Source organism: Cryobacterium sp. GrIS_2_6, assembly GCF_035984545.1.
Lineage (GTDB): Bacteria > Actinomycetota > Actinomycetes > Actinomycetales > Microbacteriaceae > Cryobacterium.
In genome coordinates this window covers 1,695,983-1,751,854 of record NZ_JAXCHP010000001.1, presented here as the reverse complement: position 1 = coordinate 1,751,854, position 55,872 = coordinate 1,695,983, and the positions used below count along the sequence as shown (strand labels likewise).

Sequence of the window (55,872 nt, the reverse complement as noted above, 5' to 3'; positions counted from 1 at the left end):
AGGGACTGCTCGAGGACCAGGGTCGTGACCCGCTCGCCTTCTTCGGCGGCCACGGCGTCGCAGCGGGCGATGTGCTCACGGACGCCGTCGCGCTCGCCGCAAGCCACTACCCGCGGGATGCGGAGGCGGACGGCCCGCACGTCGTGACCGGGCCGATCGAGGTGCGCGGGGCGGTGCCGGGCGACCTGCTCCGGATGACCCTGCTCGAGGCGACTCCCCGGGTGCTGTACGGCGTCATCTCGAGTCGCCACGGTCGCGGGGCGCTCCCCGGCGAGTACCCCGTGGGACAGGGAACGGTCTCCGTGTTCACCGAGGTCGACACCGATCCCGGTTTCGGGACGGAAGCCGGGCCGCTCTCCGGCACCCTCCCGCTCGTTCCCGGTGGCGACCGGGTCGTGCGGTTCCCGCTCGACCCGTTTCTCGGCATCATGGGCGTCGGCGTCGCGGGAGACACCCGGCCGCACTCCGTCCCGCCCGGCGCGCACGGCGGCAACCTCGACATCAGCCTGCTCACCGTCGGCAGCGCGCTCTACCTGCCCGTGCAGGTGCCGGGCGCGCTCGCCTACGTCGGCGACCCGCACTTCGCCCAGGGCGATGGCGAGGTGGCGCTGACCGCACTCGAGGCCAGCCTGCGGGTGCGCATCCGCTTCGACGTCATTCCGGCGGTCGAGGCGGCGGCACTTTTCGGCGAACTGACCGGGCCGCTCGCCGAGACGGGCGAGTTCCTCGTGCCGACCGGGCTCGACCCCGACCTCGACGAAGCGATGCGGGCCTGTGTGCGCGCCGCGATCGCCCTGCTCGGGGCGCGGTACGGTATGGACCCGACCCTGGCGTACGCCTACCTGAGCGCGGCGACCGACTTCAACATCTCCCAGGTCGTCGACCGTGTCACGGGCGTGCACGCCCGTATCCGGACGGCGGACTTCGGTGCCTGAGCGCACCCTCGCACCCCACCTCGTGCCGACCTCGGTCACGGGCGAGCTGCCGGCCGGCCTGCTCAGCGCATTCGAGGACTACGAGGCCGCGCTCGCCGCCAATGACCTCGGGGCCCTCGCCGGGTTCTTCCTGCCCGGATCAGACACGCTCCGCGGCGACGCGGCCGGCCTGCTCGTCGGGAGCGATGCGATCGCCGGATTCCGCGCCGGCCGTCCCGGTGTCGTGCGGCGCAGCATCCGCTCGCTGCACGTGCGTGCCATCGGGACGGACCACGCCCTGATCGTCTCGGAGAACGCGCCATTCGCCGGCGGGGCAGGCCTCGTGACGCAGCTCTGGAACCGGACAGCGGCGGGCTGGCGGATCGAGGCCGCGCAGGTCGCAGCGTCCGCTCCCGCGATCGACCGCAGCATCTGGCGGGTGGCCGGCACGCCGCTCGTCGCCGGCGAGGCCGGCGGGACCCTCGAGGGCGTTCGGGTCGCGGTCAAGGACCTCTTCGACGTGGCCGGGTTCGCGGTCGGTGCCGGGAACCCGGCCTACCTCGAGAGCGCGACACCCGCGACCGCGAGCGCGCCGTCGCTGACCGCGCTTCTCCGGGCAGGGGCCAGCGTGATCGGCATCGCGCAGACCGACGAGTTCGCGTACAGCATCGCCGGGGCCAACGTGCACTCGGGCACGCCCCCGAATCCGCGCGTTCCCGGCGGGCTGCCTGGCGGCTCGTCGAGCGGGCCGGCCGCCGCCGTCGCCCTCGGCCAGGCCGACCTCGCCCTCGCCACCGACACCGCAGGGTCGATCCGGGTGCCGGCCTCGTACCAGGGGCTCTGGGGGCTGCGCACGAGCCATGGTGCCGTCAGCCGCGACGGGGTGCTGCCGCTCGCGCCCTCATTCGACGCGGTCGGCTGGCTCGCGAGGGGCCCGGAACTGCTCAGGACCGCCGCAGCGGCCTCGCTCGACACCGACCGGCAGCTGCCGGTGCCCGCCCGGTTCGCCGTGTGCGCCATGACCGTCTTCGCCGCGGACGAGGGCGTCCAGGCCGCGTTCGTCGACGCGGTCGACCGCCTCGAGAGGAGCGGACACCTGTCCGCGGTCGAGATCATCTCCCTCGACCCGCTCGCCGACCTGTTCGAGACCTTCCGCACCGTGCAGGCGGCCGAGGCCTGGCGGGCCCACGGCGACTGGGTCGACGCCCACCCCGGGACGCTCGGCCCCGACGTGCGCTCCCGTTTCGCGTTCGCCTCCCTCATCGACGAGGACGAAGCCGCCGGGCACCGGATCGACCTCGCCGAGGCCAGGGAACGGCTCGACGCGGCCCTCGACGGGCGGATCCTGCTGCTGCCCTCCGCCTCGTCGACCGCGCCGGCCCGCACCGCGTCAGGGGCCAGGATCGAAGCGATCCGAACTGCGACACTCTCACTGACCTGCCTCGCCGCGATCGGCGGATACCCCGCCGTGTCCCTTCCCGGCCTCTCCGTCAAAGGGGCGCCGCTCGGGCTCAGCCTCGTCGGGCCGCGGCACAGCGACCTCGCGCTGCTCGACCATGCCGCAGGCCTCGCTCAGGGGCTGGCCGCCGGACTCGCGGCGGATGTCGGGACCGGCCAGGCGGGGATCGTGGGTAACACCGTGGAAACGCTCCATGCCTAAGCTGATGATGTGACGTATTCGCTGCAGTCGACAACCGTTCCGAGCCTTCCGATCAACCCGCCGCAGCGCCTGCTGATGGGGCCCGGGCCGATCAACGCGGATCCCCGGGTGCTGCGCGCCATGTCCGCGCAGCTCGTGGGCCAGTACGACCCGGCGATGACGGGGTACATGACCGAAACGATGGGTCTGTACCGCGACGTATTCCGCACCGGCAATGAACAGACCCTCGTGATCGACGGTACCGCGCGCGCCGGGATCGAGGCCGCCCTCGTCTCGCTGATCCAGCCGGGCGACCGGGTGCTCGTTCCCATCTTCGGGCGCTTCGGGCACCTGCTCCGCGAGATCGCCGAACGCGTCGGCGCCGAGGTGCACGTTCGCGAGGTACGGTGGGGCACCGTATTCACGCCCGCCGCGATCGAACGGGCGATCATCGAGACCCGGCCGGCGCTGCTCGCGATCGTGCACGGCGACACCTCGACGACCCTCGCCCAGCCGCTCGATGAGCTCGGCGACATCTGCGCCAGGCACGGCGTGCTTTTCTACACCGACGCGACGGCCTCGCTCGGCGGCAACACCTTCGAAGCGGATGCCTGGGGCCTCGACGCCGTGACCGCCGGCCTGCAGAAGTGCCTCGCCGGGCCATCAGGTTCTGCGCCGGCCACGTTCTCGGACCGCGCAGTCGACGTGATCGAATCCCGCCGGAGCATCGAGGCCGGCATCCGGGAACCCGGGGACGCGGTGCTGTCCAACCGGATCCGCTCCAACTACTTCGACCTCGCGATGCTCTTCGATTACTGGGGTCCCCGCCGGCTCAACCACCACACCGAGGCGACGACCGCCCTTTACGGCGCCCGGGAGTGCGCGCGCCTCCTGGTCGAGGAGGGTCTGGCGGACGCCGTCGCCCGGCACCGGCTGCACGGCTCGGCGATGCTCGCGGGAGTGCACGGGCTGGGTCTTTCCGTCTTCGGCGACCCGGCCCACCGGATGAACAACGTCGTCGCGGTCGAGATTCCCGACGTCGTCAACGGTGACGCGGTGCGCGGCTCCCTACTCGAGGACTTCGGTATCGAGATCGGTACTTCCTTCGGCCCGCTGCACGGCAAGGTCTGGCGAATCGGCGTGATGGGTTACAACGCCCGCAAGGACACCGTGCTGACCACTCTCGCGGCGCTCGAGCAGGTGCTCCGGCGCGCGGGGGCATCCGTCACGGGCGGCGGGGGAGTCGGCGCGGCCTGGGACCTGTACGCCGACGCCGACCGCGCCGGTGTCGACGACTCCGAGGCTGCCGCCGACGCAGCTGCGGTGCTCTCGTGACGACTGCGGTGCCGACGGTGTCGGATGCCGACGCGGCCGTGATCCTCGCCCGGTGCGAGGAGCTCGCCCGGCACTCGTCCCTCACCGACGGGATCGAGCGGACCTACCTCTCCGCGGAGCACGCCGCCGTCAACTACCGGGTGGCCGGCTGGATGGCCGCTGCCGGACTCACCACCTGGCAGGATGCCGCGGGCAACCAGTGCGCACGGCTCTCCGGCCGCACCCGCGGGCTTCCGGCCCTGATGCTCGGCTCCCACCTCGACACCGTGCGCGCGGCGGGCCGCTACGACGGCATCCTCGGCGTGCTCGTGGCCATCACGGTCGCCGGGCGGATCGCCGCCTCTGGCCGTCCGCTGCCGTTCGCCCTCGAGATCGCCGCATTCGGCGACGAGGAGGGCACCCGCTTCGGCACGACCCTGCTCGGCAGCCGGGCCGTCGCCGGCACGTGGCTCGAGTCCTGGTGGGACCTGCGCGACGCGAGCGGCACGAGCCTCCGCGAGGCGTTCGCCGCCTTCGGGCTCGACCCCGCCAAGGTCGGCGACGCCGCCCGCGCGCCGCAGGAACTCGTCGGCTACCTCGAGGCCCACATCGAGCAGGGGCCCGTGCTCGAGGAGGAGAACCGCGCCCTCGGCGTCGTGACCGGGATCGCAGGGGCCCGTCGCTTCCTGTTGACGGTCACCGGGTCCGCCGGTCACTCCGGGACCCCGTGGCCCCGCCGCCGCGACGCCCTCGCCGGGGCTGCGGAGGGCATCACCACGATCGAACGTATCGCCCGCGCCGAGGGCCTCACCGCGACCGTCGGCCACCTGAGGGTGTTTCCCGACGCCGTCAACGTCATCCCGGGGAAGGTCGAGTTCAGCCTCGACCTGCGTGCGCCGGACGACGCCGACCGTGACCGGGGCTGGACCCTGATCGAGGCCGCCCTCACCGCCATCTGCGCCACGCGCGCGCTCCACCTCGACAGCAACCAGGTTCACGAGGCGGCCGCCGTGGCCTGCTCGCCGCGGTTGCGTGCGGCGATTGCGGCGGGCATCCGCTCGACCGAAGCGGGCGCGGAGTCCCCGGCCGAGCCTGCCCCGCGCGAGCTGCCCTCGATCGCCGGTCACGACGCGATGGCGATCGCCGCGATCACCGACGTCGGCATGCTCTTCGTGCGCTGTGCCGGCGGGATCAGCCACCACCCGGACGAGTCGGTCACCGCGGCCGACGTCGCCCTCGCCGTTGACGCCCTCGAGGCCGCCGTCCGAGCCCTCGCCGCAGACTACCCGGCCCGGTAGGCACCCTCACCGCCGTTACGCCTCTGGCACGCCGGGGAGGGTGTCGACGTCGGCGCCCGTCGTGAGGTCTCCGCACTCGACCGGGACCACGCCGTGGGCGAGCAGATAGGGCCGCGCCCCGGTGTCGCCCGTGAGCTGCGCCCGCAGCGGTTCCCAGTGCGCGCGCCCGATCAGCACCGGATGCCCCGGCCGGCCGTCGAAAACCGCCTGCCTCAGGCTATCCAGGGTGATGCCCGCGTCAGCGGCGAGCACCCGCGCCACCGTCGCGGCGTCGAGGTCGGGGACGTCCACGGGAACGACCACGACGGCGCCCAAGACTCCGGCGATACCGAGGGCCGTGTCGATCCCCGCATGCAGCGAGGCCGACAGTCCTTCTGCCCAGTCGGCGGCATGCACGACGAGCGTCGCACGGTCGGGGCCGGCAACCGCAGGGGCCGCCACGTCGATCAGACCCGCCTCTGCAAGCAGCGCGGCGGCCGCGGCACCCTCGGCTCCGAGCACGACGATGACGGGTGAGCAACCCGCCGCGAGGAGCACGCCGACCGTCCGTACGAGCCACGGCACACCGTCGGCCCCGCGCACAAGCGCCTTCGGTTGCCCGAACCGGGAACCGGCCCCCGCTGCCAGCACAAGCCCCGCGACCGGGGCTTTCCCGGCATCCGCCCGGGCGCGCGCTGCGTCTGCATTCACCATGCCCGCCATCGTATGCGCTGTCGTCACGGGCACTCTAGGCTGGACCAGGACGAGGAGAACTGCCATGAAGAGGATGTCGACACCTGAGCTTCGCGAGGCGCTCCTGACCTGCCTGGCCGTACCCCGCTGGGTCGACGAGGTCGCGTCGCAGTCACCGTTCGATTCGGCAGCCGCCCTGCTCGCCGCCGCCCGCACGGCCGCGACACCGCTCAGCCGCAGCGAGATCGACGAAGCGCTGTCCGCGCACCCGCGGATCGGCGAGACCCCGCGGGGAGACTCGCGGGCCGCGCGGTTCTCCCGCAGCGAGCAGTCATCCGCCGACGCCGCAGACTCCACCCTCGCCGCGGCCGTCGCCGAGGGCAACCGGGCGTACGAGGAGCGGTTCGGCCGGGTCTTCCTGATCCGCGCAGCCGGCCGGTCGCGCACCGAGATCCTCGCCGAACTGCACCGGCGCCTCGCGCTCGACGACGCCGCCGAGTTGAAGATCGTCGGCACCGAACTGCGCGACATCGCCCTGCTCCGGCTGGCCACGCTCGCCGGCACCGTCGCAGAACGCCTCGCCGCCGAGCGGGCCGCCGTGGCCGGGGCCGGCGGCACCACGACCACTCCGGTGACCGCTTCCGCCGCCGCGACCGACGCCCCGACCGCGACTCCCCGAAGCCGAATCACGACCCACGTGCTTGACGCCGTGTCCGGCCGGCCCGCCGCCGGGGTTCCCGTCGAGCTCGAGCAGAAGCTCGAGACCGGCTGGCACGTGCTCGCGAACGCCGGCACGGATGCCGACGGCCGGGTCTCCGTGCTCGGCCCGGTCGATCTCTCCTCGGGTCGGTACCGCCTCACCTTCGACACCGGGCGCTACTTTGCCGGAACCGGCCAGCCGACCCTGTACCCCGAGGTCTCGGTGACCATCGACCTCACCGACCCGGCCGCGCACTATCACGTGCCGCTGTTGCTCAGCCCCTTCGCGTACTCGACGTACCGCGGCAGCTGACCCGAGCGGCTGACCGAGGCGTCTGCCCGCCCCTGACCGGCACCGCGACTGTGCCGATGCGGACAACTGGTGCCGGCGCACGGGCAACAGTTGTCGTTACCGGCAACCGGTGCCGGCGAGTGGGCGGGCCGCGCTACTCGGGGGCCTGCACGCGGCGGCCACGCACGAACACTCCCGTGATCGCGGGCTGGCGGAGCGCGAGCAGCAGGGCGAAGAGGGTCTGGTCCGTGGCCATCCGCTCGTCGTCTGCCCGGATGCCACGGTTCAGGACGGTCGCAAGCGGTTCCCAGGGGTCCGGTTCGATGAGCAGGAAGTCGGCGTCCTTGCCCACGTCGAAGTTCCCGAACCTGGCTTCCATGTCGAGGGCGCGGGCGCCGGCGAGGGTGCCGGTGAAGAGCAGCGCGGCCGGGTCGAGCGAGAGACCGGCGTCGCCCGGCTCCGACAGGTGCACCTTGAAGCAGTCGTTGAGCACCCGCGAGATCAGCCACTCGTCGCCGGCGCCGATGTCCGAGCCGATCGCGACGTTCACGCCGAACGAGGTCGTACGCAGCCACGGCATCGTGCCAGAACCGAGGAACTGCTGCGAGGTCGGGCAGTGCGCCACCGAGGTGCCGGTCTCCGCGAGTCTGGCGAGCTCGGCATCCTCGCAGTGCACGGCGTGGGCGAGGATGCTGCGCCGACCGAGCAGGCTCGACCCGCCCCGCTTGGACCCCGGCAGGAAGAGCCCGTCGTAGGTGTCGAGATAGGTGTCGACCCCGTACACCGCCTTCACGGCGTCGATCTCGCCGGTGCCAGGCCTGTTGTTCTCGTTGAGGTGCGAGTGGAAGTACACCCCGCGCTCGCGCGCGTCGTCGTAGAGCTCGCCGAGGCCGGCGAGGGTCGTCGGGGTCACCGAGAGGCTGAACCGGGGCACGACCGCGACCTGCAGCAGCGCCGTCGCGGGGTCCCCGGTGTCGACGGCGTGCCAGCGATCGATCTCTGCCCCGATCAGGTCGAGGGCCTCGGCCTCCCCGGTCAGGAGCGCGCCGGCAGGGCCCGACCCGACGGTCTGCACCCCGCGCCCGCTGACCAGGCGGAGCCCGGCGGCCTGGCTCTCGGCGAAGAGTGCATCCTGGGCGTGCGGGAACGCCGACCCGAAGACGAGGGCGCTCGTGGTGCCTGCCGCGACCCGGCGCCGGGTGAAGTCCCGGGCGATGCGCGCCGCGAACTCGGGGTCGCGCAGCCGGGTCTCGGCGGGGAACACGCAGTTGTCGAGCCATTCGAGCAGCTGGCCGCCGCCGTAGGCATCGGTCGAGTACGTCTGCGGGTAGTGCAGGTGGGTGTCGACGAAGCCGGGCAGGATGAACCCGCCGCGGTTGTCGGTCACCGGGTGGTCGCGGAACGCGGCCGGCAGAGCGGCGAACGGCCCGACCCAGGCGATTCTGCCGTCCGCACCGGTGACGAGGGCGCCGTCGGGCAGGGAGACGAGGTGCTCCCGGGCGTCGGCGACCACCGGGGATCCCTCGATGTGGAAGACGTGGCCGCGATAGACCTGGGCGGTCGGCGTGGGAACGGCCGACGGATCGGGGGAGGCCGCAGACGCCGGCGCGGGGGTGCTCATCACAGCCATCGTACGGGCGGACCCGCAACGAAAATGACCACCTAGACGAGCCCCGTGTACGAGTCCCAGGCGGGACCGGCGTCCGCGGCGTCGTCGTGAAGCACGGTCGCCTGGATCAGCCCATATGGGCGGTCGGCCGCGTGGTACACCTCGTTGTCGTTGGCCACGCCGAAGGGGGAGAGGTCGTAGAGGAAGTGGTGCTTGTTCGGGGCGGACAGGCGCACCTCGGCGACCACGGGAAAGGCCTCGAGCACGGCCCGGCCCATCTCGTAGAGGGTCTGCTGCAGGGCCAGGGAGTGCACGGTCGCGAACTGGCTGACGAGCACCTGCTTGATACCGGCGTAGGTGGCCTCCCAGTCGACATCCGTCGTCGAAAAACGCCAGCCGGCCGTGAGCGAGGTCGCCATCACCCGGTCGGAGGTCGGCTGCAGGAGCGTGTACGGATCCTGCATGAAGCCGGCGAACTCGGAGCCCGTCGACTTGAGGATCACGAGGTCCTTGAGCCCGCCGATTACCCAGGTGCGCCGGTCAGCGCCCCTGCCTTCGACCGTGATCGCCGCCGTGCGCACCTCCTGGCCGCGCCGCACCCAGGTGTGGTCGTGTTCGCTGCCGTCGATGAGCACCCGTTGCCAGGCGAACTCCTCGATCTCGACCCTGGCGGTGTGCACGGGCTCGACCGTGTCGACGAAGTGGGCGGCGAGGTCGAGGCCGTAGCCCTCGATCGAGAGCAGCCCCTTTTCCTTCGCGAAGGAATATGCGGTCTGCTTCTGGGTGTCGGTCGGCAGCACGCCCCGCTGGTCGCCCGCGAGGTGCGCCCTCGCGAAGTCGCCGCGGAGCGCGGTCGAGACGCTGATGTCGTGGATCTCGTGCCGGGGGGAGTCGCGGTAGATGCGCACAACCCGGTTTTCCGCTTTTCCATACCGGTTGGGTCCGAGGATGATCGACATCGGGTGGTGCTCCTTCTGGTGGGTGGGGAAGGGTGGGGACTCAGGGCGTGGGGGCCGGGCGCGTGGGGGCCGGGCGCGTGGGGGCCGGGCGCGTGGGGGCCGGGCGGCGGAGCAGGGCGCCCCGCGGAGGGTATTCCGGGCGGGCGGATGCCGCGGGCGACATGATCCCGGACGTTCCGCTGTTCTCTCCTTCGTTCCCAACTCCGGTGTCGTGCACGAGCGCGCCGGCGAGCCAGGTGCTGTGCACCCGTCCCACGAGCGTCGCACCGTCAAACGCGCTCACCGGGTTCTTGTGCTGCAGGGCGCCGACGTCGACCGTGAACGACTCCTCCGGCGCGAAGGAGACGAGGTCGGCATCCGCCCCCGGCCGGATGGTCCCCTTGCCGGACAGCCCCGCGAAGCGCGCCGTCGCGGTCGACATCCAGCCGATCACCCGGTCGAGGCCGATCCCGGCCGCGCCGGCGGCCGTCCAGACCGCGGGCAGGCTCAGCTCGAGGCCGGAGATCCCGCCCCAGGCGAGTCCGAAGTCGCCGCCGTGGCCGAGCTTGAGCTCCCGGGTCGCTGGCGAGTGGTCGGAGGCGACGAGGTCGATCGTGCCGTCGAGGAGGCCGGCCCAGAGCAGGTCGCGGTTGGCGGCGTCCCGGATCGGAGGGCAGCATTTGAAGGCCGTCGCTCCGTCGGGGATCTGTTCGGCGGCGAAGGACAGGTAGTGCGGGCAGGTCTCGACCGTGATCGGCAGTCCCTCTGCCCGTGCGGCGCGCAGCTGCGGCAGCGCGGCGGACGCCGAGAGGTGCAGGATGTGCGCGCGCACGCCGGTGCGGCGGACCGCGTCGATCACGCGGTCGATCGCGCTCGCTTCGGCCCGGGGCGGGCGGCTCGCGAGAAAGCCGGCGTATGAGCGCCCGTTGGCCGGCGGGGCGGCGTCGAGTTCGGCGGGGTCTTCGGCGTGCACGAGCAGCAGGCCGCCGAATGCGGCGATCTCGGCTGCGGCCGTGAGGAGTTCCGCGGAGGACAGAGCGGGGAACTCGTCGACGCCGGAGGGGGAGAGGAAGGCCTTGAACCCGAACACGCCGGCTGAGTGCAGCTCGCGCAGGGTGCCGAGGTTGCCGGGGACCGCCCCGCCCCAGAAGCCGACGTTGACGCTCGCCTGCGGGCCGGCGGCCGCACGCTTGAGGTCGAGGCCGCTGACCGTCGTCGTCGGCGGGATGCTGTTCAGCGGCATGTCGATCACCGTTGTGACCCCGCCGGCCGCGGCGGCGCGAGTGGCGCTCGCGAAGCCCTCCCAGTCCGTGCGACCTGGCTCGTTGACGTGCACGTGGGTGTCGACGAGACCGGGCAGCAGCACGCGCCCGCTCGGCAGGCGGATGTCCGTGGCCGCGCCGGCGGAGAGGCCGGACTCAGCTATCGGCCGAGTGTCGACAGGTTCGTCGATCGGCAGGATCGCGGTGACGATCCCGCCCGCGATCGTCACCGCCCCGCGCACAAAGCCGGCAGGGGTGAGCACGGCGTCCGCCCGGATGACCCGGTCGACTCGTTCGCGCATCGGTCCTCCTGCCTGCTGGAATCCAAGGCCGTGAGGCGGCCAGATGGTCTAGCAAACACCCTGGTGAGGACCGCGGGGTGCCAATCGGGACTCTTGAAACGCGATCGTCACACGCCGGACGGTTGTCCGTAATACGAGCCCCGCCGCGCCTCCCGGGCAGGGCGCGGCGGGACCGGTTTCGCGGGCCGGACCGCACTCCGGTCCCGGCTAGGCCGGGTTCGCCGCGAGGAAGGCGTCGATCTCGGAGAGGTACCCCTGCCGGTCGGCGTCGGACAACCAGCTCGCCTCGAAGGAGTTCCGGGCCAGCTGGACGAGCTCGTCCCTGCCGATGCCGGCCTGCCGGGCGAATGCCGTATAGGTGTCGGCGACGTAGGCCCCGAAGTATGCGGGGTCGTCGGAGTTGAAGGTGACGAGCACGCCGAGGCCGAGCAGCTCGACGATCTCCCGCGCCTTCATGTCCGAGGTAACGAAACTGTTCGAGACCGGGCAGCAGGTCAGGCCGATCCGGCGTTCCCGGACGAGGGCGACGAGCGCCGGGTCCTCGAGGATGTTCGTGCCGTGGTCGATCCGGTCGACCCTGACCTCGCCGAGCACCTGGCGGATATTCTCGATGCTGCCGACCTGGTCGATGTCGCAGTGCATCGTGAGCCTGAGGCCGGCCTCGCGGGCGAGCCGGAACACCTCGGCGAACTTCGCCGGGGGATTGCCGCGCTCGTCGGAGTCGAGCCCGACGCCGACGATCAGGTCGCGGTAGGGCAGGGCGGCAAGCAGGGTCTCCTTTGCACTCTCGGCGGATGCGTCACGCAGGAAACAGAGGATCAGCTCGGCGGAGAGACCGTAACCGGCCGCATCCGCTGCAGCACGGTGCAGTCCTGTGATCACGGTCTCGAAGGGCACGCCGCGCGTTGTGTGCGCCTGCGGGTCGAAGAAGGCCTCGACGTGGCGGACCCCGTCGGCGGCGGCGCGACGGAAGTACGCGGTGGCGATGTCGTAGAAGTCCTGCTCGCTGATCAGCACGTTCATCGCGGGGTAGTACACCGCGAGGAAGCTGGCGAGGGAGTCGAAGGCATAGCTCGCGCGCACCTCCTCGACCGTCGACTGGCCGATATCGATCCCGTTGCGGGTGGCGAGGGCGAGTTTGAGGTCGGGTTCGAGGGTGCCTTCGAGGTGCACATGCAGCTCTGCTTTGGGCAATCCGGACACAAACGCGGCAGTAGGCTCACTAACGGACGGCATTGGGGCTCCTTTTCGGGCGGACGCCGTGACCGTATCACGCGGCAGATGCACTTTTCCTCCCGCAACGGGTACCCAGCATGCTGCAACACGACGGAAACACTGTCGAGGTCGCAGCGTCATCTGCGGGGCGTAAATTCAGGGAACCCGCACGTGTGCCGCACGGCATCACACAGCAGCCGACTTCCCTGACGGCACCCCCAACGGCACCCCACGAGCATCATCGAGAGGAACAGCTTCATGACCCGGACCCAAGGTTTAACAGCACACCGTTCACCGGCGGGGCGTCCCGCCCGTCGCATCCTGCAGGGAATCGCCGCTGCGGCAGCCGTGACCATCGCGCTCACCTCCTGCGCGACGAGTTCCACGCCGGCAGCCTCGGCTTCCGGTGCGCCCGCATCCCTGGGCACCGCAAGCATCCAGCTGTCCTGGATCAAGAACACCGAGTTCATGGGTGAGTTCCTCGCCGACTCCAACGGCGACTTCACCAAGGCCGGCTTCGATTCCGTCGACCTCATCGCCGGCCCGGCATCCGCTGAAGCCGGCGTCATCTCCGGCACCGTCGACCTCGGTATCGGCAACGCGATCTCCACCGGAACCGTCATCGCGAACGAAGGCGCCCCGATCAAGATCATCGGCGCCACGTACCAGAAGAACCCGTTCTCGATCCTCTCGCTCGCCAAGGTGGGCAACATCAAGACCCTCGCCGACCTCAAGGGCAAGAAGATCGGCGTGCAGGGGAGCAACCAGAGCCTCTGGGACGCGTTCCTCAAGGTCAACAACATCGACCCGACCTCCCTGACCACCGTCCCCGTCGAGTACGACCCGACCCCGCTCTTCAACGGCGAGGTCGACGGCTGGTTCTCCTACCTCACCAACGAGGGCATCGACGCAGACCTCAAGGGCCTCGGCCCGGTCAACCTGCCGCTCGCCGACAACGGACTTCCGTTCGTCGCGGAGACCTTCACGGCCTCCGACAAGGCGATCTCGGGCGACCGTGCGAAGCTCAAGGGCCTCCTGATCGCCGAGATCAAGGGCTGGGCCGCCGCCATCAAGGACCCGGCCGCCGCTGCCAAGCTCACGATCGACAAATACGGGGCAGACCTCGGCCTCACGATCGAGAAGGAGACGAAGCAGGCCACGATCCAGTCGAGCGACCTCATCGTCAGCGACGACACCGTCAAGAACGGCCTCTTCACCATCAGCGATAAGCTGCAGCAGGAGAGCATCAAGACGCTCGCTGCCGCCGGTGTCACCATCACGGCCGACAAGCTCTTCGACATGAGCCTGCTGTCCGAGGTCTACGCGGAGAACCCTGACCTGGTCAACTACGCCAAGTAGGCGGTTCCTCTTCAAGCACGACAGCACCACCAGCAGTACGCAGGCACACCGAAACGAGGCCGCCCCGAAAGCGGCCGACGACGCCCAGTAAAGGAACACACCCTGTGAGTACGACCGATGCCGGTGTCCAGAGCAACGCTCTGGGCACCGGCCTCCACATTTCCGGGCTCCACAAGGTCTTCACCGTGGGCCGGAAGGAAGTCTCCGCGCTCGAGGACGCGACCCTGCACACGGACAAGGGCAGTTTCCTGTCGCTGCTCGGCCCGTCCGGCTGCGGGAAGTCCACGATCCTGCGCATCCTCGCCGGCCTCGAGGAGCCCACGAGCGGCACCGCGAAGGTCGACGGAAAGACGCCGGCCGAGCTGCGTAGCGGCCACGAACTCGGCATCGCCTTCCAGGACGCCGCACTGCTGCCCTGGCGCAGCGTGCGCGGCAACATCAAGCTTCCCTTCGAGGTTGCACGGATGCCCGTCGACGAGGACTACGTCTCCGAACTGATCGACCTGGTCGGCCTCAAGGCCTTCGAACACGCCAAGCCCGCGCAGCTCTCCGGCGGAATGCGACAGCGGGTGTCCATCGCCCGGTCGCTCGTGCTGAAGCCCTCCGTGCTGCTGCTCGACGAACCCTTCGGCGCCCTCGACGACATGACCCGCCAGCGCCTCAACATCGAACTCCTCAGGATCTGGACCGAGAAGCCCGCGACCACGATGATGGTCACGCACGGCATCTCCGAGGCCATCTTCCTCTCGGACCAGGTCGCGGTGATGAGCCCCCGACCCGGCCGCATCAAGGAGGTCATCGACATCGACCTGCCCCGCCCGCGGCATCCGGACATGATGCGCTCCCACGAATTCCACGCCCTGCACGACCGCGCCTCCGAACTGCTCTTCAGCCCCGACGCCCTCTCCGTGGCGGAGACGGACTGATGCGCCGTCTCGCCTCGTTCCGCACGCTCCCGGCCTGGGCGACCGGGCTGATCGGCGTCGTCGTCGTCCTTGTCCTGTGGTGGCTCGGCGCCGCCACGATCTTCCGCGGCATCGGCACCGTACCGGGCGGGGCGATACCGACACCGGGCGCCGTCGTCGCCCAGCTCGTCTCGGACGGGTGGGCCTTCTACCTGTCGCACGTGTCGATCACGGTGGGCGAGGCGATCGTCGGCTTCCTCTGGGGCAATGCGGCCGCGCTCATCCTCGCCGGCCTCGTGCTCGTCGTCCCCCGCATCGAGAAGGTCGCGCTGCAGATCGCGGTCATCACGTACTGCATCCCGATCGTCGCGATCGGCCCGATCGCCTACATCGTGATCGGTGCCCCGCGCGGTGGCGAACTCTCCGGAACCGCGATCTTCCTCGCTGCGATGTCCGTGTTCTTCACGACCGTCGTCGGTTCCCTCGTGGGCCTCAAGGCCGCGACCCCCGCGAGTCTCGACCTCGTCAGTGTCTACGGCGGTGGACGGTTCATGCAGCTCCGTAAGGTGCGGCTGATGGCCGGGCTGCCGAGCGTGCTCTCCGCCCTGCAGATCGCGGCCCCCGCCGCGCTGCTCGGCGCGATCCTCGGCGAGTACCTCGGCGGCGTCGACCGCGGCCTCGGCATCGCGATGCTCGCGGCCGGGTCCGCGGCGAACGTCGACAGGGTCTGGGCGCTCGCGCTCGTCGCCGGACTCCTCGCCGGCCTCGGCTACAGCCTCTTCGGGCTGATCAGCAGGCTCGCGACACCCTGGCTGACGGGACGGAGCTCCTGATGGCCCTCGAAACCATGTCGGCGGCCCGCCCGCCGAGCGCAGCGAAGGTCGCCCGCGGCCTGGGCGCTGTCATCGGGCGCGCCGCCCTCACTGGCCTGATCACCCTCGTCATCGTCCTCGTCGCCTGGCAGGGCCTGATCCTGCTGCTCGGGGTGTCCCCGTTCATCGCAAAGGGACCCCTCGACGTCTGGAACTGGCTGTTCACCGTTCCGAACGCCGCCGTCAACCGCACGACGATCCTGACCAACCTCACCGTCACCCTCGGGGATGCCTTCCTCGGCTTCGTCGCCGGCCTCGTCGTCGCCCTCGTGCTCGCGACCGCGTTCACGCTCTCCCGCGGCATCGAGAGCGCGCTGATGCCGATCGCGCTGCTGTTGCGCTCGGTGCCTCTCGTCGCCCTCGTGCCGGTGATCAGCCTGATCACCGGGCGCGGACCGAGCCTCGTCGTCGTGATGGGCGCGATCGTCGTGCTGTTCCCCGCGCTCGTGAACATCGCGTTCGGGCTGCGGTCGTCGTCGCCGCAGATCAACGACGTCATCGCCGTCTACGGCGGCAACGTCTTCACGGCGCTCCGCAAGGTCGCGCTGCCGAGCTCGCTGCCGTCGTTCTTCGCGGCCGTCAAGATCTCGATCCCCGGCGCGATCACCGGCGCGCTCCTCGCCGAATGGCTCTCGACCGGGCAGGGCCTCGGCCACGGTATCGTGATCGCCGTCGCCCAGGTGAAGAACTACGAGGTGTGGGCATCCGTCGTGGCGATCACGCTCGTGTCGATCGTGCTGTACGGCGTCGCGCAGCTCGTGGAGAACCTCGTGCTGCGCCGGATGGGAATGGAGAGCAGCACCGGGGCCTAGGCCGGCTCGAACACCCGCGCTCGGCGGTTGCGACAGCCGTAGTGGGCGCACCGGCGCGGGACTACTGTTCCTGGCATGAAGACGTCACAGAACCGCAAGCCGATGGGCAGTCTGAAGACTCCGACCCCGGTGCAGAAGGCACTGGCCGCCCAGCTCGGGCATCCGAGCGGGTGGCGAGGGCGGCTGGTGGGGCGGATGCTCAACCGACGCAACCGCGGAATCATCCGCGCCGCCGTGAACGCACTCGAGGCCACGCCGGGTACCCGGCTCGCCGATGTCGGTTTCGGCGGTGGTGTCGGGATCGAGCTGCTGCTCGACACGGTCGGACCGGACGGGCACGTCGCCGGAGTCGACCAGTCGGAAACGATGGTCGACGCCGCGCATCGGAGGTTCCGCGACGACCTCACCGCCGGTCGGCTGTCGCTGTTCGAGGCGTCGATGGAGTACCTCCCGCTCGCGGATGCGAGCCTCGACGGGGTGATCACCCTCAACACGTTCTACTTCCTGCCTGACCTCGGCCGGGCGGCGGCCGAGTTCGCGCGGGTGCTCCGGCCCGGCGGCCGTCTCGTGGTCGGCGTGTTCGACCCGGCCGCGATGCAGCGGATGCCCGTGGTCGAGCACGGCTTCCGGGTGCGTCCCACGGAGGAGATCACCTCCGCCCTCGAGGCCGCGGGCCTCGTGCAGACCCGGCACCTCCGGGCTGGACGCGGCCCGGACGCGTACCACCTGCTGCTCGTATCGCGCGCCCCCGCGTCCTGACCCGCGTCCGCGTCGGCCGAGGCCGCTCCGCCAAAAGATACCGCGGCATCCGCCGCCGGAGAGCGTGTCCCGAGTGGCGCGCGCCCGGTGCGCCGGTGCGCGCCAGATGATTCCGGTCGCGCGACAATTCCGCCGTTACGCGCCATGCTTGCCTGGCGCGAAGCGGCGCAGGTGGCGCGTGTTTCGGAGGGCGCAGGTGGCACGGGCGCTTGGGGGCCGCGCGAGGGGTACCTTTCCGGTCGAGGGGTACCCGTGCAACGGGCGCCCTCGACCGGAACGGTGACTCTCAGGGGTGCATCAGGCGCCAGATGCGGTCACGGGACATCGGAAGCTCGTACGGGCGGATACCGATCGCGTCACGGACCGCGTTCGCGAGCGCAGGAGCGACGGGGTTGTACGGCGACTCGCTCATCGACTTGGCTCCGTAGGGACCGAGGTCGTCGCTCGTCTCCGCGAAGTACACCTCCGTGACGGGCAGGTCCGCGAGCAGGGGCACGTGGTAGTTGCGCATCACGCTCGTTGTGACGGTGCCCTCGCCGTCGAGCAAGACCTCTTCGTAGAGCGCGGTGCCGATCGCCTGGGCCACGCCGCCCTCGATCTGGCCGCGGCACTGCGCCGGGTTCATCACGACGCCGGCATCCGCGGACTGGATCGACTGCAGGATCCGCACCTCGCCGGTGAGGGTGCTCACGGCGACCCGGAAGGCCTGCACGTTGAAGGCCACGGAACGGACGGCGCCATCCTCGGAGCTCGTGCCTCGCAGACCGAGTCCGGCCGCCGCCGGGCTCGGTCCCGAGGTCGACGCGGGAGCGACGGATGCGTCGCCGGCGGGCGCCGCGGCTGCCGCGCGGTCGGCGAGCTCGGTGAGGGAAACGACGGTGCTGCCGCAACGGAGGCCGTCGGGCTCGAGGAGCCAGGCGTCGGCGGGGGTGCCGGGATGGGCATCCGTCGCTGCCTGCCGGAGCGCGGCCGCGAGTGCGGTCGCCGCACCAAGCACGGCGTTGCCGGCGACGACGATGCCTGCCGAGCCGAAGGCGCCGGTGTCGTAGCCGATCGTGTCGGTGTCGGACTGCAGGATATCGATCCGGTCGGGGCTCGTGCCGAGGGCGGTCGCGGCGAGCTGGGTGTGCACGGTCGTGGTGCCGTTGCCGAACTCGGCGGTCCCGACGCGAACGGCGTAGCGGCCGTCGTCGCCGAGCGTGACGGATGCCTGGGCGAAGTGTCCGCGCGGGGGGATCGTCGCGATCATCGCGGTCGCCATGCCCTCGCCGACCCGCCACTCTGGTCCATCGGGCACGGGCGCGCCGTTGCCGCGGGCGAGCGCCGCTTCGGCGAGGTCGAGGCACTGGTCCAGCCCGTAGCTGCCGAAGATGAGGTCCTCGCCCTCGACGTGGGTGACCACGAGCGGGTCGCCCGGGCGCACGGAGTTGAGCCGGCGCAGGTCGAAGGGGCCGACGCCGAGGTCGCGGGCGAGGTCGTCGAGCGCCGATTCGACAGCGAAGATGACCTGGCCCAGGCCATAGCCGCGGAAGGCGCCGGAGGGGAGGTTGTTCGTGTAGACGCTGCGGGCATCCACTCGCTTGTTGGGCACGGAGTACAGGCTCACCGACTCGGAGCTGCCGTGGTACATCACGCCGGGCCCGTGGTTGCCATAGGCGCCGGTGTCGCTCAGAACGTCGAGGGCGAGCGCCGTGAGGCGGCCGTCGTCGGTCGCGCCGAGGGTGACGCCGACCCGCATCGGATGCCGGGTGGGCGCGACCCGGAACTCGTCGGCGCGGCTGAACTCGTACTGCACCGGGCGCCCGGTCGCGAGAACCGCGAGGGTGACGAGATCCTCGGTGAGGATCTCCTGCTTGCCGCCGAACCCGCCGCCGACGCGGGCGGTGAAGACCCGGACCGCGGCAGGGTCTAGGTCGAAGACGCGGCAGATCTCCCGCTGCACGAGGAAGGGCACCTGGGAGCTCGTCCGCAGGACCAGCCGCTGCTCGGGGGTGCCGGCGTGTTCGAGCCAGCCGATCGTGCCGTGCGTCTCGAGGTGGGTGTGCGCGACCCGCTGGGTCTGCCAGGTTCCGGTGACCAGGTGGGTCGCCTCGGCGAGGCCGGCCTCGAGGTCGCCGTATTCGCCGTGCAGCTCGGCCACGAGGTTGCGGGAGGGGTCGGCGACGCGGCTCGCCGCGGCATCCTTCTCGCCGTGCACGAGGGGGGCGCCGGGCTCCGTCGCGCGCGACGGGTCGAACACGGCGGGGAGAAGGTCGTACTCGACGTCGATCAGGCGACAGGCGGCCTCCGCGATCGCGACGGTGTCCGCGACGACGGCCGCGACCCTTTGGCCGCGGAACCGGAGGACCCGGTCGAAGACGAGGGTGTCGTCGGGGTCGTCGTGGCGGTCCTCGTGCCGGGCCGTCGAGAAGAGGGTCGGGGGGGAGTCGGAGTGGGTGAGCACGGCGTGCACGCCGGGCAGGGACGCAGCTCGCCCGGTGTCGATCGAGCGGATGCTGGCGTGCGCGTGCGGACTCTGCAGTACGCTCACGTGCAGCAGGCCGGGCACCGCGACGTCGAGCGTGTACGGTTCGAGTCCGCTCACGACCCGCTCGCTCGCCGGGGCGTGTGTGGAGGCGCCGACGTAGCCGCGGGTCGGTGTGGGCGCGGTGGCGGTCTGGGCGGCCTGGGGCTCGGCGTGCGGGGCCCCAGCGCCTGGACCGGGTGCCGACGGGGGAGCCGGGCGGGTTCCGGTGCGGACCACGGGACCGAGGCCGTCGGGCGGAAGGGTGCACGGGGCCGAACCGTCTGCCGGGGTGTGCCGTCCGTGGACGGCGTCGTCGATCGCGCGGTACCCCGTGCACCGGCAGATGTTGCCCTTGAGCAGGCGCGGCAGGTCCTCGAGATCCTGCTCGGTGAGCGTGGAGGCGGTCACGACCATGCCCGGGGTGCAGAAGCCGCACTGGAAGCCGGCGTGGTCGACGAAACGCTGCTGCACGGGCGCGAGGTCGCCCGGCGTGCCGAGGCCGGCGGCGGTCGTGATCGCGGTGCCCTCGGCGCGGAATGCCGGGTAGATGCAGGAGTGCACCGGGGTGCCGTCAACGAGCACCGAACACGCGCCGCAGTCGCCGGTGTCGCAGCCCTTCTTCACCTCGAAGTGCTCGAGTTCACGCAGGAAGGTGCGCAGGCACTGCCCGGGCGCTGCCGCGGCGTCGACCCACTGGCCGTTGATCTCGAACCTCACGGGCGGGCCTCGCTTCCGGTCGGGGGAGTCTCTGCCGGTATCGCGGCTGGAATGGTTTCCGGGCCCTCGAGCTGCTGGCGGATCTCCTCGGCGAGCACGGCGCTGACCGCGGCGCGCCAGTCGGCCGCGCCGTGGGCATCCGTGAACCAGGCTTCGATGCCTGCGACGCCGGCACGGAGCGCGGCCGCGGTCGGCAGAGTTGCATAACGCAGCTGCACGGGCCGGAGGGTCGCGGCCGTGACGGTGAGGGTGAAGCGGCCGTCGCGGTCGAGGCGGCCGATGACGACGGCGCCCGAGCGGCCGATGGGGGAAAGCGCGATCTTGCGGAACGCGGTGCGGGCGCGCAGCGACGCCTCCGGGATGTGGATGGAGCGCAGCACGTCCCCGGTGCGCAACACGGTCGTCATGTCGCCGGTGACGAAGTCGGCGGCGGGGAGGCGCTCGTCGCTTCCGTCGCGGCGCCAGATGAGTACCTCGGCGTCGAGGGCCGCGGCGAGGCTCGTCATCGGGCCGGCGGGGAGGGCGGTGGCAAGGTTGCCGCCGACGGTTGCGACGTTCCAGACCTTGAACGAACCGTAGAGGGCGGTGCAGCATTCGAAGAGCAGCGGATGCGCGGTCCAGCCCGGCTCCGCGGGGAGGGCGGCGAGTTGGGCGAGGGTGCACGTTGCGGCAATCTCCAGGCCCTCAGGGGTCACGGCTAGCGCGGGCCAGCCGAACGCCTGCAGGTCGACGAGGCCGGTGAGGTGAACCCGGGGATCGGCGAACAGCTCGGAACCGCCCGCCAGGGGAGCGACCGTTTCGCCGAGTAACCCCAGGTCGGCGCGCTCGCGGGCGGGCGTGATCGTCACAACGGTATTGAGGTCCATTGCTGCTCCAGTCGTCCCGGGCCGAGTATCCAGTCAACCGCATTTTCGGGTCGTCGTCGTCCACGGTATCCGTCCCCATCCGGGGGCGCTCCGCCGCGGGTCGTACGGTGCCCGTCAGTGGTCGCGGCCGTGGAGCTGGTCGATGAGGTGAGGAAGCACCTCGTCGAGCACGGCGAGGCCGTCGCGCACGCCGCCGGTCGAGCCGGGCAGGTTCACCACCACGGTGCGGCCGCGGGCGACGCCGACGTACCCGCGGGAGAGCAGGGCGAGCGGGGTGGATGCCCCGCCCCGGCGGCGGAGTTCCTCCGCGAGTCCCGGGATGAGCCGGTCGAGGTGCGGCAGCGTCTGCTCGGGCGTCTCGTCGTGCGGGCTCACGCCGGTGCCGCCGGTCGTGATCACGAGATCGCAGTACAGAGCGATCGCGGCGCCGAGGGCCTGGCCGACGCGGTCGCCGTCCGGCACGACGTGGAGGGCGTCCACTGTCCAGCCCCTGTCGACGAGCCAGGCGTCGATGACCGGCCCGGTGCGGTCAGGATAGATGCCGGCCGCAGCGCGGGTCGACGCGACGATGATTTGCGCGACGCGCGGCGTCGCATCCGTCGGGGTGTTCGTCGTCATGTCCCCAGTGTGCCGCACGGGAAGCCGATCGAAGCAGAACGGGCAGCGAATCCGTAGATGAGGGAATATAGTGCTTCTTATGTCGCAAATACGGATTCGCGAGGCCGCCGGCTTCCTCGGCGTGAGCGACGACACGGTGCGCCGCTGGATCGACAACGAGGTGCTGCCGGCCACGACGGATGCTGCCGGCCGCATGGTCGTCGACGGCGTCGACCTCGCCCGGCTCGCCACCGAACACGCCGCCGTGCCGACGGACCCGTCCGGCACGGCGAGCTCGGCGCGCAACCGGTTCGTCGGGCTTGTCACGCGGGTCGTGAGCGACCCGGTGATGTCCCAGGTCGAGATGCAGTGCGGGCCGCACCGCGTCGTCTCCCTGATGAGCACAGAGGCCGTGCGGGAACTCGGCCTCGTGCCCGGGTCCGTCGCGGTCGCCGTCGTGAAGGCCACCACCGTGATCGTCGAAATCCCCCAGGAGCATTCGTGAGCACTCGCCGTCACCCCGCTCGACGTTACGTTCTTGCCTCGCTTGGCGTCCTGGCCGCCGCCGCGCTGACGACGGCGTGTGCCGGCCCGGGCGGGGCCGACGCGTCCGCGACCGCGTCCGCCGCGGCATCCGCTGCGTCGACGACTACCGCGAGCCGTGCGCCGGAGACCCTGACCGTCTTCGCGGCGGCCTCCCTCAAGAAGACCTTCACCGAGCTCGCGACCGAGTTCGAGGCCGCGAACCCCGGCGTGTCCGTTGCGCTCAACTTCGCCGGTTCGGCCGACCTCGTCACCCAGATCACCGAGGGCGCCCCCGCCGACGTCTTCGCCTCGGCCGACACGAAGAACATGACCAAGCTCACCGATGCCGGCCTCGTCACGGGCACCCCGACGGTGTTCGCGACCAACACCCTCGAGATCGCCGTTCCGCCGGGCAACCAGGCCCGCGTCGCGAGCTTCGCCGACCTCGCGAACCCCGCCACCAAGGTCGTCATCTGCGCCGCCCAGGTACCCTGCGGCTCCGCGACCGCCACGATCGAGAAGGCGACCGGCGTGACCCTCACCCCGGTCAGCGAAGAGAACGCCGTTACCGACGTGCTCGGCAAGGTGTCCTCCGGTGAAGCGGATGCCGGCCTCGTCTATGTCACGGACGTCGCCGGAGCGGGTGCGAGCGTCGTCGGCATCCCGTTCCCCGAATCCGCCAAGGCCGTGAACTCGTACCCGATCGGCGTCGTCGCCGCGAGCGCCCACGCCGAACTCGGGACCCTGTTCGCGGACTTCGTCACCGGACCCACCGGGCAGAAGGTGCTCGCGGCCGCCGGCTTCGGCGCCCCGTGAGCGTCGCATGACACGGGCCAGCGGGGCGGCGGTCTCTCTCCGCGTCACGGCGCGGGACGATGCCGAGGTGCTCGGTGTGCCGCGCTGGATCGTCGCTGTCGCTGCCGTCGGCGCGCTCTTCATCGTGCTGCCGATCGTCGGGATGACCGCGAGGGTCGACTGGGCGGACTTCGTCGCACTCGTCACCTCGCCATCCGCGATCGCGGCGCTGTTGCTCAGTCTCCGCACGGCCAGCGCGAGCACGGCGCTCTGCCTGCTGCTCGGGGTGCCGATGGCGGTCGTGCTCGCCCGGAGCCGGTTCCGCGGCCAGAGACTCGTGCGGGCGTTCGTGCTGCTGCCGCTTGTGCTTCCTCCCGTCGTCGGCGGGATCGCGCTGCTCTCGACGTTCGGGCGCCGCGGGCTGCTCGGCCAGACCTTCGAGGTGCTCGGAATCCAGATCGCGTTCTCGACGACGGCCGTCGTGCTCGCGCAGGCGTTCGTCGCGCTCCCGTTCCTCGTGCTCAGTGTCGAGGCGACGCTGCGGGCCTCAGGCGCGCGATACGAGGCCGTCGCCGCGACCCTCGGCGCCGCCCCGAACACCGTTTTCTGGCGGGTGACCCTGCCGCTCGTCGTGCCCGGGCTCGTCTCGGGGGCCGTGCTCGCCTTCGCACGGGCGCTCGGCGAGTTCGGTGCGACCCTGACCTTCGCGGGCAGCCTCGAGGGTGTCACCCGCACGCTGCCGCTCGAGATCTATCTGCAGCGCGAGACGGATCCGGATGCCGCCGTCGCGCTCGCGCTGGTCCTCGTCGTGGTCGCGGTCGTGGTCATGGTGGCGACCCACCGACCGCGAGGGCTCTCGTGACCTTCGAGTTCGAGGCGGTCCTCGCGCACCGGAACCTCGATGTGGCCTTCAGCGTGCAACCGGGGGAGACCGTCGCGCTCCTCGGCTCCAATGGGGCAGGGAAGTCGACCGTCGTGCAGATCAGCGCCGGCCTGCTGCGACCCGATTCCGGCCGCGCGAGCCTCACCGGCCACGTCCTCTTCGACCTGCCCGCGGCATCCGCTACACCCGGCGGACGCTCCGGCACCTTCCCCCGCGCAGGCACCTGGACTCCGCCGCATGCCCGCGGCACCGTCCTCCTCGCCCAGGAGCCGCTCCTGTTCCCGCACCTGTCCGTGCGCGACAACGTCGCCTTCGGCCCGCGGAGCGCAGGGGCCCCCCGCGCCAGGGCGCGTGAGCTCGCCGAGGAATGGCTCATCGCCGCGGACGTCGCCGACCTCGCCGACCGCAAGCCCGGCGCCCTCTCGGGCGGCCAGGCGCAGCGGGTCGCCGTCGCTCGCGCCCTCGCCGCGCGGCCGCGCCTCCTGCTGCTCGACGAGCCGATGACCTCCCTCGACGTGGCAGCCGTGCCGGCCCAACGCCTGCTGCTGCACCGGATGCTGTCCAACCGTTCCGTGATCCTGGTCACCCATGATCCCCTCGACGCCCTCGCCCTCGCCGACCGGGTCATCGTGCTCGAGGACGGCCGGATCGTCGAGGCGGGCCCCACCCGCGAGGTCTTCGCGAACCCTCGCGCCGCTTTCACCCGTGCCCTGACCTTCGGCCTCACCTCCGGCACGTCCGAATCACGCGAAGACGGCTTAACCTAGGAGCATGACGCTTTCCGCCCCATCGTTCCGTCGTGCCGCCGCCGTGGCGCTGACCGAGGACGAGGTCGCTCGCATCCGCAACGACTTCCCGATCCTCGAGCAGCGCATCAACGGGCATCCGCTCAACTATCTGGACTCCGGGGCCACCTCGCAGAACCCGATCAGCGTGATGGAAGCCGAGCAGGAGTACTACGAGCAACGCAACGCGGCCGTGCACCGGGGCGCGCACACCCTCGCTTTCGCGGCGACCGAGGTCTTCGAAGGCGCCCGGGAGACCGTGGCCGCCTTCATTGGCGCGCAGCCCGACGAACTCGTCTGGACCTCCAACGCCACCGAGGGCGTCAACCTCGTCGCGTACGCGATCTCCAACGCCTCACTCGGCCTCGGCGGCGCGGATGCTGCCCGGTTCCGCATCGGGGCCGGCGACGAGATCGTCGTGACCGAGATGGAACACCACGCCAACCTCATCCCGTGGCAGCAGCTCGCCCTGCTCACCGGGGCGACCCTGCGCTTCATCCCCGTTCTCGATGACGGCACCCTCGACCTTGCCGCCGCGGCCACAATCGTCGGCCCGCGCACCCGACTGCTCGCGTTCACCCACGCGTCCAACGTCGTCGGCACGATCAACCCCGTGGCCGAGCTCGTCGAGCTCGCCCACCGCTTCGGCGCCCTCGTCCTGCTCGACGCCTGCCAGACAGTGCCGCACCTGACGGTCGACGTCGCCGCGCTCGACGTGGACTTCGCCGTCTTCTCCGGGCACAAGATGCTCGGCCCGACCGGCATCGGAGCGCTCTTCGGCAAGGCGGAGCTGCTCGCCGGGCTGCCGCCGTTCCTGACCGGCGGCTCGATGATCACGACCGTGGACATGGAGCACGCCGAGTTCCTCGCGCCGCCGCAGCGCTTCGAGGCCGGCACCCAGCGCATCTCCCAGGCGATCGCTCTCGCCGCCGCCGTCGATTATCTGACCGAAACCGGCATGGACCGGATCGCCCTCCGTGAGGCCGAACTCGGCCAGCGCCTCGTGACCGGGCTTGCCGAGATCCCCGGCGTGCGGGTGCTCGGCCCGGCCGCCGGCGTCGACCGGATCGGCCTCGCCGCCTTCGACGTCGCCGGGGTACACGCCCACGACGTCGGCCAGTTCCTTGACGAGGCCGGCATCGCCGTGCGGGTCGGCCACCACTGCGCCCAGCCGCTGCACCGCCGCCTCGGTGTCACGGCGTCCACGCGCGCCAGCACCTACCTCTACACGACGACCGACGAGGTCGACCAGTTCCTGGCCGCCATGCACGAGGTCGCCCCCTTCTTTGGAGTGAAGCCATGAGTTCGAGCGAACTGCAACAGCTGTACCAGCAGATCATCCTCGACCACGCCAAGTACCGGCACGGCGCGTCGTCCGAGCCGTTCGGCGTGTTCGACGCCGACGGTGCGCCGGGCCTGCATCTCGCCGAGTCGCACCAGGTGAACACGACCTGCGGCGACGAGATCACGGTTCGCGTCGGCGTTCGCGCCGGCTCTGGTACCGCAGCGGTTGCCGCGGTGATGGATGCCGCCGGCCCTGCTCCCGTGATCGAACAGTTCGTCTGGCGGGGTGACGGCTGCTCGATCTCGATGGCGTCGGCATCCGTGCTCGCGGACACGATGACGGGACTGACCGTCCCCGAGGCAGAGGCGCTCGTCACGACCTTCCGCGAGCTGCTCCGCTCGCGCGGCACGATCGAGCCCGACGAAGAGGTGCTCGGCGACGCCGCGGCCTTCGCCGGGGTGTCCAAGTACCCGGCCAGGGTCAAGTGCGCGATGCTGCCGTGGGTCGCGTTCGAGGCCGCCCTGATGCGGGTCGCCGCGGCATCCGCTACCCCCGCGGCCCCACGCACCTGACCGCGCCCGGCACTGCCGATCGCAGCGGTTGCCCGGCCGATTCTCGCGGATCAGGGGCGTGGATCAGGCGCGGGAGCGCGCGACCAGGCTGAGGACGGCGCTGTCGGCGGCCAGGTTCGGCAGGAGCGCGGCGCCGTCGAGACCGTTCGCCGTGGGAAAGCGGATGTCCGCCGCCGGCCAGACCGCGTGCAGGTCGCGCTCGAAGCGGGTCGCGATCTCGGGTGAGCGCAGCACGCCGCCGAGCCCGCCGATCACGGGTGCGTCGACTTCCGACTGGCCTACCCGTTCGAGTCCCGTGCGCACCGACAGGGCGAGCTCTGCGGACGCAGCGTCGCAGATCGCAGCGGCGACGGCATCCGTTGCCGCGAGGGCGGTGACCGACCGCGACCACGCCGCGATCCGGCTCACCCGGGCGGGGTCGGCCTGCAGCTCGAGGTAGAGGGTTTCGAGGTTCGGGAATTCCGTCTGGACGGCGTCGCGGAGGGCCGTCACTTGTCCGCGCCCGTCGTAGTCGCGCATGACCGCGTCGAGGGCGGCACGTCCGAGCCAATAGCCGCTGCCGGCATCCGCGATCAGGTATCCCCAGCCGTCGACCCGGGCGACGGCGCCCACACCGACCGCCAGAGTGACGACGCCGGTGCCGACGGCGATCACGGCACCGGGGGTGTCGCCGAGGGCGCCCAGGTACGAGGTCACCGAGTCGTGGGCGAGGAAGACGTCCTGCACGCCGAGCCCGTGGGTGAGATGACGGAGCTCCGCGGCGTCGGCGTCGGACTGCGTGAAACCGGAGACGCCTGCGCTCAGGGTACGAATGCCGAGGTCGTCGGAGAGCCCGCTTTCGGTCGCGGCGACGGCCTTGACGACATCGGCGAGCTGGGGCATCAGCGCCCGGTCGGTGCGAATGCCGGCGAAGTCGAACGTGTCGTGGCGTCCGTCGGCCGAGCGAAGCAGGGCGCGGATGCCGGTCTGGCCGGCATCAATGGTGAGGGAGCGGGATACGTCGGTCATCGCGGGGCGTCCTTGGTCGTGGGGGCGAATCGAAACTGCGGTGCGACCAGCGAGGGTGTCGGTGCACAGTTCCTATCATTCCGCGTTGCCGTGCCCAGATAGCAGTCCGCGCACGGCCAGTCCCGGAGAGGGACCCCGCAGAAGGGAGTGCGCGCGAACCCGGGGTCGGCTAGCCTTCTGGTATCGCCGGTCCGACAGCCGGCCTCTGGGGGGAGAATGTTGAATAATCTGACTGGCTGGCACGTGTTGATTCTCGTTGGCGGCTTCGTGGTGATGGCGGCTATCGCTGTGGCCGTCATCGTCATCGCCATCCGGTTGTCGCGGCGGAAATAGCGCGAGGTCAGCAGCCGGGGCCGGACGGGTTGGCCGAGCAGTCCTGGCCGACGAGGACGGTCGAGGCCGTGCTGACGACGACCGCGATCGCGGGCGCGGCGATCGTGAGGGTGCCCTGCACCGGACGCCACGGCTGACCGCCGGCGCGGTACTCCGCCGAGTAGACGACCGAAAGCACCACGGTGTGCCGGCCCGTTGACCTGAAGATATGGCTGGTGGCGGTGTCCGAGAACTCCGGTACGCCGAGGGCGGCCCAGCTCGCACCGCCCGTCGCGGAGTCGATGAGCGTACCGTCGCCGACGTCCCAGTGGAATCGCGTCGGCGTGAAACGGACCTCGGCGGGGAACCCGAGCAGCACGCCCGAGCGCACGTGCACGGATGCCTGGGCCAGGAAATTCGCCGGGAGTCCTGTGATCGCCCAGCCGTTGGGTTCCATGCCCTGGCCGGGTGCGGCCGCCGGGAAATTGACGAGGTCGCTGATGCGGACGACGAGATTCGGGTCGCAGAGCGGGCAGTTGACGGCGAACCCGTCCCGCACGAACGGAAGCCCCACAGTCGGTGTCGGCGTCGAGCCCGGAGTGCCCGAGTTGCTCGCGCTGCCCGCGGCGCCCGCGCCGCCGACCGTCCCCGAAACGCCGCCGCCGGGTCCCGACCCCGAGTCGAAACCCGTCGACAAGTCCACGCCCCCGCCGTTCACGACGCCGGTGACCGGTGGTGGATCCTGACAATCTATGGATGAGGCCTCCCATGCGGCACACAAGCCGACTTTCGTAGGTTGTCCACCGGTGGGACCCTGCACAAACCAGAGTGGAGACAGCGCGATGACCGCTAGCAGAAGTTTGTGCCAAGCCATGATTCAGAGCTCTCGAGGAGAAGGCGCCGGTCCGAGGGATTCCATGCGAAACTGACCTGAAGGGGATAGCGGACAGGGCGATTCGCAGGGATTGTAGTTGTGCCGGAATTATCAACAACATTGGTACTGGAGACATCTAGACAGAGATACGTTGTGACGGTTCCCATTTCCAGATTCGTGGATTGGAGCTTCAGCGAATCAAAGCTAAATTCGCCAACGCCGTGCTTTCCTGAATCCGCGAGTTTCTGGAGAGACGCCACTTCATGGGTAAGGCCTTCACCCGTTGCTACCGCAGCCATACGCTCCGGCGACTTCCCGCCCTCATGACCAACCGTCGTCGACAAGGCCAAGTAAGCGGCGTAGGCGGTTCGCGCGGCCTCGAGGGCGTCGGCCTCTGAGGCGAAAGCGGGCGCATCCGCTGTCGGAGACGCAGACGGGCTCGCGATCGGCGCCGGTGACGGCGCGCACCCGGACACGACGAGCAGACCGGCTGCGCACAGGGCGGCGCACAGGGTCGTCGTCGCCAGCCGGTACCTCGCGCGGATCCGCATGCGGTCACGTTAGAACACCTGGGGACATCCCGCTCGAGTTATCCACAGGGCGACGCTCTGTCGGGTGAGACGGCCTAACCAATTCGACGGAGACTTTGCGTTCCTGGCACGTGAGGACGCGATATAAGCGCTTTCCGGGCAAAAACTCCGTCGAATTGGTGAGGGGAACTGGGGTTGGGGAGGAGCGGCTAGAGGATGCGCTCCTCGAGCCAGGCGGCCTGCCGCAGCCAGTGGTGCCCCGCGCCGCCCTCGTGCTGGTTGAACGGGTAGACCTCGATGTCCGCCTCGCCCGCGTAGTGGTTGAGGGCGGCGAAGACCGTCGACGGCGGGCAGACCGGGTCCATCAGAGCGACGGAGAAGAGCGCGGGAGCCGTTGCCCGCTTGGCGAAGTTCACGCCGTCGAAGTAGGAGAGCGTCGTGAAGGTCTGCTCGACGAGGTCGCGGTGCACCGAGAGGTATCGCACGATCTCCTGGTACGGGTCCCCGTCGGTGATCTCGACGGCCCGCTCGAAGTGGCAGAGGAACGGCACTTCGGGCATGACCCCGATGAGTCCCTCGCTGAGGCCAGCGGCCGCGAGAGCGATGCCACCGCCCTGGCTGCCGCCGCACACGGCGACGCGGGTCGGGTCGACCCGGTCAATCGTGCGCACGGCGTCGATCGCGCGCGCGGCATCCGTGAAGACCCGGCGGTAGTAGTAATCGTGCTGCCGTTCGATGCCGCGGGTCACGAACCCGGGGGCGGACGGCCCGGTGCCGTTCGGGTCGGGTGTCTCCCCGCCGGAGCCCCAGACGCTGCCCTGGCCCCGCGTGTCCATGAACAGGTAGGCATAGCCCGCCGTCACCCACGCGAGGTTCTCGTGTGGGAGACCGCGGCCTCCGCCGTAGCCGTTGTACTCGACGACGGCAGGCAGTGAGCCGGTCGTGCCTGCCGGCACCAGGAACCAGGCGCGCACGGGCTGTCCCGCGAAACCGTTGAAGGTCATGTCGTAGACCTCCACCTGGCTGAGCGGGGAGTCGACCCGGGTCAGGTGCGGTTCGTCGGGAAAACGGCGGGCGTCCGCGAGGGTGTCTTCCCAGAACTCGTCGAAGTCGTCCGGTTCGGCGACGACCGGCCGGTAGTCGCGAAGCTCGGGCAGGCTGAGGTCGTAGCGAGACACAGAAGGCCTTTCGGTGAGGCACGGATGCGACCGGCCGCGCAGACACCTCGGCGACGATCGATCTCGTCCCCAACCTAGTGTTGGCGCACTCCGCTCAGCTGCGGCCTGCTGCCCGCTTCTTGTAGTAGTCCCGCCAGATCAGGCGGTGGACCGGAATCCACCGCGGGATGTCCCGCAAGCCGGGGATGAAGGGCACGAGCGTCAGCAGCACACTCAGCACGAGCATCAGGAGCACGACGAGCAGGTCGGCGTTGGGGGCTGACGCGAACGGTTCGATCTGGTACCAGAAGGAGAACAGCCACAGCCACGACTGACCGGGGGTGTTCCCGGTCTCGTTCATCATGCCCCACTGGTCGCCGGTGAGATGCGCCGCGGTCGCGAGGTCGCCGAAGTAGGCGCCGTCTCCGAGGAACAGGATCGTGCGGGTGTAGTCGGAGTTGTAGAACGACTCCTGGGCGTTCAGCACGCCGTCGAGGGCGCCCTGGCTCGCCATCGTGAGCAGCGCATCCGTCAGCACCGGCACCGGGCCGTATTCACCGGTGGCGACCTGCGCCGGGTCGCCGTCGGGGGCGCTCGTGAGGGCATCCGTGTATGCGGCGGTCCAGTCGGCCTTCTGGGTGTCACTCCCGGCGTTCCACGCGTCGAGGGCGGCGCTCGGCGGCGCGTTGAGCGTCGTCAGCGGGGTGATCACGAGGTCCTGGGCCGTGTCGATCGGCAGTTGCACGCCGGAGAAGTTCTGCAGGTCGAATGCCCCGATGGTCTGGGTCGCGTCTGCGGTCGTGTTGTACGGCGGGCCGTAGCCGGCGGTCTCGCTCGTGCCGCCGAGTTCGGCGGTCGCGGTGGCCACGAAGTCGGCGGGCTGGGCCTGGGCCCAGGACTTGAGCGTGACACTCGGTTCGTCGGGCGAGCCGACGATCGCCGAGAGACCGACGATCACGAGCCCGACGACGACGAGGGCGACCGTGAGTTCCTTGAAGAGGTCGTACTCGCGCACGGTACCGCGCCACGGGCGGCGGGCGAGGCCATCCCGGTCGGAACGGGACATGGTCTGGGCGCTCATCGGGTCGCCTCCGTCCGGTCCGTGCCACTCAGCTGGGCGTCGGTTTCCGCCGCGTCGATCGGGGGGACGACCCCGTGCATCCGCACCAGGATCACGTGCAATGCCACGACGGCTCCGACCAAGAGGGGAAGCAGCACGATGTGGAACCCGAAGATCTGGCCGAGGTTGGCCACGTTGAACCATGCGCCGATGCCGGAGGCGTTGAGCGCGTCCTTGCCCTCGAAGGCGATCCACTGCGAGTCGAAGTTGGTCTGCAGCAGGTAGCCGGTGAATGCCGCGACGATCGAGACGAGGAACGCCCCCATCCCGGTGATCCAGGTGAGGGTGCGCCCGCCGCGCCAGGCGGCCATCCAGTACTTGCCCCAGAGATGCACGACCATCGTTATGAAGAAGAGCTCGACGCTCCAGAGGTGCACGCTGTTCACGAAGTGTCCGAAGTCGGAGACGTGGTACCAGGCCGGGCCGTTCAGGCTCAGCACGACGCCGGAAAACAGGATGAAGACGAGCGAGACGATCGCGCCCATTCCGAAAACGTAGATCCAGGATGCGACGTAGCTCGGTTGGTCCTGCGGCAGCAGTTTGTCGGCGGGCAGGTGCTTCAGCAGCCAGCCCCTGGCCTTCCCGGTCCAGGTGTAGTACTCCTCGACCGGTTCGGTCTTCCGTTCCTCGCGGATGCTCATGGCCGTTTCCTTCCGCTCGGGAACGGCAGGAACAGGGCCAGCGCGAACAGCAGGATCATCACGAGGATCACGATGAGGTTGCCGAACTGGATCTGGAAGGCGCCCCAGCCGAGGTAGACACCTGGACTGTCGAGGCTTGCAAAATAGCTGATGAGCGCATGCATTTGTGGCTCCATTGCCCGAGGCGCAGGCAGCCACGGGTGAATCCGAGCGGCTATGCCCCGATGGATCTCACGCTATTCCCGTTCGGGGGAATCGCTCCTCATTCGTCGCCGAAATGCCCTGAGACTCCGTTCAGGAAGGCGCACCTGAGGACGGCGCGCGCACGCCAGTACTGCGTGCTCAGACCTCCGACGCGGCGCCCAGCTCGGCGCGAAGGGACCAGTCCTGACCTTCGAGGATGATCTGGGCGCAGCGGCCGGTCGTCGAGTTCACGACGATCGGCGCCATCAGGTTGACGGTGGTCCCGCCTTCGCGCGGGTTGGTCACGACGAGCACGAGAGCCTCATCGGGGCCGGCCAGGTCGAGGGAAATGGCGTGCTCGTCGGTGATAACGGGGGAGTATTCCGGCAGATAGATCGCGGCGTCGAGCACGAAGAGCCGGGTATGCCGGTCTTCGGCGGACTGCAGCGTGTACAGGCCGTCGGCTCCGGCGATCTCGGTGAGATCGAACTCGGTCAGTGGCGCGAGGCCGGGCGGTGGGGAGACGAATGTCAGGGAGGCGCTCACTGGAGGAAGTCCATCAGGGTGTGCTGCAGTACCTTCGCGGTCACGGAGAGCGCAGCCTGGTAGCTGACCTCCTGGAGTTTGAGATCAAGGGCGGCCTGGGCGAGGTCCACGTCTTCGATCCCGGATCGTTGGGCCTCGAGCGTTCCGGCCTTGGCGACGAGCCCGGCGCCGGCGCTTTCGAGCTGTGCCTGCCGAACTCCATTGTCCGACTGTGCAGCGATGACCGTGGTCAGTCGGTCGTCGACGGTCGAGAGGTAGTCGCTCACGGTCGTCGCGGCCGTCGCTCCGGTAGCGGCAACGCCCGTCGACGAGTCCAGTGCATTGCTGATGTTGTCGATGAGCGTGAACACTGAATCGGTCCCTGTTCCATAAACGGATGCGCCGTTCGAGTCGACGCGCACGGTCGAGTCCGCGGCGACGCGGCGCTCGACGGTTGAACCAGAGGTGCCCGTGTAGGTCACCGTCGCCGGAATCGCCGGGGTTGTCCCGTTCGCCGGGATCGCCGCGGTCGTCCTGAAGGCCGCGGCCTCGTCCGAGGTGCCCGCGAAGACGCTGCGTCCGAGGTACTGGGTGTTCGCCTGGGTGAGCAGGTCCTGTTTGAGGCCCTGCAGCTGCGCGGCGAGGGCGCTCTTCGCGGTCTGCGAGAGCGAGCCGTTGCCGCCCTGCACGGTGATGTCGCGCACCTGGTTCATGATGTTCGTGGTGGCGGAGAGCGCGGCATCCGCTGTCGTCAGCCAGCCGGTGCCGTTGTCGACGTTGCGGGTGTACTGGGCGACCGCGCTCTGCTGGGCCCGCACCGCAAGGGAATCCGCGGCGCGGGCCGGGTCGTCCGAGGGGTTCTTCAGGGTCGTGAGGGAGGAGGCCTGCTCCTGCAGCTGCGTGAGCCTCGCGAGGTTGCTCTGCAGGCTCGACTGGGCCGCGCGAATCTGGGTCTGGGTGGTGACACGGGAGATCATGGTCAGCGGCCCACCAATCCGGTCTTGTTGATGAGCACGTCGAGCATCTCGTCGACGGCGGTCATGACGCGGGCGGCGCCCTGGTACGCGTGCTGGAACATCAGAAGGCTCACGTTCTCTTCGTCAAGGTCGACGGATGCGTTGGACAGCTGGGCCTTGACGGCTGCGGTCGACGTGATGTCCGCCAAGGACGCGCCCTGGAGCTCGGATTTCGTGGTCACCGCGAGGCCCGTCACGACAGTGGACCAGTCGGCGCTCGGCGAGGTGAAGGGGAGGCCCGTCGCGGGGTCGACGGCGGTGGCTTTGCCCGCGCCCAACTGCGAGACGGCGTCGGCGATCGTGCCGGCCGAGGTCACGGCGGGGGTTCCGGCTGCGGTTGCTGCGGCGGTTGCGGCGGTCCCGGCGGCGGTGAGCGCCGTCGAGAGGTCGGTTGCCGTCTTCGGCAGGACGCTCAGGCCGAGGGCAGCAGCCCCGGTGGTCGAAACTCCGAAGAAATCCCCGCCGGCAGTCGACGTGGGGTTGAAGACGGCGTTGACGCTCGTGGCGAGTGACGTGGCGAAAGCGTTGTAGGTGGCCGCGACGTCGGCGAGTGTTGAGCCGGTTCCCTTGCCAGCGGCGTCGAGCGTCGCGGGGCCGAGCAGCGACAGTGCCCCGGCGAGTTCGCCGCCGTCGACCGAGACGGCCGTCGGCGGGGTCTTGCCGAGATCCCTGGTCCAGACGACCTGCACAGTGCCGGCTGTTCCGGTATTGGCTCCGGTTCCCGTCACCGAGGTGGCTCCGACGGCCGTCAGGCTCTGGGCCTGGTCGCCGCTGACAAGGGCATTCCCGCCGACGAAGACGCTGACCGTGCCGTCGGCCTGTTCGGAGACGACGCCGCCGGTGAGTGCGGCGATGGTCGTGGTGAGCGCGCTGCGCTTATCGAGGAGTTCGTTGGCGGAACCGCCCGCCGCGACCGTCATCCGGATCTGGGAGTTGAGACCGGCGACCTGGGTGGCCGCGGCATTCACCTCGGAGATCATCGAGTCGACGCTCGAACGCTGGGAGGACCACTCGGTCGCGACGGCCTGGTAATTGGAGGCGATCTGGCCGGCCACGGCGTTGGCCTGGCTCAGCACGACTCCGGCAGGGGCGGCGTCGCCGACGCTGTTGGAGACGTCCTGCCAGCCGGCCCAGAACTTGGAGAGGGTCGCAGACAGTCCGCTCGTGCCCGGTTCGTTGGTGGCTGCCTCCACCGCGGAGAACGAGTTGGCGCGCACCGCCGAGAAGCCCGCGGCCGCGGCCGAGGCGCGCACCTGCGCGTCGAGGCTCGCGCTGCCGAGGCGGGCGATGCCCGTCACCGAGACGCCCTGGCCTGCGCCGACTCCGGAGGAGAAGAGACCGACGCGCGTCACGGCATCCACTGACGAGGTCGTCACGCGCTGGCGGGTGTATCCCTCGGTGCCGGCATTGGCGATGTTCTGGCCGACGACGTCGAGGCCCTGGCGGGCGGCGACGAGGCCGGTGTATGCGGTGTTGAGTCCGCCGAATGTGCTCATGGGGTTCCCGTTAGAACGACTGGTCGAAGAGGCGGGCGGGCGGGGTGGACGCATCCGCTGTGCCGCGGGCGTCGTAGGTGTTCGTGTTCACGCGGATGTTTGCGAGCGTCTCCTGGCTCGAGCGTGCGGCCGAGCGGAGCAGGTGTTCGTTGGCGTCGCGGAGTTCCTTGATCTGGGCGGCGAGCTCGCCGAGGGCCTTGAGGTGCGCCGTCATGATCTCGGTCCAGGGGCCGACGGGGGCGTGGGCGACGAGTTCGCGGAGCGTGGCGTCTTCGTTCGTTCCCCACTCGGCGGACATGGCTGCAACCTCGACGCTGCGGGCGAGGCCGGCTTCCTGCACGTGGCCGAGCACCTGCTCGACCTCGCGGGTGCCCTGCTGGAGCCAGCGGGTCTTGCCGTTGGTCAGGAGAAGCTGTTCTTCGTCGAGCTTGAAGACGAGCAGTTCGAGGAGCTCCCGCTCGCGCCACAGGAGGGCCGAGAGTTCATTGGCGCCCACGATTTCCTCCACACGATTCCGGTTGGGCCGAATGGACGCACGACCGCGTCGACTCTGGCTTCAGATGGCACTATCGGCAGGTTTTTGCCGCACGTAAGCGATCTGTGTGCCCAGACTGGCAGGTGGCGCATATAAATGTCCACCTAAATGAGGACAACCCTTTCCCGAAGTGGGGGCACCGGCGCGGATTCACGGTGGTAAGCGTTTCCCGGTTGGGGGGTAGTAGATCCCCCAGAGTGGGGGTGCCACACGGCTCGTCTCAGGGGTGGCTGATTGTATGTTTGACACGCGGACAAAACATTTTGTGTTAGAGGGGCCCCGAAACCCTGTCCAATCAGTGAATTTGTCCTAGTGCTCACCCGGTACGAAGCGAAGTATTCCTGGCCCTGCCAGAGGTCTCTCGCTCACAATCCGTTCGTGAAACACAGGGGGCTGCGACGTGAATCGCACAGAGCGCAATCGGCTGGTCACCGACAACCTGCCCCTCGTCGGATACCTGGTTTCCGAGGTCTGGGCCAAGGCTCGTCACCTCTCGCGAGACGATCTCGCGTCCGCGGGCGCGCTCGCGCTCGTCACGAGCGCCGATGCTTTCAACCCCGATCTCGGGGTTCCCTTCGGCGCCTTCGCCCGTCGCCGCATTATCGGGGCATTCGCCGACGAGATGCGCTCCAACGACTGGGCCACCCGCACCGCCCGCCGACGCATCAAGGAAACCCGCGCCGTGCAGGAGACACTCGCTGCCGCCCTCGGCCGTGCAGCGAGCGTCGACGAGATCGCCGCCGCCCTCGGCGTCGACCGTGAGACCGCAGCAGCAGGCCTCGCAGACAGCGAGCGCACCGTGATCGCCCTCGACGACACCACCGCCGAGTACATACCGGCGAGCACCGTGCTGCCGGGGGAGTCGCTGCTCTCCGCCGAGCGCCTCGCGTACCTGCGCGCGGCCGTGCTCGCGCTCCCGCCCAAGATGCGCGAGATCATCGAGCAGGTCTACTTCGACGACCGCCCGGTCAAGGACATCGCCGCAGACCTGGGCATCACCCACTCGGCCGTGTCCCAGCAGCGCGCGGAGGCCATCCGCTTGCTGCGCGACGGACTCGGCACCCACTATGCCGACGACGAAGCCGACTACGTGCCGGAGTCCCGCGTGGCGCCGGCCCGCCGCAGCGCCTACCTTGCCCGGCTCGCCGACCACGCGATGCTCGGCATTGTCCAAGAGCGGATGCCCGCCGTCGCGACCGACATTCCCCTCACCCAGCCGATCAGCCTGCCGGTGCCCTCGCGGACCGCCGCGATCGCCGCAGCGAAGTACGCCGCCGCCGCGGGATCCTTCGGCGACCACGGCGTTTACCCGGCCCGGGAATCTTTCTCGCTCAACGGCTAACGCAACACCGGCCAACGCCGATAGCTCTAAACGTCAGCCCATGGATGGGTAGACGAACCAACACCCAATCACGGAGGAACACATCATGGGTATGCAGGTCAACACCAACCTCGCGGCAAACAACACGTACCGCAACCTCGCCGCAACACAGAACGACATGTCCAAGTCGCTGGAGAAGCTGTCCAGCGGCCTCCGCATCAACCGCGCGTCGGACGACGCGGCCGGCCTCACCATCTCTGAGGGCCTCAAGTCGCAGGTCGGTGGCCTCACGGTTGCCAGCCGCAACGCCCAGGACGGCATCTCGGTCGTTCAGACCGCTGAAGGGTCCTTGAACGAGGTGCAGTCCATTCTGCAGCGCGTTCGTGACCTCGCCGTTCAGGCCGGTAACGACTCGAACAACACCGATTCCCGCACGGCGATCGGAACTGAGGTCACCGCGCTGAGCAAGGAACTCACTCGGATCGCCGGTTCCACGAACTTCAACGGCACGCAGCTTCTGGACGGCTCAAAGGCATCCTTGAGCTTCCAGGTCGGTGCAAACGGTGGCTCCAGCAGCCAGATTCAGGTCAACCTGTCCGGGGCAAACGTCACGAACATCGCGTCGGCAATCTCCACTGGCAACACGGGCACGTCCTTCGCGCTGAGCAGCGCGAATGCGCTTCTGGCGACTGGTACCCAGGCTTTCACGGTGACGGAAGGGACGACTACCTCCCTTGTCACGACGACTCTTGGCGGCGCCGGTACGTACAAGACCGCTGGCGACGTTGCAACGGCGCTGAACTCTGACGCTGGTTTCGCCGGAAAGCTCTTCGCTTCGGTCACCTATGACGCGGCGGGCGCTGCCACAGGCATCAACGTGAAGTCCATCACGGGTGGTGCAGTCGCAACCACGGCTCCCGCAACCGCTGGGCTTGCTGCCGCAGGAACCGCCGGATCGGCCGCTGCGCTCGACTTCAGCTCGGCCACGGGCGCCGCTGCGGCAATCGGCCTGATCGACACCCAGATCAAGGCAGTCTCGACTGCTCGCGCTTCGCTCGGTGCCGACCAGAACCGGTTCGAGAGTGTCGTCAAGACGCTCGCCGTCTCGACGGAGAACCTGACCGCTGCCGGTTCACGAATCCGCGACACCGACATGGCCGCTGAAATGGTCAAGTACACCCGTTCCAGCATCCTGACCCAGGCCGGTACCGCCATGCTCGCGCAGGCGAACCAGTCCAACCAGGGCGTGCTGTCACTCCTCCGCTAACCCGAAGTAGATAACCTTTCGGGGAACCGTACGGTGAACTATGGCTGGCGGTGACCGAGAGATGAACTGGACCTCATCCCTCGGTCACCGCCAGCCATTTCACGTTTTATCAGCAGCACGAATACCAGTTTGAAGCTCTTCCCTGAGGAGGTGGAGGCATGACCAACGCAATCGACGGGCTCGTCAGTGGTCTCGACACTACGTCCCTGATCAATTCCCTCATGACTGTCGAGGCTCAGCCGCAGGCGCTGCTCAAAGCGTCCGTTGCGAAGTCGCAGACCCTGATCTCTGCCCTCCAAGGCCTCAATGGACAGGTCGCAGCGCTTGCGACCCTCGCCACGACCACATCCAAGCCGACGTCTCTTGATCTCTACGCTTCGACAAGCAGCTCGACGACCGTGACCACCGCGCTCTCTGCCGGCGCCGCTGCCGGGCAGCTCGACGTCGTCGTCGGCGCCCTCGCCGGAAGCCAGGTGGGCGTCACGGCGGCAATGTCCGCCTGGCCGGCAACGCCGGCCGTGCTCACGATCGTCGCCAACGGCGTCAGCACCGAGATTTCCGCAGCCTCCATTTCCCTCGACGACATGGCGACCGCGGTCAACGCGGCAGGAACCGGAGTGACGGCGACCAAGGTGGCTTCCGGCGTCGACGCCGGTGGCACCGCTCAATACCGCCTGCAGTTCACCGGGAACAGCACGGGAGCGGCCAACGCCTTCACCGTCTATCAGGGCACCAAGGCCGACGTCACGGCGGCCACTGCCCCGAACCTGCTCACGACCACCGGGGCCGCGGTCATCCGCACCGCTGGCGACGCCAGCGTGACGCTGTGGGCCGGTACCGCGGCCTCGCAGACCATCACCTCGGGCACCAATACCTTCTCGAACCTGCTTCCCGGCGTTGCGATCACCGTTTCTGCGGTGTCGACCGATCCAGTGACGATCAAGGTCGCCCGCGACGATGCGCAGATCAGTTCCGTCGCCTCGGGTCTTGTCAGTTCCCTCAACAGCATCTTCGCGACTATTTCAACGCAGACCGTGGTCACCAACAGCACGAATGCGGCTGGCGCGGCCATCATGTCGCCGGGTGTCTTCACCGGAAACAGCAGCGTTCGCGATGTCAGCCAGAAACTCCTCTCGGCCGCATCCGCGCCCATCAACGGACACTCTCCCTCCGAGTACGGAATCAGTATCACCAAGACCGGCACCATGGAGTTTGACGCGGCGAAGTTCGCGACGGCCCTGGCCAAGGATCCGACGACGGTCAAGGCCGCTGTTCAGGAGATCGCCACCCGGGTCGCGGCCGCTGCGACTGCAGTCTCCGACAAGTACACCGGGCAGCTCACGGGCCAGATCACCGGTCAGCAGACCTCCGTGAAGAACATGAGCACGCGGATCGACGCGTGGGATGTCAGCCTCGCGACGCGTCGGGCGACCCTGCAGAGCACGTACACCGCGTTGGAGGTCTCCCTCAGCGCCCTCAAGGCCCAGTCCTCTTGGCTCACCGCCCAGGTTGCCGGGCTGCCCAGTTCCTCCACTTCGACCACAGGATGATGATGGCTGTTATGAGCATGATGGGTGGCACCCAGGCGCGACGCGCACAGCTGAACCGCGAAGCGATTCTGTCGGCAACGCCGGTGCGCCTCCTGACTATGTTGTACGACCGCCTCCTCTTGGACCTGAATCGTGCGGAAGCGGCACAGCACTCCGAGAACTGGCCGGCCGCATCCGAGAACCTGCTGCACGCCCAGGCGATCGTGTCCGAACTGTCCTCTTCGCTCAATGTAGATGCCTGGGACGGCGGCGAAGGCCTCTTCGCGATCTACGTGTACGTTCAGAACGCGCTGATGAGCGCCAACGTGCACCGGGACGTCAACGGGACAGTGGAATGCATCGCACTCCTCGAGCCGCTGCGCCAGACCTGGCACGAGGCCGCACAGCAGGTGCCCGCGCAGTCGATGGGTGCCCGAATCGGGGGGGAACTCGGTTATGCCTAGGCCGTCGGGATCGTACGAGGAGTGGCTGCGCGTGCTCGACGAGCTCGAGCGCAGCCTCGGCAGCGGCACGCGCAACGCGGTGCTCGCTATCGAGGGGGAGCGGTTCTCGACCGGCGTGCAGTGGCGCGCGCCTGAGCACCTGGGGCAGCTTCCTGTGCAGCTCGAGGAGCGTGCCCGGCTGCTCATCGCCGGACAACTCGAGTTGATCCGCGAGATCGAGGATGCGCGGCGCTCCGCCGGAGCACACCTCTCGGCCGTGCGGAGCATCCTCACGGCCCAGCGCGCCAGCGCGTCCGTCTATCTCGACGTCACCGGCTGATCGGACTCGTTGAGCGAGGCTTCTCCTCAACAGGTTCCTGATCAGAGGGACTTTCCACAGACCTGAGCCATGCTCTAAGAATGTCGGCGGTCCGTCGTAACGTGGGGGCATGACCAACCTTCCCGAGTCGCTCGATTCACCCGATCAGCCGCATGGCGACCGGGTGCTGGGCAACCCGGTGCAGGGCGGCGTGCTCGGTGGGTTGCAGTCGATGGCGGATGTCGTCACCGGGCTGGGCGGTTCGTCTGCCGCTGTCGACACGCTGAGCGATGAGGCGGTGCTCGAGGGGCACGTGTTGATCGCAGGGGCCCGGCGGGCCTTGGACACCCAAGCGGCGTGGTTCGCCGCGACACTCGCCCGGCGGTCCCGTCCCGAGCTCGGCGGGAAGGGCCTCGCGGCCCGGAAGGGGTTCCGGTCCCCGGAAGATCTGCTGCAGAGTATTTCTGGGTCAAGCAAGGGCGACGTGGGCAAGCTGCTCGCGGTCGGCCGGCTCCTCGCCGAGGCCGACGCCGCTGAGAAGGTCGCCCGGGAAGCCGCAGACGCCCAGAAACTGCTCGACGGCACCCCGCCCCTCGACGGACGCGCAGGCCCCGACGGTCACGACGGGATCGACGGGCAGACAGGACCCAACGGGGCCAACGGGGCCGACGGGCGGCCGCCCCTGGACGGGACGGTCCCGGGCCTGCCGCCGGTCGACCCGCCTGTGCCCGTGGCCGCGGTGCCGCCGTGGCATGCGCCGGTCGGCCGGGCCCTCAGGGAGGGCTGGCTCAGTGTCGAGAAGGCGGACTCGCTCCGCAAAGGCCTGGGTGACCTGGACAGGGCGATCACCGCGGAGAAACTCGCGACCGCCCTGGCCGGGCTCCTCGCCGAAGCGAGAACCGTGAACGCTGACCAGCTGTTCAAGCGGGCCCGGCGGGTGCGGGACGTGCTCGATGAGGCTGGCATCGCCGCCCGGGAGAAGGCCGTCTACGACGACCGGTCGTTGCGGTTCTGGCGGCTCCACACCGGGCAGGTGCGCATGGTCGGGTTGTTCGCCCCGGAAGACGGCGAGTACCTGATGAGCACCTACGACGCCATCACCAGTCCCCGCCGGGGCGGCGTCCGGTTCGTCGACAAGGAGCAGGCCGCCTGGGCGAAGCGGGTGCAGGACGACCCGCGCACCACCGAGCAGCTCACCGCCGACGCGTTCCTGGCCCTGATGAAACTCGGCGTGAAGGCCGACCCGAAACGCATCGCCGGAGGTCGCAGCCCCGCCGTCCGTATGGTCACCATCCGCCCCAGGAGCGCCACACCCACCGGGACCGCACCGACCGGGACCGCAGCCAGTGGGACTGAACCGGGCGGGCCGACTCCCGACGCCGTGGCGAAACCCGTGATCGATGCCGGAGTAGGCCCCGAAACCGAGGCGCCCGAGCTCCAGCCGGGTGTGATCGAGGGGACTGCGGTGACGGTTTCGGCCGAGACGTTTGAACGGAACCGGTGCGACAGCGGGCTCCTCGATGTCACCTTCGACGACCACGGCAGCGGCGTCGACCTCGGCCGCGAACAACGCACCTTCAGCCCCGCCCAACGCACGGCCCTCGCCATCCGCGACGGCGGCTGTATGTGGCCAGGCTGCGACCGACCACCGTCCTGGACCGAAACCCACCACATCCAACACTGGGAAGAAGACACCGGCCAGACCAACCTCGACGATGGGATCCTGCTCTGCCGAGCCGACCACCTCAGGCTCCACAACGAACACTGGCGCATCACCCGGGACGACACGGGCCGGTACTGGCTCACTCCGCCACCCGGTCTCGACCCCGAGCAGAGGCCCATCCGCCTCAGGAGCAAGAGCGAGATCCTCCGTGACGACGACTGACAGGAGCGGCCGGTCGGAGGGTCGAAACGGCCGCTGGACCCCCCTTTCGAGCCAAGTAGACGAATCGAGAGAGAAAGTCCTTACGTGGGCCGGAACCGGGCCGATAGCTAGAGACGAGCACGGATTGCTCGCACCAGGCCACGGATCGGCCGTTCAGTACATCTGACGACGAATCGGGTAACCGTGCTTGAATCCGTGACCTCCACCGCTCTCACGAGCGCACTGGCCGCACTGTCCCTGCGACAGAGCACCATCGCGAGCAATATCGCCAACGTCAACACCCCCAACTACCACGCCAAGCAGGTCGCGTTCGAGTCCGCCCTCGCCAAGTCGGTCGCCGACGGCAGCGGCAGCACGGCTGCCACGACCACCGATTCGCTCGAACCCACCAACGTCAACGGCAACAACGTCAACCTCGACACCGAGACGCTCGCGAACACCTCGACCGTTCTCAGGTACCAGTTCGCCGCCCAGGCGATGAACATGCCGTTCAGCGCCGTGCGCGCCGCGATGAAGACCGCCTGATGAGCCTCGACGCGATCGGAATCGCCGGCTCCGGCCTCACCCTGCACCGCAAGTGGCTCGACGCGATCGCCGACAACATCGCGAACGTCAACACCGTCACCCCCACGAGCGGCAACGCCTTCCAGGCCCGCTACATCGTGGCGCAGGCCGGCGCGGGCGTGAACGGCGTCGAGGTCGCGGGCACCGCACAGGGCTCGGCGGCCGGCATCCTCGTCTCCGACCCGACCAACCCGCTCGCCGACGCCGCCGGCTACGTGCGCCACCCCGACATCGACCTCGGCGAACAGATGGGCGACCTGATCATGGCCCAGCGCGGCTACCAGGCGAACGCGGCCGTCGTCGACCGCGCCAAGACAACCTACGAAGCAGCACTTCAGATCGGCCGTGCCTGATGACCATCGCATCCATCGGGGCGCTCGCGCTCCAGGCCAGCCAGGCCACCCAGAGCGTGCAAGCGACGCAATCCAGCCAGGCCACCACAGCCACAGACGGCTCGGGCTTCGGAACCGCCATGGCCGGCGCCGTCGACAACCTGCAGCAGCTGCAGTCGACCGCGAACACCAAAGCCGTCGCCGCCGTCACCGGCAACCTGAATGACATCGCGAGCGCCACCATCGCCGCGACCCGCGCACAGGTGAGCCTCGAGCTCGTCGCCGCCGTGCGTAACAAGGGCGTCGACGCCTTCAACGAGATCATGAGGATGCAGGCCTGATGCCCCGCCAGATCAGTTCCTTCTTCCAACGACTCGGACAAAACATCCGGGAATTCACCATCGCGCAGCGCACGGTCGCCATCATCGGCGTCGCGGTGCTCGCACTCGGCATCGCCGCGCTCACGATGTGGGCCACGAAGCCCGCGTACACGCCCCTGTTCTCCGGGCTCGCCGGCGCCGACGCGAGCGCGATCGTCGACCAGCTCGCGACAGACAAGGTCGACTACCAGCTCAGCGACGGCGGCGCGACGATCCTCGTTCCCCAGGCGGATGTCTACGCCGAGCGACTCAAGGCCGCCGCGGCCGGGCTGCCGACCTCGGACACCGGGGGATACTCGCTGCTCGACAAGATGGGCGTCACCGCGAGCGAATTCCAGCAGTCGGTGACCTACAAGCGGGCCCTCGAGGGCGAGCTCGCCAACACGATCCAGGCCATGCAGGGCGTCAAGACCGCCTCTGTTCGCCTCGCTATCCCCAAGGACACCGTGTTCGTGTCCGAGAAGCAGGACCCGACGGCATCCGTCTTCGTGGCCACCCAGACCGGCGTGACCCTCTCGAGCGACCAGGTCCAGGCCATCGTGCACCTCACGAGCGCCTCGATCGACGGTATGAAGCCCACCGACGTCGCCGTCATCGACTCCAAGGGCATCGTGCTCTCGGCCGTCGGCACCGGCGTCACCGGGACCGGCGCCGAGCAGTCCACCGACTACGAGCAGCGCGTGCGCGGCTCGGTCCAGGCCATGCTCGACAAGGTGCTCGGCGCCGGCAACGCGACCGTCGTCGTCGCCGCCGACATGAGCGCGCAGTCGGCCTCGCGGGTTGAGGAATCCTTCACCTCGCCAACGAACGCTCCCGCCCTCAACGAGGCCGTCAAGACCGAGACGTACACCGGCACCGGCGCCTCGGGAGCGGCCGGGGTGCTCGGCACGACCACCACGACGACGACACCGACGGGAACGAGCACCGACGGCTCCTTCACCTCGGCGGACACCACGAAGAACAACGCGGTCAACAAGGTCACCGAGACCCGCACGATCCCGGCTGGCGCCGTCACCCGCCAGACGATCTCGGTCGCGGTGAACAAGGACACAATCGGCACCGTCAATGTCGCCGACGTGACCAGCCTCGTCTCCTCGGCCGCCGGCATCGACTCGACTCGCGGCGACGCCGTAACGGTCGAGGTCGTGAGCTTCAACGGCCAGGCCGCCGCAGACGCATCAGCGGCTCTCGCCCAGCAGGACGCCCAGACCTCGGCGGATCGGATGGGGGAGATCGTGCGCATCGGCATCATCACCGCCGGAATCCTGATCACCCTGATCCTCGGCGTGCTGCTCTACGCCCGCCGCTCGCGCCGCCAGAGCCGCGAATCGATCGAGGTCGACGAGATGCTCCAGGTACGTCCGGTCCTCGCCCCCGCCGCGGTTCCGTTCGGCCTCAATACCCCGATCGCGCCGATCATGATCGACCCGAGCCCCACCGTCGCCTTCGGTGTTCCCGCCTTCACCCCGCCGGCCGCTTCCGAGCGGATGCGTGTGGAGATCGACGCCCTCGCTCAGCGCGACCCGAAGAAGACCGCAGAGTACCTCCGCGGCCTCATGGATGACCGGCAGCCCGCATGATCGATCCCCAGGTCCCCCTGACCGGAACCCAGAAGGTCGCGATCGTGCTGATGAACATGGAGCACGACCGTGCGTCCGAGGTGATGAAGCAGTTCACCGAGGCCGAGGCCGCCGACATCGCCGCCGAGATGGTGCAGCTGCGCCGTGTGGACACCGAGGTCGCCGAGACCACGGTCCTCGAATTCCACGACCTCACCATGCGCGGCACACGCTCCCCTCGCGGAGGCCACGCCTACGCGGTCGGCCTGCTCGAGGCATCCTTCGGCGCAGAACGCGCTGCCGGGGTCATGAGCCGGGTCGCCTCGTCGATGGCGGGCAAGGCCTTCGAATTCCTCGACACCGCCGAGCCGCTCCAGGTGCTCACCCTTCTCGACGGCGAACTGCCGCAGACCATCGCCCTTGTGCTCGCCCACCTTCGGCCAGAACACGCCTCCGCCGTGATCGCCGGCCTCGAGGGCACCCTGCCCGCCGAGGTCGCCCAGTGCATCGCCGGAATGGGAACGGCCACGCCCGAGGCGATCCGGGTCGTCACCGACTCGCTCAAGGCCCGCGTCGGCGCCGTCAGCGCCACCAGGGACTCTGTCGAGGTCGTCGGCGGCATCCAGCCGCTCGTCGAGATCATCAACCGGGCGGATGTCGCGACCGAGCGCTCCCTCCTCGAAGCCCTCGACGCCCGCGACCCTGTCCTGGCCGAACAGGTGCGCGCCCGGATGCTGACCTTCGCCGACATCGTCCGCCTCGAGGACCGCGACGTGCAGCAGGTTCTCCGCGGCATCGACGCCGGTATCCTCGCGATCGCGATGAAGGGCTCCACCGACGGCGTCATCGAGATCATCCGCAAGAACCTCTCCGAACGCAACCGGGAGATCCTCGACGACGAGATCCGCGCGCTCGGGCCCGTCCGCGTCTCCCAGGTCGAGGAGGGACGTGCGACGATCGTGCGCGCCATCCGCGACCTCGAGGCCCAGGGCAGCATCACCGTGACCCGTGCGGACGAGGACGCTTATGTTGTCTAGCCCCGCCATCCCGTTCCGTCACGCCGAGCCCGTGCTCGTGGAAGCGTCCGGAGCCGCCGCCGGAACCGTGCCCGCAGCCGGAAAGGCGGCCACCCCGGTCACCCGTTCGACCGCCGAGACCGCAGGCGAGCCGCCGTTCTCCGCGATCTCCTTCCCGACCCTGCGCGCCGTGTCCGGAGACAGCTCGGTCGAGGCCGCCCGGGTCCAGGGACATGCTGCGGGATACACGGCGGGAATGCGGTCCGCCGCGAGCGACATCGCGGCGCAGGTCGCACGCCTCGATGCCGACCACGCCGCCCGGGTGTCGCAGGTCCAGGCGCAGCTCGACCGCACCGTCGGACTCCTGACCGCCGCGAGCCACGCACTCGACGAGCGCACCCAGCCCGTCCTGCACGAGGCCGAAGACACCCTGCTCGCCACGGCGCTCGACCTCGCGGAGGCCGTGATCGGATACGAAATCGGTGACGGTCCGGGCGCCGCACGGCTGGCCCTGCGCCGCGCACTCGACCCCGCGTCGCCGACACGTCCGAACGTGGTGCGCATGCACCCCGCCGACCTCGACGTGATCGACCCGGCCGTCCTCGCCGCCACCGGCGTGACGTTCCAGGCCGATCCATCGCTTGCCCGCGGCGACGCCGTTTCCGAGTTCGCGGACGGTTTCCTCGACGCCCGGATAGCTACCGCGTTCGAGCGGGCCCGCGCCGCGCTCCTCGGGGGAACCCGATGACGCTCACCTGGGAACCGCGGCCCGTTGCCCTCGCGCGCGCCCTCCGCGTCGCCCGCCCCGAGCGGGTCGGCCTGGTCTCGTCCATCGTCGGCCTCGGACTCGAGGTCCGCGGGCTCAACTCCGCGATCGGCGACCTTGTCGCGATCGGGAACAACGCCGAGATCGACGCGGAGGTCGTCGCGACGACGCAGGACGGCATCCGCTGCATGCCGCTCGGCCGGATGACCGGCATCCGGGTCGGCGCACCGGTCCGGTCCGACGCGACCCCGCACCTCGTGCCCACCGGAAACGGCCTCTTCGGCCGCGTCATCGACGGGATGGGCCGCCCCATCGACGGAAAGGGCCCCCTCGTCGTCGAGGAATACGTCTCGATCGACCACGACAGCCCCTCCGCGATGCAGCGGTCGCGGATCACGACGCCGCTGCAGCTCGGCGTGCGCGTGCTCGACACCCTCACGAGCGTCGGTCGCGGCCAGCGCATGGGCCTCTTCGCCGGCTCCGGGGTCGGAAAATCCTCGCTCCTGTCGATGATCGCGCGCGGTACCGACGCGAAGGTCTCCGTGATCGCCCTCGTCGGAGAGCGCGGCCGCGAGGTCCGCGAATTCCTCGAGGACGACCTCGGTGCAGAGGGCCTCGCCCGGTCGATCGTCGTGGTGTCGACCTCGGACGAACCCGCCATGATGCGCCTGCGCGCCGCCTTCGTCGCGACCCGCATCGCCGAGTCCTTCCGCGACCAGGGCGCTGACGTCATGCTGATGATGGACTCGCTCACCCGCGTCGCGATGGCCCAGCGTGAGATCGGTCTCTCCGTCGGCGAACCCCCGGCCACCCGCGGCTACCCGCCATCGACGTTCTCCCTGATGGCGCGCCTCCTCGAGCGCGCAGGCACCGACCAGTCCGGCTCGATCACGGGCATCTACACCGTGCTCGTCGACGGCGACGACCACAACGAGCCCATCGCGGATGCCGCGCGCTCGATCCTCGACGGACACGTCGTCCTCGACCGCAAACTCGCCGTCCTCGGCCATTTCCCGAGCGTCGACGCCCTCGCCTCGATCTCCCGGGTGGCCTCCCGGGTCAACACCGCGGAACAGAACCGGCTCGCGGGAAACCTCCGCAAGGTGCTCGCCGCGCGGCGGAACGCCCAGGACCTCCTCGACGTCGGCGCGTACAAGGCAGGCACGAACCCGCTCGTCGACGCGGCCGTGGAGAACGAGGCCGCGATCAACGAATTCCTGCAGCAGCGGATGGACGACCAGACGTCCGCCCCGCTCGCGTGGGACCAGCTCACCCGGCTCACCCGGCTGTTCGGAGGTATCTGATGAAACGCGACTTCGCCCTCGCAGGACTCCTCCGGTTGCGCCACCTGCAGCAGGACGCCGCCGCCGGGGAACTGGCCGCGGCCAACGCCCTGCTGAACTCGAACGAGGCCAGGCGCGCGGAGGCATCCGCAGCCCTGACCGTGCTGCCGAGCGAGGCGACCGGCGCCGCATCCCTCGCCGCGATCGCCGCCGGGCGCACCTCGGCGCAGAGCATGCTCGCAGACCTCGACGCGCTCGGCCGGGAATACCAGCAGACCGCGGAGAGCGCGCACGCCGCGTTCACCGCGAAGCGCGCCGAGTCCGTCGGGCTCGAAAAGCTCGAGGGCCGCCACGGCCTGTTCGTCGCCGCGGAGGACCTGCGGGCTGAGCAGACCGTGCTCGACGAGATCGCGTCGACCGGGTGGCACCGCCGCAAGGCCGGAGGCGCCCGATGACGATGGTCGACGCCCTGAGCCGGATCAGCACGATCCAGGCCACCCTCGCTCGATTCGACGCACTGAACGCCGCATCGGCGTCGACGGCCGCGGCAGCTACCACAGCCACGACGACCACGACGGCCGACCGCACCGGAACCGCAGCGACCTTCGCCGACGCACTCGCGGCGGCGGCCAGCTCGGCCACGACCGCGGCGAGCGGCGCGGGCGTCGCGACCGGCAGCGTGACCGGAACCGACATCGTCACAGCGGCGCAGAAGTACCTCGGCGTTCCCTACGTCTTCGGCGGCAAGAGTTCGAGCGGCATGGACTGCTCCGGTCTCGTGCAGAAGGTCTATGCCGACATGGGCATATCCGTTCCCCGCCTCGTCTCCGGGCAGATGAAGATCGGCACCGAGGTCGCGTCCCTCGCCGACGCGAAGCCGGGCGACCTGATCGTGACCGGCGGCGGAGAGCACATCCTGATCTACGCCGGAAACCACAAGGTCATCCACGCGCCATACGAAGGCCGCACGGTCTGCGAGGTCGAGGCCTACATGAAGGACTCGGACATCGACACCATCCGCCGCGTGATCCCGGACGCCCCCGCGACGTCCAGCACCGCTTCGACGGCCTCGGCGACCGCCCTCACCGCGGCGAAGGCCGCTGCGACGTCTGGCACCGCCGACCTGCTCAGCGCCGCCCTCGCCTCGATGATGAAGAGCGCATCCTGATGGCCGCATCCTTCGGAAGCGCGGTGTCCGCGCACGCCTCACTCGCCCGGGCCAACGCCCAGGCCCTGCTCGCGCGTTCGGAGACGGAGACCCGGACCGGGAACGGCACGGGTTCCGGAGCGAACACGAGTGCGGGCAGCTTCGCCTCCGCGCTCGACACGGCCAGGGACGCCGGGACGACCCAGCGTCTGGAGGCCGCGAGTGCCTCCGTCGACGCGCAGGCCGTGACCGCACGGGCAGCCCAGGCGGCGCTGTCGCGCTCGGCCGCGGATGCCGCCGCTCGCGAGCGCCTGGAAGCTTCGGCAGCACGTTCCTCGGCGCAGGACGCCCGGACATCAGCGGCCCGGACGTCGGCCGCCCGGACGTCGGCCGCCCGGACGTCGGCGGCCCGGACGTCAGTGCTGCAGGAAACCCAGGACTCCGCAGCGCAGTTCACACAGGAATCCGGAGAGACGGCGCCGGACTTTCATGATGCGCGCGCGGTCCGGTCAGTGCAGATCGCCAGGGACGTGCGCTCGGCCCGGGCGGCACGAGGCGCCCGCAACGAGAGGGATGCGCAGGCGGAACCAGTGCCGTCGTCCGGCCGGAGATCGATGAGCACCGGTGTCTCTTCGGGTGAGTCTGCGGTCGGAGCGGCCGACGGTTCCGGATTGGCAGCGGCCCGGCAGGGCGCGAGCGACACGCAGGCGACCGTCATGCGTGACCTGCTCACCGCGGATTCGGCGGCCCTCTCGGCCACTACCTCTGGCTCGACATCAGGCTCGAGAGCAGGCTCGACTTCGAGTGCGGTGGCCGGCGACAGCTCCGCTGTCGGCCCAGTGTCCTCACCGTCGGCCTCTCCCGGTTCGACGTCCACTGACTCCGCGGCAGCCGGTTCTGCGACGCTCGGCCGGGCACTGCCCGGCGCCGTCATTGCGGAAGCGCAGGCTCCGGCCGGCGCAGCACAGGCGGATGGTGCACCGTCGAATTCAACGACGGGAAACGCGACGACCGCCGGGTCTCCGGTCCATTCCTCGTCACCGCTCGGTGTCCTGGGGGACCAGATGACCGGCGCAGTGATCGGAACGACCGCCGGCGGTGCCGGCGTCACCGCCGCTCCTGTCCACTCCACGACTCCCGGCGCAGCCACCGAAGGGACGGACGCAACGAACGGTCAGGTGGGTCCGACCGGAGCGGCGGCCGCAGGGGCCGCTGCCGGCCTCACGGACCTGGCCGGCCGGGCATCCGCCGTAGCCACCCCGACCGCTGGTGCTCCCGGCGCCGCGAACTCGAGCCGCCCGATCACGGCACCCATCGACTCGCGCGCCGCCGCGTCGGTCAGCCTCGATTCGGTCAGCAACGGCTCGGACGGAAACGGCTCGGACGGAAACGGCTCTGACAGCAGCGATTCAGCCAGTACCGGTTCAGCCAGTACCGGTTCAGCCAGTACCGGTTCAGACAGTGCCGACGCAGGCGGCTCCCGCGGGGGAGCGGTCGCCGACTCTGCCGCCGTATTCCGATCGGCAACAGCAACGGCAACGACCGCAGGCACTGCTTTCGCTTCCGCGGCGACTCCGGTGACCCCCACCGATCCGACAAGCGTGGGCACCGCATTCCCGGCCGCCCCCCCAACGGTCACGGCGAGTGCGGCCGTCACCGCGGCATCCGCTGCCGGCGCCTCGACCGCAACAACGGGAGCGGCGCAGCTCGCCGACCTGCCGTTCGCCAGCCAGGTCGGCCGCGGCCTCGCGAGCCTGATCGGCGCCGCGAACGGCGAGCACGCGATGACCATCACCGTGAACCCCGACAACCTGGGCCCTGTGATCGTGCGGGCGCACATCGGCGGCGGTGCAATTCGGGTGGAACTGTTCGCCCCGACCGATCTCGGGCGGGATGCGCTGCGCGCGATCCTGCCGGAGCTGCGGCGCGACCTCGCCCAGGGCGGCACGGACACGCGGCTCGACCTGTCCGGGAACTCCCAGCCCGACGACTCCCGCGCTTCGGGCGCTGGTGACTTCGGCGCTCCCGGCCGGCAAGACGCCCGGACAAGTCCGGATCCCGGATCCGCGCGGGCACACGACCAACCGGGCAACGCCCGGGAGTCCGGCATGGCGGTCCGACCGCCGTTCCGGGACGAACCCCTCGGCTACCGCCCCTCCGTCGATGTGCTGGCTTGAGTGACAGCCCAGCGGATGACCGCCCAGAAACTGTTCCAGAACACGACCACGAGAAGCACGAGAAGAGAGAACCCATGACGATCGAAGCCATCGTGGCCGCATCGGCAGCCGGAGCAACGGGAGCCGCGACCGCGACCGCCGGCGTGTACAGCGCGTCGACCACCACGCGCACGCCGAGCCAAAGCCTCGACTCCGAGGCCTTCATGAAGCTCCTCGTCACGCAGCTGAAGAACCAGGACCCGAGTTCGCCGATGGACTCCAACCAGATGATCAGCCAGACCACGCAGCTCTCCATGATGGAGAAGCTCACGGCCCTGTCGACGACCTCCGACGAGAGCTTCTCGCTCCAGATGCGCATCGCGGCGGCTTCCCTGGTCGGGCAGAACGTGACATACACGGATGCCGCCGGCACCTCGGTCACGGGAGTCGCCTCCGCCGTGTCCTACGCCGGCTCGGTGCCGCAGGTCACGGTCGGGGGAAGGAGCGTCAAACTCGACGCGATTTCCGGGGTCACAACCCCGGCGACCACGACCACTCCGGTCGCCGCGACCACCACGACCTGACGCCCGGCGCGTCCCGATCGGCCGTTCTTCAGCACACGCTTTCCACCCATACCGTTTCGAAAGGCAGCATCCCATGCTTCGTTCCCTGTATTCCGGAATCTCCGGCCTTCGCGCGCACCAGACCATGCTGGATGTCACCGCGAACAACATCGCCAACGTCAACACGACGGCGTTCAAGTCTTCCTCGGCGCAGTTCCAGGACACCCTGTCCCAGCTGACCCACGGCGCGGGCTCCCCGCAGACCGTTGTCGGCGGCACCAACCCGGCCCAGGTCGGCCTCGGAGTGCAGGTCGCCGGTATCTCCACCAATTTCGCCCAGGGCTCCACCCAGTCGACCGGTCGCGCAACCGACATGATGATTTCCGGCGACGGTTTCTTCGTGACGCAGCTCGCCGGCGAAACTCTCTACAGCCGCGCGGGCGCCTTCGATTTCGACGCCCAGGGACGCCTCGTGTCGCCGTCCGGCGCACTCGTGCAGGGCTGGAACGCCGATGCGAAGGGCACGGTCAACCAGGGCGGAGCGTTGGGCACCATTACCCTGCCACTCACCACAATTCAGCCGCCATTGGCTTCCGCAACGGCCACAGTGACCGGAAACCTGCCTTCGGATGCGGCTGACGGTACAACCCTGAGCCGGGAATTCACGGCCTATGACAAGACCGGTGCCGCGAGTCAGGTCTCACTCAACTTCGCGTACACCGCCGCGGCCCCGGCCCAGTGGACCGTCACTTCTCCCAACTCGACGAGCAGCACGATGCTCACCTTCGCGGATGGGTCACTGACCTCGACCGCGAACAGCCTGCCGGTCACCGTCAACGGTGTCAATATCGCCGTCGACCTGGGCACTATCACGGGCGCTGCCAACCTCAGTTCGTTGACTGCCGCGAGCACCGACGGCCACGCCGCCGGATCGCTCACTTCGTTCACCCTGGGCAAGGACGGTACCCTGACCGGGCTGTTCAGCAACGGCAAGCAGCAGTCGATCGGCCGGATCGCCCTCGCGACCTTCACCAACCCCGGTGGCCTCGAGAAGGCCGGATCGTCCGAGTACCGGTCGACCACCAACTCGGGCACCGCTGTCCTCGGTGCCGCCGGCTCCGCCGGAATGGGCACCCTCACGAGTGGTTCCCTCGAGATGTCGAACGTCGACCTCTCGCAGGAGTTCACGAACCTCATCGTCGCCCAGCGCGGCTTCCAGGCTAACGCCCGCATCATCACCACCTCCGATGAGGTCCTGACCGAGCTGACGAACCTCAAGCGGTAGTCCCGGCAGACGGTAGTCCCGCCAGACGGTAGTCCCGGCAGACGGTAGTCCCGTCAGACGGTGGGCGCGACCGGCGCCGGGTCCTTCGCGGGCCCGGCCGGCGGAATCCGCCTGCCCGCCCACACCCCGAGCTAACCTTCGGCGCAGAGCGACCGACAGTGGTGCCTGACGGCCGGTGTGGCCGTCGTGAGCCAGGGATGGGCCCCATGATCGTTGTGACACGGCTGAACGACAGCCAATTTGCGATCAACCCCGACCTGATCGAGCGCATTCACGCGAGCCCAGACACGACCCTCGTCATGGTCGATGGGGCGAAGTTCATCGTCATTGAGACCCTCGACGAGATCATCGAGAAGATCGCCCGCTTCCGGGCCCATGTGATCTCGCTCGCCTCCCTCACCGACGACCGCGACTACCGGTCCGGCGCCCGGTCGCTCGACGTCCCGACGGGGCCCCACGCGATCGAAGACCAGCTCGAACCGGGCAGCGGACAGCGCCCGCGGAGGCTCTGATGGATCCGGCTACCCTGATCGGGATCGCCCTCGCCTTCGGCTCCATGGTCGCGATGATCACGATCGAAGGATCCTCGATCGCCTCCATCCTGTTGCCTGCTCCGATGATCCTCGTCTTCGGCGCCACGATCGCCGTCGGCATCGCCGGCGGAACCATCAGCGACGCCCTCAACGCGTTCAAGGCGCTTCCCAGTGCGTTCAAGGGCAAGACCACCCCACCCCAGGACGTGATCGACCAGATCGTCGTGCTCGCGGAGAAGGCCCGCAGCGCGGGGCTGCTTGCGCTCGAGCAGGAGGCTGACGCGATCGACGACCCGTTCCTGCGCACGGCGCTGCAGAACATCGCGGACGGCACAGACGGAGATGAACTGCGGATCCTGCTCGAGGACGAACTCTCGACCGCGACGAAGCTCAGCCGGAACGCCTCGAAGTTCTTCGTGACCCTCGGCGGCTACGCCCCGACGGTCGGCATCATCGGCACCGTCATCTCCCTCACCCACGTCCTCGAAAACCTCGACACCCCCTCGACCCTCGGGCCGATGATCGCCGCCGCATTCGTCGCGACGTTGTGGGGGCTCGTCTCGGCGAACTTCATCTGGCTTCCGATCGGCAACCGCCTGAAGCGGCTCTCCGACCTCGAGGTCGAACGGATGACCCTCCTGATGGAAGGCGCCCTGGCCGTCCAGGCCGGCAGCCAGCCGCGGCTACTCGGCGAACGCCTCCGCGCCATGGTGCCGACCGCGCCGGCCAGGAAGGCCGCGAAGGCCGACAAGACGGCCGACAAATCGCTGTCTGAGGCAGCATGAGTGCGGGCGGCGGGCGCGGCGGAGGTCGCGGGCGCGGCCGGGGTCGCGGCCTCGAGGAGGAGCACGTCGAGCACGTCGACGAGCGCTGGATGGCGTCGTACATGGACATGGTCACCGTGCTGATGTGCATGTTCATCGTGCTGTTCGCGATGTCCTCCGTCGATTCGCAAAAGTTCTTTCAGCTCAAGAATTCCCTCGCGACGGGCTTCGGGGCCGTCGACGTCGGCAAGATCGACACGGCCACCGGGGTCGTCGTCTCAGCGGCGAACGCCAACGCCAGCGACCCGGCCGCGAAGGACCTCGGGACGGCGGGCGCAACCGCGACGTCGGCCGCGACTGCCACGGCGACACCATCGCCAACGGCGACCCCGGCACCGACTCCCGCCCTCACCGACCTCCAGATCGCCACCCAGGAAATCGCCGACCTCTCCTCGGTGCAGGCGGCCCTGAAGGCCGCCGTCACCGCGCAGGGAATCGACTCGATCGTGCAGTTCACGATCGACGCCAGAGGGCTGACCATCGGGCTCGTCGGAACGGATGCCTTCTTCGCTCCCAACCTCGCCATCCTGAGCCCGAAGGCGACCGCCGTCATCGACACCATGTCGCCCATTCTCGCCGCCGACAAGCGCGAAGTGACCGTTGAAGGCCACGCCGACCGGCACGGCGTCACTGTGAATTACGCAACCGACTGGGAACTCTCCTCTGCCAGGGCGACGAGCGTCCTGCGCAGGCTCGTCGAGGTCGGCGGTGTCGCGGGAGAGCGCATCTCCTCGATCGGCTACGGTTCGACCCGCTCGGTCACGACCGCGGACACCCTCGACGCGATGGCCCAGAATCGCCGCGTCGACGTCGTCCTGCTCTCGAGCGAACCGGATGCCGTCCGCGCGCTGATCCCCTCGATCCTCGCCGGCCAGGCGGCCGGGCCCTAAGGAGCGGACACCGTCAGGCGT

General features: G+C 69.6%; 54 protein-coding genes and 2 pseudogenes (1 of these 56 running past the window's edge). 38 read left to right on the top strand and 18 right to left on the bottom strand.

Features of this window, described 5'->3' with window-relative positions; translation table 11 throughout:
* The 4 genes from RCH22_RS08735 to RCH22_RS08720 all read left to right on the top strand — a co-directional run.
* Positions 1-935: the 3' portion of an acetamidase/formamidase family protein gene (locus RCH22_RS08735; protein ID WP_327013631.1), read on the top strand. It extends 166 nt beyond the left edge of the window; only the last 935 of its 1,101 coding nucleotides appear in the window; the start codon falls outside the window, past its left edge; its stop codon occupies positions 933-935.
* Entirely contained in the window at positions 928-2,574 is a 1,647-nt protein-coding gene (locus tag RCH22_RS08730; RefSeq protein ID WP_327013630.1) for an AtzH-like domain-containing protein, read from the top strand. Before RCH22_RS08735 ends, RCH22_RS08730 begins: the two co-directional genes overlap by 8 nt.
* Before the next feature lie 75 nt (positions 2,575-2,649).
* Positions 2,650-3,888 (top strand): alanine--glyoxylate aminotransferase family protein, encoded by a 1,239-nt coding sequence (locus RCH22_RS08725; RefSeq protein WP_327015484.1) that lies wholly within the window; start codon positions 2,650-2,652, stop codon positions 3,886-3,888.
* Complete coding sequence (locus tag RCH22_RS08720; RefSeq protein ID WP_327013629.1) at positions 3,885-5,165, top strand: allantoate amidohydrolase; 1,281 nt, start codon at positions 3,885-3,887, stop codon at positions 5,163-5,165. Before RCH22_RS08725 ends, RCH22_RS08720 begins: the two co-directional genes overlap by 4 nt.
* A gap of 15 nt (positions 5,166-5,180) precedes the next feature.
* Here the strand turns inward: RCH22_RS08720 and RCH22_RS08715 are convergent, their stop codons facing one another.
* Entirely contained in the window at positions 5,181-5,858 is a 678-nt protein-coding gene (locus tag RCH22_RS08715) for an NTP transferase domain-containing protein (protein WP_327013628.1), read from the bottom strand.
* Here RCH22_RS08715 and uraD point away from each other — a divergent pair.
* Positions 5,857-6,390 (top strand): annotated as a pseudogene (gene uraD, locus RCH22_RS08710) (2-oxo-4-hydroxy-4-carboxy-5-ureidoimidazoline decarboxylase); the annotation flags it as partial. The gene RCH22_RS08715 and the pseudogene uraD sit on opposite strands and share 2 nt — an antisense overlap.
* Positions 6,391-6,468: 78 nt before the next feature.
* The gene (uraH, locus tag RCH22_RS08705; RefSeq protein WP_327015483.1) at positions 6,469-6,849 is read left to right on the top strand and encodes a hydroxyisourate hydrolase; all 381 of its coding nucleotides are present in this window, start codon (positions 6,469-6,471) and stop codon (positions 6,847-6,849) included.
* Between the two features lie 133 nt (positions 6,850-6,982).
* Here the strand turns inward: uraH and RCH22_RS08700 are convergent, their stop codons facing one another.
* From RCH22_RS08700 to add, 4 genes are all read right to left on the bottom strand, one after another.
* On the bottom strand, positions 6,983-8,449 hold the full coding sequence (locus tag RCH22_RS08700) for an amidohydrolase family protein (RefSeq protein ID WP_327013627.1): 1,467 nt from the start codon (positions 8,447-8,449) through the stop codon (positions 6,983-6,985).
* Positions 8,450-8,490: 41 nt separating this feature from the next.
* The gene (pucL, locus tag RCH22_RS08695) at positions 8,491-9,396 is read right to left on the bottom strand and encodes a factor-independent urate hydroxylase (protein WP_327013626.1); all 906 of its coding nucleotides are present in this window, start codon (positions 9,394-9,396) and stop codon (positions 8,491-8,493) included.
* A 40-nt stretch (positions 9,397-9,436) separates the two neighbouring features.
* A complete protein-coding gene (gene allB, locus RCH22_RS08690; protein WP_327013625.1) occupies positions 9,437-10,939 on the bottom strand; it encodes an allantoinase AllB in 1,503 nt (500 codons plus the stop codon).
* A 207-nt stretch (positions 10,940-11,146) separates the two neighbouring features.
* Entirely contained in the window at positions 11,147-12,175 is a 1,029-nt protein-coding gene (gene add, locus RCH22_RS08685; RefSeq protein ID WP_327013624.1) for an adenosine deaminase, read from the bottom strand.
* A gap of 237 nt (positions 12,176-12,412) precedes the next feature.
* On the opposite strand from add, the gene RCH22_RS08680 reads away from it, so the two are divergent.
* The 5 genes from RCH22_RS08680 to RCH22_RS08660 all read left to right on the top strand — a co-directional run bounded on the left by RCH22_RS08680 (position 12,413) and on the right by RCH22_RS08660 (position 16,861).
* The gene (locus RCH22_RS08680; protein ID WP_327013623.1) at positions 12,413-13,513 is read left to right on the top strand and encodes an ABC transporter substrate-binding protein; all 1,101 of its coding nucleotides are present in this window, start codon (positions 12,413-12,415) and stop codon (positions 13,511-13,513) included.
* Between the two features lie 104 nt (positions 13,514-13,617).
* Entirely contained in the window at positions 13,618-14,439 is an 822-nt protein-coding gene (locus RCH22_RS08675; RefSeq protein WP_327013622.1) for an ABC transporter ATP-binding protein, read from the top strand.
* Positions 14,439-15,251: an ABC transporter permease subunit gene (locus RCH22_RS08670; RefSeq protein ID WP_327013621.1), complete on the top strand. Its 813-nt coding sequence runs from the start codon at positions 14,439-14,441 to the stop codon at positions 15,249-15,251. The genes RCH22_RS08675 and RCH22_RS08670 overlap by 1 nt, the downstream gene beginning before the upstream one ends.
* Positions 15,251-16,102, top strand: coding sequence for an ABC transporter permease subunit (locus RCH22_RS08665; protein WP_327013620.1), 852 nt, complete (start codon positions 15,251-15,253; stop codon positions 16,100-16,102). The genes RCH22_RS08670 and RCH22_RS08665 overlap by 1 nt, the downstream gene beginning before the upstream one ends.
* A 75-nt stretch (positions 16,103-16,177) precedes the next feature.
* The gene (locus RCH22_RS08660) at positions 16,178-16,861 is read left to right on the top strand and encodes a methyltransferase domain-containing protein (RefSeq protein WP_327013619.1); all 684 of its coding nucleotides are present in this window, start codon (positions 16,178-16,180) and stop codon (positions 16,859-16,861) included.
* A 286-nt stretch (positions 16,862-17,147) separates the two neighbouring features.
* Here the strand turns inward: RCH22_RS08660 and RCH22_RS08655 are convergent, their stop codons facing one another.
* The 3 genes from RCH22_RS08655 to RCH22_RS08645 all read right to left on the bottom strand — a co-directional run bounded on the left by RCH22_RS08655 (position 17,148) and on the right by RCH22_RS08645 (position 21,568).
* A complete protein-coding gene (locus RCH22_RS08655) occupies positions 17,148-20,084 on the bottom strand; it encodes a molybdopterin cofactor-binding domain-containing protein (RefSeq protein WP_327013618.1) in 2,937 nt (978 codons plus the stop codon).
* A complete protein-coding gene (locus tag RCH22_RS08650) occupies positions 20,081-20,950 on the bottom strand; it encodes an FAD binding domain-containing protein (protein ID WP_327013617.1) in 870 nt (289 codons plus the stop codon). The genes RCH22_RS08655 and RCH22_RS08650 overlap by 4 nt, the downstream gene beginning before the upstream one ends.
* A 114-nt stretch (positions 20,951-21,064) precedes the next feature.
* Positions 21,065-21,568: a MogA/MoaB family molybdenum cofactor biosynthesis protein gene (locus RCH22_RS08645; protein ID WP_327013616.1), complete on the bottom strand. Its 504-nt coding sequence runs from the start codon at positions 21,566-21,568 to the stop codon at positions 21,065-21,067.
* Between the two features lie 79 nt (positions 21,569-21,647).
* Between RCH22_RS08645 and RCH22_RS08640 the strand changes: the two genes are divergently transcribed.
* From RCH22_RS08640 to sufU, 6 genes and pseudogenes are all read left to right on the top strand, one after another.
* On the top strand, positions 21,648-22,052 hold the full coding sequence (locus RCH22_RS08640) for a TOBE domain-containing protein (RefSeq protein WP_327013615.1): 405 nt from the start codon (positions 21,648-21,650) through the stop codon (positions 22,050-22,052).
* A complete protein-coding gene (modA, locus tag RCH22_RS08635; RefSeq protein WP_327013614.1) occupies positions 22,049-22,888 on the top strand; it encodes a molybdate ABC transporter substrate-binding protein in 840 nt (279 codons plus the stop codon). Before RCH22_RS08640 ends, modA begins: the two co-directional genes overlap by 4 nt.
* Positions 22,889-22,895: 7 nt before the next feature.
* Positions 22,896-23,729, top strand: a complete 834-nt coding sequence (locus RCH22_RS08630; RefSeq protein ID WP_327013613.1) for an ABC transporter permease — start codon at positions 22,896-22,898, stop codon at positions 23,727-23,729.
* Positions 23,726-24,451, top strand: a pseudogene (locus tag RCH22_RS08625) (ATP-binding cassette domain-containing protein); the annotation flags it as partial. The gene RCH22_RS08630 and the pseudogene RCH22_RS08625, both read left to right, overlap by 4 nt.
* 70 nt (positions 24,452-24,521) lie before the next feature.
* Positions 24,522-25,838 (top strand): SufS family cysteine desulfurase, encoded by a 1,317-nt coding sequence (locus tag RCH22_RS08620; RefSeq protein WP_327013612.1) that lies wholly within the window; start codon positions 24,522-24,524, stop codon positions 25,836-25,838.
* Positions 25,835-26,392 (top strand): Fe-S cluster assembly sulfur transfer protein SufU, encoded by a 558-nt coding sequence (sufU, locus tag RCH22_RS08615; protein ID WP_327013611.1) that lies wholly within the window; start codon positions 25,835-25,837, stop codon positions 26,390-26,392. The genes RCH22_RS08620 and sufU overlap by 4 nt, the downstream gene beginning before the upstream one ends.
* 63 nt (positions 26,393-26,455) lie before the next feature.
* Here the strand turns inward: sufU and RCH22_RS08610 are convergent, their stop codons facing one another.
* The 10 genes from RCH22_RS08610 to RCH22_RS08565 all read right to left on the bottom strand — a co-directional run bounded on the left by RCH22_RS08610 (position 26,456) and on the right by RCH22_RS08565 (position 35,750).
* Positions 26,456-27,400 (bottom strand): BadF/BadG/BcrA/BcrD ATPase family protein, encoded by a 945-nt coding sequence (locus tag RCH22_RS08610; RefSeq protein WP_327013610.1) that lies wholly within the window; start codon positions 27,398-27,400, stop codon positions 26,456-26,458.
* Between the two features lie 340 nt (positions 27,401-27,740).
* Entirely contained in the window at positions 27,741-28,415 is a 675-nt protein-coding gene (locus RCH22_RS08605; protein ID WP_327013609.1) for a hypothetical protein, read from the bottom strand.
* Positions 28,416-29,325: 910 nt separating this feature from the next.
* Positions 29,326-30,294: an acetylxylan esterase gene (locus RCH22_RS08600; protein WP_327013608.1), complete on the bottom strand. Its 969-nt coding sequence runs from the start codon at positions 30,292-30,294 to the stop codon at positions 29,326-29,328.
* Between the two features lie 94 nt (positions 30,295-30,388).
* Positions 30,389-31,354: a hypothetical protein gene (locus tag RCH22_RS08595; protein WP_327013607.1), complete on the bottom strand. Its 966-nt coding sequence runs from the start codon at positions 31,352-31,354 to the stop codon at positions 30,389-30,391.
* Positions 31,351-32,034 carry a cytochrome b N-terminal domain-containing protein gene (locus RCH22_RS08590; RefSeq protein WP_327013606.1) on the bottom strand — a complete coding sequence of 228 codons (684 nt, stop codon included), beginning with the start codon at positions 32,032-32,034 and terminating at the stop codon, positions 31,351-31,353. The genes RCH22_RS08595 and RCH22_RS08590 overlap by 4 nt, the downstream gene beginning before the upstream one ends.
* A complete protein-coding gene (locus RCH22_RS08585; RefSeq protein WP_327013605.1) occupies positions 32,031-32,198 on the bottom strand; it encodes a hypothetical protein in 168 nt (55 codons plus the stop codon). Before RCH22_RS08585 ends, RCH22_RS08590 begins: the two co-directional genes overlap by 4 nt.
* Positions 32,199-32,376: 178 nt before the next feature.
* Positions 32,377-32,763: a flagellar assembly protein FliW gene (locus tag RCH22_RS08580; RefSeq protein ID WP_327013604.1), complete on the bottom strand. Its 387-nt coding sequence runs from the start codon at positions 32,761-32,763 to the stop codon at positions 32,377-32,379.
* On the bottom strand, positions 32,760-33,719 hold the full coding sequence (gene flgL, locus RCH22_RS08575; RefSeq protein WP_327013603.1) for a flagellar hook-associated protein FlgL: 960 nt from the start codon (positions 33,717-33,719) through the stop codon (positions 32,760-32,762). Before flgL ends, RCH22_RS08580 begins: the two co-directional genes overlap by 4 nt.
* A 2-nt stretch (positions 33,720-33,721) precedes the next feature.
* Positions 33,722-35,254: a flagellar hook-associated protein FlgK gene (flgK, locus tag RCH22_RS08570; RefSeq protein ID WP_327013602.1), complete on the bottom strand. Its 1,533-nt coding sequence runs from the start codon at positions 35,252-35,254 to the stop codon at positions 33,722-33,724.
* Between the two features lie 10 nt (positions 35,255-35,264).
* Positions 35,265-35,750 (bottom strand): flagellar protein FlgN, encoded by a 486-nt coding sequence (locus RCH22_RS08565; protein WP_327013601.1) that lies wholly within the window; start codon positions 35,748-35,750, stop codon positions 35,265-35,267.
* 439 nt (positions 35,751-36,189) lie between these two features.
* Between RCH22_RS08565 and RCH22_RS08560 the strand changes: the two genes are divergently transcribed.
* The 21 genes from RCH22_RS08560 (at position 36,190) to RCH22_RS08460 (ending at position 55,851) form a co-directional block, all read left to right on the top strand.
* Complete coding sequence (locus RCH22_RS08560) at positions 36,190-37,131, top strand: sigma-70 family RNA polymerase sigma factor (RefSeq protein WP_327013600.1); 942 nt, start codon at positions 36,190-36,192, stop codon at positions 37,129-37,131.
* 85 nt (positions 37,132-37,216) lie between these two features.
* Positions 37,217-38,377 (top strand): flagellin, encoded by a 1,161-nt coding sequence (locus tag RCH22_RS08555; RefSeq protein WP_327013599.1) that lies wholly within the window; start codon positions 37,217-37,219, stop codon positions 38,375-38,377.
* 158 nt (positions 38,378-38,535) lie between these two features.
* Positions 38,536-39,927: a flagellar filament capping protein FliD gene (fliD, locus tag RCH22_RS08550; RefSeq protein WP_327013598.1), complete on the top strand. Its 1,392-nt coding sequence runs from the start codon at positions 38,536-38,538 to the stop codon at positions 39,925-39,927.
* 11 nt (positions 39,928-39,938) lie between these two features.
* The gene (gene fliS, locus RCH22_RS08545) at positions 39,939-40,370 is read left to right on the top strand and encodes a flagellar export chaperone FliS (protein WP_327013597.1); all 432 of its coding nucleotides are present in this window, start codon (positions 39,939-39,941) and stop codon (positions 40,368-40,370) included.
* On the top strand, positions 40,363-40,689 hold the full coding sequence (locus tag RCH22_RS08540; protein ID WP_327013596.1) for a hypothetical protein: 327 nt from the start codon (positions 40,363-40,365) through the stop codon (positions 40,687-40,689). The genes fliS and RCH22_RS08540 overlap by 8 nt, the downstream gene beginning before the upstream one ends.
* A 109-nt stretch (positions 40,690-40,798) precedes the next feature.
* On the top strand, positions 40,799-42,553 hold the full coding sequence (locus RCH22_RS08535; RefSeq protein WP_327013595.1) for a DUF222 domain-containing protein: 1,755 nt from the start codon (positions 40,799-40,801) through the stop codon (positions 42,551-42,553).
* A 183-nt stretch (positions 42,554-42,736) separates the two neighbouring features.
* Positions 42,737-43,078: a flagellar basal body protein gene (locus RCH22_RS08530; protein WP_327013594.1), complete on the top strand. Its 342-nt coding sequence runs from the start codon at positions 42,737-42,739 to the stop codon at positions 43,076-43,078.
* Entirely contained in the window at positions 43,078-43,470 is a 393-nt protein-coding gene (locus RCH22_RS08525; protein WP_134448950.1) for a flagellar basal body rod protein FlgC, read from the top strand. The genes RCH22_RS08530 and RCH22_RS08525 overlap by 1 nt, the downstream gene beginning before the upstream one ends.
* A complete protein-coding gene (gene fliE / locus RCH22_RS08520) occupies positions 43,470-43,790 on the top strand; it encodes a flagellar hook-basal body complex protein FliE (RefSeq protein ID WP_327013593.1) in 321 nt (106 codons plus the stop codon). Before RCH22_RS08525 ends, fliE begins: the two co-directional genes overlap by 1 nt.
* The gene (fliF, locus tag RCH22_RS08515; protein ID WP_327013592.1) at positions 43,790-45,409 is read left to right on the top strand and encodes a flagellar basal-body MS-ring/collar protein FliF; all 1,620 of its coding nucleotides are present in this window, start codon (positions 43,790-43,792) and stop codon (positions 45,407-45,409) included. The genes fliE and fliF overlap by 1 nt, the downstream gene beginning before the upstream one ends.
* Positions 45,406-46,425 carry a flagellar motor switch protein FliG gene (gene fliG, locus RCH22_RS08510; RefSeq protein ID WP_327013591.1) on the top strand — a complete coding sequence of 340 codons (1,020 nt, stop codon included), beginning with the start codon at positions 45,406-45,408 and terminating at the stop codon, positions 46,423-46,425. The genes fliF and fliG overlap by 4 nt, the downstream gene beginning before the upstream one ends.
* The gene (locus tag RCH22_RS08505; RefSeq protein ID WP_327013590.1) at positions 46,415-47,152 is read left to right on the top strand and encodes a FliH/SctL family protein; all 738 of its coding nucleotides are present in this window, start codon (positions 46,415-46,417) and stop codon (positions 47,150-47,152) included. The genes fliG and RCH22_RS08505 overlap by 11 nt, the downstream gene beginning before the upstream one ends.
* On the top strand, positions 47,149-48,474 hold the full coding sequence (locus RCH22_RS08500) for a FliI/YscN family ATPase (protein WP_327013589.1): 1,326 nt from the start codon (positions 47,149-47,151) through the stop codon (positions 48,472-48,474). The genes RCH22_RS08505 and RCH22_RS08500 overlap by 4 nt, the downstream gene beginning before the upstream one ends.
* On the top strand, positions 48,474-48,908 hold the full coding sequence (locus tag RCH22_RS08495; protein ID WP_327013588.1) for a hypothetical protein: 435 nt from the start codon (positions 48,474-48,476) through the stop codon (positions 48,906-48,908). The genes RCH22_RS08500 and RCH22_RS08495 overlap by 1 nt, the downstream gene beginning before the upstream one ends.
* Positions 48,905-49,621, top strand: a complete 717-nt coding sequence (locus tag RCH22_RS08490; RefSeq protein WP_327013587.1) for a C40 family peptidase — start codon at positions 48,905-48,907, stop codon at positions 49,619-49,621. The genes RCH22_RS08495 and RCH22_RS08490 overlap by 4 nt, the downstream gene beginning before the upstream one ends.
* Entirely contained in the window at positions 49,621-51,777 is a 2,157-nt protein-coding gene (locus RCH22_RS08485; protein WP_327013586.1) for a flagellar hook-length control protein FliK, read from the top strand. Before RCH22_RS08490 ends, RCH22_RS08485 begins: the two co-directional genes overlap by 1 nt.
* Positions 51,778-51,851: 74 nt before the next feature.
* Positions 51,852-52,340 carry a flagellar hook capping FlgD N-terminal domain-containing protein gene (locus tag RCH22_RS08480; RefSeq protein ID WP_327013585.1) on the top strand — a complete coding sequence of 163 codons (489 nt, stop codon included), beginning with the start codon at positions 51,852-51,854 and terminating at the stop codon, positions 52,338-52,340.
* Between the two features lie 73 nt (positions 52,341-52,413).
* Entirely contained in the window at positions 52,414-53,604 is a 1,191-nt protein-coding gene (locus RCH22_RS08475; RefSeq protein ID WP_327013584.1) for a flagellar hook protein FlgE, read from the top strand.
* 206 nt (positions 53,605-53,810) lie between these two features.
* Positions 53,811-54,116 (top strand): flagellar FlbD family protein, encoded by a 306-nt coding sequence (locus RCH22_RS08470; RefSeq protein ID WP_327013583.1) that lies wholly within the window; start codon positions 53,811-53,813, stop codon positions 54,114-54,116.
* Positions 54,116-54,922 (top strand): MotA/TolQ/ExbB proton channel family protein, encoded by an 807-nt coding sequence (locus tag RCH22_RS08465; RefSeq protein WP_327013582.1) that lies wholly within the window; start codon positions 54,116-54,118, stop codon positions 54,920-54,922. The genes RCH22_RS08470 and RCH22_RS08465 overlap by 1 nt, the downstream gene beginning before the upstream one ends.
* Complete coding sequence (locus RCH22_RS08460) at positions 54,919-55,851, top strand: flagellar motor protein MotB (protein WP_327013581.1); 933 nt, start codon at positions 54,919-54,921, stop codon at positions 55,849-55,851. Before RCH22_RS08465 ends, RCH22_RS08460 begins: the two co-directional genes overlap by 4 nt.
* Positions 55,852-55,872 lie beyond the last annotated feature (21 nt).

What these genes read in the sequence shown, in the direction of transcription:
- RCH22_RS08480 (WP_327013585.1), top strand. Translation starts at nt 51,852, where the DNA reads ATGACGATCGAAGCCATCGTGGCCGCATCGGCAGCCGGAGCAACGGGA.
- fliD (WP_327013598.1), top strand. Translation starts at nt 38,536, where the DNA reads ATGACCAACGCAATCGACGGGCTCGTCAGTGGTCTCGACACTACGTCC.
- RCH22_RS08670 (WP_327013621.1), top strand. Translation starts at nt 14,439, where the DNA reads ATGCGCCGTCTCGCCTCGTTCCGCACGCTCCCGGCCTGGGCGACCGGG.
- fliS (WP_327013597.1), top strand. Translation starts at nt 39,939, where the DNA reads ATGAGCATGATGGGTGGCACCCAGGCGCGACGCGCACAGCTGAACCGC.
- RCH22_RS08665 (WP_327013620.1), top strand. Translation starts at nt 15,251, where the DNA reads ATGGCCCTCGAAACCATGTCGGCGGCCCGCCCGCCGAGCGCAGCGAAG.
- RCH22_RS08475 (WP_327013584.1), top strand. Translation starts at nt 52,414, where the DNA reads ATGCTTCGTTCCCTGTATTCCGGAATCTCCGGCCTTCGCGCGCACCAG.
- RCH22_RS08660 (WP_327013619.1), top strand. Translation starts at nt 16,178, where the DNA reads ATGAAGACGTCACAGAACCGCAAGCCGATGGGCAGTCTGAAGACTCCG.
- pucL (WP_327013626.1), bottom strand. Translation starts at nt 9,396, where the DNA reads ATGTCGATCATCCTCGGACCCAACCGGTATGGAAAAGCGGAAAACCGG.
- flgK (WP_327013602.1), bottom strand. Translation starts at nt 35,254, where the DNA reads ATGAGCACATTCGGCGGACTCAACACCGCATACACCGGCCTCGTCGCC.
- RCH22_RS08585 (WP_327013605.1), bottom strand. Translation starts at nt 32,198, where the DNA reads ATGCATGCGCTCATCAGCTATTTTGCAAGCCTCGACAGTCCAGGTGTC.
- RCH22_RS08535 (WP_327013595.1), top strand. Translation starts at nt 40,799, where the DNA reads ATGACCAACCTTCCCGAGTCGCTCGATTCACCCGATCAGCCGCATGGC.
- RCH22_RS08610 (WP_327013610.1), bottom strand. Translation starts at nt 27,400, where the DNA reads ATGACCGACGTATCCCGCTCCCTCACCATTGATGCCGGCCAGACCGGC.
- sufU (WP_327013611.1), top strand. Translation starts at nt 25,835, where the DNA reads ATGAGTTCGAGCGAACTGCAACAGCTGTACCAGCAGATCATCCTCGAC.
- RCH22_RS08470 (WP_327013583.1), top strand. Translation starts at nt 53,811, where the DNA reads ATGATCGTTGTGACACGGCTGAACGACAGCCAATTTGCGATCAACCCC.
- RCH22_RS08620 (WP_327013612.1), top strand. Translation starts at nt 24,522, where the DNA reads ATGACGCTTTCCGCCCCATCGTTCCGTCGTGCCGCCGCCGTGGCGCTG.
- RCH22_RS08680 (WP_327013623.1), top strand. Translation starts at nt 12,413, where the DNA reads ATGACCCGGACCCAAGGTTTAACAGCACACCGTTCACCGGCGGGGCGT.
- RCH22_RS08650 (WP_327013617.1), bottom strand. Translation starts at nt 20,950, where the DNA reads ATGGACCTCAATACCGTTGTGACGATCACGCCCGCCCGCGAGCGCGCC.
- RCH22_RS08715 (WP_327013628.1), bottom strand. Translation starts at nt 5,858, where the DNA reads ATGGTGAATGCAGACGCAGCGCGCGCCCGGGCGGATGCCGGGAAAGCC.
- RCH22_RS08700 (WP_327013627.1), bottom strand. Translation starts at nt 8,449, where the DNA reads ATGAGCACCCCCGCGCCGGCGTCTGCGGCCTCCCCCGATCCGTCGGCC.
- RCH22_RS08630 (WP_327013613.1), top strand. Translation starts at nt 22,896, where the DNA reads ATGACACGGGCCAGCGGGGCGGCGGTCTCTCTCCGCGTCACGGCGCGG.
- fliF (WP_327013592.1), top strand. Translation starts at nt 43,790, where the DNA reads ATGCCCCGCCAGATCAGTTCCTTCTTCCAACGACTCGGACAAAACATC.
- RCH22_RS08485 (WP_327013586.1), top strand. Translation starts at nt 49,621, where the DNA reads ATGGCCGCATCCTTCGGAAGCGCGGTGTCCGCGCACGCCTCACTCGCC.
- flgL (WP_327013603.1), bottom strand. Translation starts at nt 33,719, where the DNA reads ATGATCTCCCGTGTCACCACCCAGACCCAGATTCGCGCGGCCCAGTCG.
- RCH22_RS08505 (WP_327013590.1), top strand. Translation starts at nt 46,415, where the DNA reads ATGTTGTCTAGCCCCGCCATCCCGTTCCGTCACGCCGAGCCCGTGCTC.
- RCH22_RS08555 (WP_327013599.1), top strand. Translation starts at nt 37,217, where the DNA reads ATGGGTATGCAGGTCAACACCAACCTCGCGGCAAACAACACGTACCGC.
- fliG (WP_327013591.1), top strand. Translation starts at nt 45,406, where the DNA reads ATGATCGATCCCCAGGTCCCCCTGACCGGAACCCAGAAGGTCGCGATC.
- RCH22_RS08525 (WP_134448950.1), top strand. Translation starts at nt 43,078, where the DNA reads ATGAGCCTCGACGCGATCGGAATCGCCGGCTCCGGCCTCACCCTGCAC.
- allB (WP_327013625.1), bottom strand. Translation starts at nt 10,939, where the DNA reads ATGCGCGAACGAGTCGACCGGGTCATCCGGGCGGACGCCGTGCTCACC.
- add (WP_327013624.1), bottom strand. Translation starts at nt 12,175, where the DNA reads ATGCCGTCCGTTAGTGAGCCTACTGCCGCGTTTGTGTCCGGATTGCCC.
- RCH22_RS08465 (WP_327013582.1), top strand. Translation starts at nt 54,116, where the DNA reads ATGGATCCGGCTACCCTGATCGGGATCGCCCTCGCCTTCGGCTCCATG.
- RCH22_RS08460 (WP_327013581.1), top strand. Translation starts at nt 54,919, where the DNA reads ATGAGTGCGGGCGGCGGGCGCGGCGGAGGTCGCGGGCGCGGCCGGGGT.
- RCH22_RS08500 (WP_327013589.1), top strand. Translation starts at nt 47,149, where the DNA reads ATGACGCTCACCTGGGAACCGCGGCCCGTTGCCCTCGCGCGCGCCCTC.
- RCH22_RS08590 (WP_327013606.1), bottom strand. Translation starts at nt 32,034, where the DNA reads ATGAGCATCCGCGAGGAACGGAAGACCGAACCGGTCGAGGAGTACTAC.
- RCH22_RS08725 (WP_327015484.1), top strand. Translation starts at nt 2,650, where the DNA reads ATGGGGCCCGGGCCGATCAACGCGGATCCCCGGGTGCTGCGCGCCATG.
- RCH22_RS08495 (WP_327013588.1), top strand. Translation starts at nt 48,474, where the DNA reads ATGAAACGCGACTTCGCCCTCGCAGGACTCCTCCGGTTGCGCCACCTG.
- RCH22_RS08645 (WP_327013616.1), bottom strand. Translation starts at nt 21,568, where the DNA reads ATGACGACGAACACCCCGACGGATGCGACGCCGCGCGTCGCGCAAATC.
- RCH22_RS08595 (WP_327013607.1), bottom strand. Translation starts at nt 31,354, where the DNA reads ATGAGCGCCCAGACCATGTCCCGTTCCGACCGGGATGGCCTCGCCCGC.
- RCH22_RS08490 (WP_327013587.1), top strand. Translation starts at nt 48,905, where the DNA reads ATGACGATGGTCGACGCCCTGAGCCGGATCAGCACGATCCAGGCCACC.
- RCH22_RS08640 (WP_327013615.1), top strand. Translation starts at nt 21,648, where the DNA reads ATGTCGCAAATACGGATTCGCGAGGCCGCCGGCTTCCTCGGCGTGAGC.
- RCH22_RS08540 (WP_327013596.1), top strand. Translation starts at nt 40,363, where the DNA reads ATGCCTAGGCCGTCGGGATCGTACGAGGAGTGGCTGCGCGTGCTCGAC.
- fliE (WP_327013593.1), top strand. Translation starts at nt 43,470, where the DNA reads ATGACCATCGCATCCATCGGGGCGCTCGCGCTCCAGGCCAGCCAGGCC.